Raw genomic sequence first — 57,671 nt, forward strand, 5'->3', positions numbered from 1 at the left:
TTATGGATCCCGCGGTCTTCGCCGCGGGATTTCGAAATGCAGCATGTACTTAAATATCAAGCGAATTCCCGCGGTTGTGACCGCGGGGTCCATGTTTCTGGACTTTTATTTTGAATTTTGTGGTTCTGTATATGATAAAAACCTGTCTTGCCCGCGCAGGCGGGCAACCATCCATCAAAAGAGCCAGCACATGTAGCCTATTTGCTTGCAAACAGGATTGTGTTGTTCTGTCTTCCTCATATTTAAGTTGATATTGTGTTGGTCAAATCATCAAAAATTCGGAGTTTATTAAATGCTCACATCCCAACCGAATTCACGCGGCTATGACCGCGGGATTTCGGAGTTTAGTATGCATTCATATCCCAACCGAATTCCCGCGGCTATGACCGCGGGATCCAATGTTTCTGCGCAGTTATTCTGGATCTTGTAGTCAAATCATCAGAAATTCGGAGTTTAGCACGTGCTCTCATCCCAACTGAATTCCTGCGGCATGGCTGGTGGAATTCGGTTGGGATAGATTCATGAGTCAGGACTGAAACGGGTAAATAGAGCCTAATTTTAAAATTTGTGTTAATTCATCGAGTGCCTGAAGGCTTTCATTCATCAATTGAGGATCAGCAAGATCTGTTGCTAGTAATTCAGTTCTGTAGTGCTTTAAAACCCATTCATCTAAAACATCTAAAAGTTGATTATTTACTAAAACACCCTGGTGCATGGCTTGAATCTCGTAATCGTTTAAAGGAACGCGTAGTCGAAGACAGGCCGGGCCTCCTCCATTACGCATACTTTGCTTCAGATCAAGATAATGTACCGAGTTAATTGGATTGCTTCTATCATCAATTATCTCATCAATACATCCTTTTACTTTCGGATTATTCTGACATTCAAATGGAGCCATTAATATCATGCTCTTCTGGTCAGGTAAGCTGATAAGTTGGGAATTAAACAAATAGGTCTCTACCGCATCCCTTACGCTCATCGATTTATTGGAAATTTCAATCAGGCTTAGTGGAAAATCCGCTTTTTCTCTTAAAGTCTGAAGTACCTGAGCTTGATTGTAAAATGCCTCTTCATGAAAGAGAAATACAGATTCATTGGCAACGGCAATCACATCATTATGAAAAACGCCCAGATCTACAGCTGCTGCGTTTTGACAGGCAAAAATAACCCGATCAGAATTCAATAAATGGCTTCGGGCTATTGCTTCTGATGCTTCTCGTGTTTGTCTTGCTGGAAATTTTGAAGGCTCAGGTTGATTGAATTTCGAACCTAGGGCTTTTTTGCCAAAAACAAACAGATTGATGCCTTTGTCTGCATGACTGTTACATAAACGGTTATGATTTGCAGCTCCTTCATCTCCGGTTACACTGGAGCGTGGTAATACTGGATGATGAATAAAGAGTTCCGGATTTGCAAAAATCGAGCTTAATAACTTTTTGGAGAAGTCGGCTTCTTGATGGCGATGCAAATTACTCACTAAATTAGCTGCTGTAAAATGCACCTTCCCATCTGCAGTATCTGCGCTTGCTGAAACTGTGGCTGCATTTGCTGACCACATACTTGAAGCAGAATAACAGGCGCTCAGTAATTCAGGGGCTGCTTTATTGGCTTTGTTTATTTGCTCTGTTGGTGATCCTGAAAATCCTAATTGATACAGCAACTCCAGGTTAGGGCGTTGGTGAGGAGGTAATAAACCTTGTTTTAACCCCATATTATGCAACAAACGCATTTTTGCCAATCCCTGTCGGGCTGCAGCCTGGGGATTGGATACGGTTAATGCATTAGTGGTAGATGCTATATTGCCTGCAGAAAGACCGGCATAATGGTGTGTCGGTCCAACCAGGCCATCCATATTTAATTCATATACGTTCATATGCTTTATTCCAAAACAATACCGGGTACTAATTGTGTCGGTGTCGATAATACTGATTGTTCCATACTGGCAACAGGGTAGGAGCAATAATCCGCTGCAAAGTAGGCGCTGGGCCTGTGGTTGCCACTGCGTCCAACTCCACCAAATGGAAGGCTGCTTGCGGCGCCAGTAGTGGGTCTGTTCCAGTTAATCAAGCCTGCACGAACTTTTTGGTAGAAATGCTGGTAGCGTGCTTCATTGTCGCTCAGTAATCCTGCTGCCAGACCATAGCGAGTCTGATTGGCTAATTCAATGGCTTCATCAAAGTTGTTGTATCGATGTATTTGTACAAAAGGGGCAAAAATTTCTTCATCGGGAGGATTGTTGACTCCGGTCATGTCAATTATTCCCGGAGATAAAAGTCCCGTATAATCTGCCATCAGTTCCATAGTTAATAATGCTTCACCGCCAGCCTCAATGAGTTGGTGTTGTGCATGCAAATGTTTGAGCGCCTGTACATGGCTTATTACTGGCCCCATAAACGGTTCGGGCTGTTGATCATAGGGGCCTGTCTTTACAGATTGGCATGCACGAATAAATCGCAATAGAAATTCATCGCCCTGATGAGTATTGGGAACCATGATGCGTCTGGCGCAGGTACACCGTTGCCCGGCGGTGATCAATGATGAAAGAATACTGTGATAAACAGCTGCGTTCAGATCCCTGACATCATCAATAACTAATGGGTTATTGCCTCCCATTTCAAGAGCAAGAATGACTTCTGGTCTTTCACTGAATTGTTGATGTATTCGTTTACCGGTTGGATAGCTCCCGGTAAAATACACGCCCTGAATGTCTTGAGAAAGTAGTGCTGAACCGCAGTGATAATCACCCTGTAAGCAATTAATGACACCAGCAGGTATACCACTGTCGTGCCAACATTGCATGACCAGCTCTGCAACTGCGGGTGTTTGTTCGCTTGGTTTGTAGAGAACAGTATTTCCAGCTAGAAGTGCGGGTACTATATGCCCATTACTCAAATGGGCAGGGAAATTGAACGCTCCCAGGACCACCACAACACCCTGTGGTTTGAATCGTAAACAGGCGTTTGCTTCGGCATTTGTCGTTAGTTTTGTTCCAGTTCTTTCGTGATATGCCTGGATGGATAAATTGATTTTTCCTACAACTGCGGTGACCTCGGTATGTGACTCCCATAAAGGCTTTCCCGTTTCCAGGCTGATTAACTCAGCGAGTTGGGCACGATTCTTTTCAATCTGCTGGGCAAATTCTCTGCTGTAATGCGCGCGTTGTTCAAAAGGAGTATTCGACCATGCTGAAAGCGCTTGATGTGCTGCATGACTTGCCGCATTAATTTCTTCTTCAGTTGCACTGGAGCCTTGCCAAAGCAGGGTACCGTATGACGGATTGAGGGATTCCAGGGTAGTACCTTTACCTTTTTCCCATACTCCATTGATGTATTGACCTTTTCCTTGTTTGATCGGTAATGTGGACATCTTTTTTCCTTATGATAATGGGGGCGCCTCATGGATACGTATAGGTGAGATTCTAAGGCTGTCACCACATTGTACGTTCAATAATTTAGCCGTTTCTTTGCTGATAATACAGGTGTTTTCCTGCTCATTGAACACGGCATAGTTAATGGTTGAGCGAAAATCCAATTGCGTATTGGCCAGTAGGTATTCATTGCTGCTGACTTCGTCGCTGAGACTTTTTATTACCATAATGCGACTTAGTGCAATGGTTCTAATTTCAGCAAGAGGCGCTTCTATTGTTGGACCTGCATCGAAAATATCAACATAGTTGTTATAGCGAAATCCTTCTTTTAATAAAATATTCATCGCCGGCACAGTGGATTGATGGGGTTTACCTATTACTGCTTGCGCTCCCTCTGATAATAATTTGACATATATAGGATTGCGTGGCATCAAATCGGCTATGAATTGTTTGTTGGTTGCCAATGTCAGCCGATCAGCTTCTGCAAAGGGCATGTGAAAAAAATGAGCGCCGATATTTTCCCAGAAAGGGGATTGACCCTGTTCATCAGAAATTCCACGCATCTCAGCGATAACTAATGATGCAAAACGCGAGGGATTGTGAGCCATGAATAAAAAACGTCCTTTGGAAAGTAATAATCCATTATTGTTTTTTCTGTATTCAGGATCGAGAAACAGGGTGCATATTTCAGTGCGACCCTGATTGTCATTAACCAGACTTAACACTTCATAATCACTTCTTATACCTAATGAATGACAGATTCGCGTACGCTTTGATATTTTATATGAATAAAAAGGAGTTTCATGCCCTGTTTTTGCTTCAATAGCTGAAGTACCGACTATTCTATTATTCTTCTGATCTTCCAATACAAAAAGATAATATTCACTGGCAGGTTTACTCACGCTTTTTGCATAGGAATTACAAGACCATTCCAATCGAGTTTTCAGCAAATTTTTATCTTTGGGAAGGGTGGTCATTCCTATACCACTTTTCTCTGCCAGTTGGTGAATCGCATCCAGATCGGATTCACGTACGCTGCGAAATAGCATCATTTTTTTAGATCCTCTAAACCACCTTGTGCCAAATCAGTCAAGAGCAAGGCACTCAGTACAGCACGTTCTGATAAACTATCAAGCAATATATATTCTTCGGAGCTGTGAATATTTCCACCTCTCACACCCAGGGTATCCAGGACTGCTAAACCATGGTGAGCCAGATTATTCCCATCACAGCAACCGCCGCTGTCTTTCCAGTCTATAGACAAGCCTAATTCTTTTCCAATATTTTGTACTCGCTGAAACAAGCGTTCTGTCGCATGGCAAACACGCTTAACCGGTCTGCCGAATCCACCATGAACGGTCAGAGAATAATCCGCCCGTTTCATTTTATTGATTAGTTTATCCAGTTCTTCTCTTACCCAAAATTCATCTTCTGCCAGGCTGATACGAATATCAAGTTGTGCTACTGCTTTATCGGGAACCACGTTTAAGGCTTCGCCACCCGCTATTTTGCCAATATTAATAGTGACTCCATCCCTTTGACCATTTAAGGCGTGTATGGCGGTAACTGCCTCTGCGAGGTAGCAAATGGCATTTTTTCCTTCGTCAAAAGCTCGGCCAGCATGTGCTGCTTTACCTGTAGCGACCAGGGTTAATTTTCCGCTCCCTTTGCGGTTTTTAGCTAAAGTGCCTGTTGCTGTCATTGCGGGTTCGTAGACCAGAGCCGCCTGATAGTTTGGTGCTAATTCATCAAAAAGTGCGCTCGAAGCGGGTGAGCCAATTTCTTCATCGGCATTAATCACGACATCCCAGCCTAATTGTGAGGCTACATCCGTTTGTTCGAATGCAGATAGTGCCTGCAACATGACTATCAGGCCGCCTTTCATGTCCGCTACACCAGGTCCATTGACGTAATTGTCATTGATGTAGGTTAATTGTTGAAAGGGGTTATTCGCCGCATATACTGTATCCATATGGCCGCTAAGGAGAATCCTGCGTTTTAAATGAGGGCGTTTGCTAATCAACAAAGCATCGCCGCATTGCTGTGTTGTTGCGTTACCACTCATATTGATTGTTGAAAGGGGGGGCAGTTTTTTAAATTGAATGGAGTCTGCAAGAGGTGTATAGGCATTGTGTAGTGCATTTGCCATGGCTGCCAGGCCTTCCAGATTCGTGGTTCCTGAATTGATCTCACAGAATTGATGGAGCTGAGCCACCATGGATTTTTGATTGGATTTTATTGTGTCAACTAATTCTTTATAAAATTTAACCATGGTTTATTGCTCTAAAACTAAAGGTGAAACAATAGCTTAATTAATAGTCTGTAGTCAAACGATCCTCCGTTGAGTTTCACGGCTGTCCCATTAAAAATATGACGTCTTTCCGAGCGTAGCGAGGAATCTCCTGCAAGGTTGCACGATCCCATTAAAATGCGGCCGTTAAAATCATATCAGTCGAGATGATATAAAAATCCAGGTACATCTTCTGATGACATCATTAAATTCCTTGTAAAAACATAGAGGTTAAAAGGTAATGATAATTAATGCATTAATTCAGATTGTACCAATTTGCAGGAGATTCCTCGCTACGCTCGGAAAGACGTCATATTTTTAATGGGACAGCCGTGAGATGAGTTTAAAGTTACTCAATACCTTTAAAGTACCTGTCAATTTCGTGAATAATTACTTCCTTCAAGCTCTTCTTCATAGGATGAAGTTTCAGACTCTGAGTCGTTTTCAGAGGAATCTGTCGATTCATAGTCTTGTTTTGTTTCTTTTGATGAAGTTACATTGCTGTCCACGACTGATGTTTCTGATAAGGTAATCGGTTCTATACTCTTAGCTTGGTTGAATGTCTGCAAGGCTTTGGTTTGCAAACTTTTAAGTGAAAGGACTAAGTTGTCTCGTGTGATTTCTTCTTTTCTGATTTGTGAGTTTAATGAGGGAATTGTTGTATTTTTTAAGCTTATTAGGCTTTGAGAATTGCGATTCATCAGTTTTGTATTCATCTCGATGGTTAGCATATTGGTTTTAATTGCAGAATCATTCATTTGAGCTTTGATGGTGAATACCAATGCCGCTATACCTACGCCAACTGTTGCAAGAAATAAACCGGCTGGAGGTATGGCAACTAAGGAATAGAGTAAGGCTGGGCTTAAAAAAAATGGGATAACACCACTCACCGTTAAAATCAGAGGGATACAGAAAATAAAGGTTAGCGCAACTAAAAGCAGGGCGGGGCTGCCTAACCGGTCACGTAATTTAATGTGATTGTTCATGGATACTGTGAGTTCAAGATTTTCGGATGTTAATTTTTGATTGGCTGCTTTTAAACTCGGATTGTTGTTCTGCAATGCTTTTAATTTAGAATTTAACTCGGTTAATTTAGTGAGTTGAGAGCTAATAAATTGTTTTTTAATTTTCAAGCTGGTTTCTGTTGCTACCGCTTGATGCTCAAATTCCAAATGTTTTTTCATCAATTTTAAAATGGCATGCAGTGCATCTGTTTCTTGTACTGTAAGTTGGGTTTTTGAGCTTTTTAGCTGGTTTTGTAGCTCTTCAAGAAAGTAGGGGAAGTTGATTTGTTCTGAATCCTGAATTAAATCAGCGCATTTCTTTTTGATTGCCTCTCGTTGAGACTTGATGCTATTCGTCAGTAAGCGACGGCTTTTTGTTGATAAGGTTTCTTCAATGCCTTCACCTGAACTACGATATCCGACGCTGGCTTGTGCACGCATTGTTCGTTTATCATGATGCGTTTTGCGCATATCACTTCGCGCTTCAATTTCTTTCAACTGGATTTGGCTGGTATGTTGCTCTTGTAACAACGTTTGAATTTTTAATTGATAATCAAGTATTGAGTTTCGTATTTTTTCTATAGCTCGATTATGTTCATTCAGACTTGATGAGTGTATTTTGTCTCGATGGGATGATGATTTTTTAGATACTTCGACTTGGGGTGGTGCTTCCATTATCCGAGCAAGTTTTCGTTGAAGTAACCCTATCTCGGTTTCATGACTACTGATCTGGGTTGGTATATGCATCAATTCACGATTGAGACGTTTTTTTAATTCCTCATCTTTTGTTTCTTCAAATTGCTCGAGTTTTTTTTGTTTCTCATCTTCAGCCCGTTGCTTTTTATGAGCTTGCGTTTCGAGGGCTTTTTGGACTTTACTCAGATTGGTGTCTCTGGATTCAGTCAGGATAGAGATAATTCGGGAGTGCACTTTAGGTATGGGAGCTTTGCTTAGAATAAGGGCTTTTAGTTCTGAAAAGGAAGGTTTGTTAGTTGCTAAATAGACATTAACCTGTTCCGTTACGAGATCCGGTATATTGAATTCGGCCAAAAGCATAATCACTCCAGATTATCATTTTGATCGATGTTAGAATAAATTAATAGCTCAAGCAACCGGCCCCGAACTATTGTATTTTGAAAATTCAAGCAGCGCGCTGCACAGGCTTGCTCGTTCAGTAGCAAAAAAACCGGTCTTGGCAAGAGATATTCCCTGAGTGATCAGGCCATTAGAATAGGAGAGGGTGGGAATATAGAGTATTAGTCCTAACAAGGTTTCCATGAGTCCTGCAACAATATGCAGGATAGGGTAGTTTATCCTGAGCTCAGTAGCCAAATTGTTATATTCTTTGATACTTTCTTCGGTTGGATTGGTACTCAACAATTGAGAAGTTCGAGCAACAACTTCAAGTAGAAGTCGTTGCCCATTTACTTTTTCCTTAAATTGATGATCAATCTGATCGAGAAGTTTTAGTCCGGATTTTTTCAGCTTCTGTTGATTTGTTGATAAATCATAAAATTGCTCTTTACATTGTTCCATTCGAATGGTGATGAGACTGTCGACACGAGAATGTGGACAATTCATATCACGCCAGTTGATTAACCAGGATAATCGCTCATCTTGTTTATAAGCCGCATAATTCGCGTTGATCAGAGTATCCAGAGCATTCCAGATGAGCTTGCGATGGAAGTTCATGCCCCTGCCTTTAACATTGGCTGCAGCAATGTCCAGGGAACGTTCAAACTCGTCTCTCTGGATAGGCCGACCCGTTTTAATGGATTTGAGCAAATTGTAATAAACAGATGAAACAGCACCCCTGTCTATGGCATCACGGCAGGAGAAGTTATACCCAATCGAATGGTTATTTGGGGTAAGTGACTTGATGATATAATCAGTTAACTCATATTTAGTAAAATGCAGCCATACCGCTTGCTTTTGAGCTGTAGATAATAGTTCATGCTCCATAATACCCATGCATTCAAAACTGTTTGTCAGTAGTTTCGTTAAAACCTGCGATTGATTTGTTTTCTCTGAAAACAACATGTTCCTGATTGCAGGGCTGATGTGAAAATCTGACACACCGCTTTGGTGCATCTTCCCTTCCGCGACATCGAGTAGTTCAGTAAAGACTTGACTGTAGGTTAATTTATCGTCCAATTTTTTATAAAGATAGGCACCCATAAGGGCATTGCTTGCAGGAAGAGTAATTACCGCAATTTTGTATTTGGGGTTGTTTTCCAGTTTATGAAGTTCAAGGCTTAATTGCTTTTCATTAGTACCCGGGATATCCAGAAGATCGTTTCTATCAAGTCCCAGATTATTAAAATAGATATGACAAATCTGTTGTTCAGGAGGATATTTTTGGGCATTTATCTCCAGCCAACGTAAAAATAATGGGCTAATTCGTACAGATCCATTATGACGTTGAGCTTGTGTACTAAAACGAAACTCTTTATTTTTCGAGTATTTGTCAAAAGAGAAATGTTTGATTGATGGGATATTAGTATCCAGTTGCGGTTTAAAATTAGGAGTAAATAAAGTCAGGAAGCGATTAAGCGGGTTTTCTACATTTGTAGGAGACAGTGTATTAACCTGAGTGTATCTATCTTTTGTTAGTGCTTTGGCAATTTCACTACCGATATCGACTTGCTTTGGCCTTATTTTTGCACCGATTCGATTAATCCAATGTGCATTTTCAAGAATATGGTTATCATTGTGATAGATACTAAAAATGAGCAGATCCAGTTCCTTTGCTTTTCTTTTACTCAGAGTTTTATATACTTCGTCGATCTGATCTTCCAGGTAGGCAAGCGTGTAGGAATATAAATTACCGTAAGGATAAGAAGCCTCATACTGCTCATCAAGTTTAGTCAGAGCTGATAATCCGGGTAAGAGATCGATTAAATTACTGGATATAAATGGGCGTAATTGGTTGAGATAAGCATAGCAGTTTTGATTATGGAGCATGTCACTTGATATATTATCTTCAGAGATCAAAGCTGTACTCACAGTGAATTTTAAGAGCAATAATTGAATGCATTGTAACAAATTAAATCTAATGTGGCTAGAGTCCAAATTATTGTGTATTTATCAATGGATTTTTTTTCGCATTTTCACTGGTCCAATTCAGAGAGAATATCTTACCAAAGACAGTCTGTACAGCGCTGTATTGTTTATTAGGTCAAGCCTATTATTGAATAGGTTTATGACTAAATAATGGTAGTGCATGTCGGTGTTACTCTTTATAATTCATTTTTTTATAAAGCGCCTTCAGGTTTTGTTATGAGCTACCATTTTCTTTTTGATGCATGTCATCCCGAGTGGAAACCGATTTTAAACAATGCAATTGAAGTGATGGATAAGGAGTATTTAAACCAATTATTGAACGATAAAAATTGGCTTCCAGGAACCACTAATCTCTTTTCCTCCTTTAGTTTACCTCTTTCTAAAACACGCTACATTCTTTTTGGAGAGTCTCCATATCCCAGAATTGAGTCAGCTAATGGTTATGCATTTTGGGATAATGCTGTAGATGAACTTTGGAGTAGTACTGGCTTGTCCAAACAGGTTAATAGAGCTACTTCCCTAAGAAATATGATCAAAATGTTATTAATTGCTCGAGGGTCTTTGCAAGAAGATACATCACAACAGGCTATTGCACTAGTCGATAAGACGAACCTGGTTCATACAGCAGAAGATCTTTTTCAAGGGATGATGAATAAAGGGATTTTATTATTGAATGCCTGTCTGGTGTATAGTGAAGGTAAGGTACCTTATCACGCACGATACTGGCATCCCTTTATGAACAGCATCCTGGAGCAGTTAATGATGATCAAATCCTCAATTCAATTAATTTTGTTAGGTAAGATTGCCAATAATATTCCGCACGATATATTATCTGTAGGATTGATAGCCGAACATCCTTATAACCTCAGTTTCATTACGAATCAGCGTGTTATTGAATTTTTTAAACCACTGGACTTATTAGCCTATGATCAATAGTGAATCCACAATAGATAAACAGGAACTGGATAAATTTGCACAACACGCAGCACAATGGTGGGATACCGAGGGGCCTCTTAAAACCTTGCATGACATCAATTCAACACGACTTGATTTTATCTCACAGCACGTGAAGCTGAACGATATTAGAGTGTTGGATGTTGGCTGTGGAGGGGGAATACTGTGTGAGTCCATGGCGAGAAGAGGTGCTGACGTTATCGGTATTGATGCTGAAGCAGAAGCAATTAAGGCAGCCGAAGAACATGCTCGGAACAATGGCTTGAGTGTACGGTATTTGTGTACTCCTATAGAAGATTATGAGGACAACGCCTTCGACGTTATAACCTGTATGGAAATGTTAGAACACGTACACAGGCCTGAACAGGTTTTGCACCATTGCAGGCGTTTGCTAAAGCCGGATGGTTTGTTGTTTTTGTCGACTATTAATCGTACTCCTAAAGCATATGCCAGCGCTATTATTGCAGCAGAATATGTATTAAATCTCTTACCCAAACAAACTCATGATTATGATAAATTTATAAAGCCTAGTGAATTGGCTGCTATGACACGTTCTTATGGTTTTGATCTCATTGATCTCAAAGGGTTACATTATAATCCAATAGCAAGAACTTGCGCGCTTGCTGCTGATGTCTCGGTAAATTATTTAATGGCTTTGCGGCCAGGGGAATAGGGGCACTGCCATTAAGTTAAGGTAAATTTGTAGCAACTGTCCTGAATTTAATTCAAGACAGTTGCTACATTTTAAAGTTAATTTTTCTTAAGTTAATGGCAGTGGGGAATAGGGTGTGTTAACAATCAACTATATTCAGTTAAGCCTGGTCGCTCGCAACTGTCTCTTGATCACATATTGCCCACGACCAGCGGATTTGATCGCATAACCAGGATGGCTGTTCTAAAACATGGGATCCCGCGGTCACAGCCGCGGGAATTCGCATGATATGTGAGTGCATACTGTATTTCGAAATCCCGCGGCGAAGACCGCGGGATCCATAAAGTAAAACCGGACTGGTTTGTGAAGATGTGTATAAGATTCATTTGCTCGCAACCAGGATTTTATGCACAAACTATAAGCTTCGATTTATAGGCTTGAGAAACCATGCCCCTGTTTGCGAGCAAACAGGGTACAACTTCTATCCTCTACCACCAACATAAGGCGATTAATTAGTACATCAGGGATGACGAAATTTTTGAGATTTTGAAAGAAGTCAACATGGATTATGCTACCGTTGCTGAGTTTTGCCTATTCTGTTTCTTTCTTTTTATTATACCGTTCCTGAAAACGTTGATGAGCATATTTCGCCTGGTCTGGGGTCACAACATCGATTTCATTACCATAAATATCAACGCGCGCAGCGCCTGATTTTTGGCAGTTAAGATAGGCTGGTGACGCACTGTAGTAACTCAATGCTTCTCTCAGTGATTTTTTACTAAACGGAGGAGAGTCCAATCGCTCATAAAAATCAATAATATCGTCAAAAATCCCTATTTTTAATGGTTTTACCTGATTGCCCTTTTTAAAAAAAGCATTGGGAAAATGTTCAATAAGCCAATCAATGATTTGCAGCTTATCTTTTCTATCTGGATTTATCTGTTGATTCATAGTCCTACTCGGATACATTTTAACTTGAATAAATTATCATAACTTATAGCATAATCAAGCATCAAATGCCGCTGTTCACACCAAAACATTATATATTTTAAATTCGAATGTATATATTTGGATCAATTTGGTTAAGAAGAGCTTTTTAGGTTGGCCACCGTGGATGTTATCCATCACTTTATTGAAGATAGATTTGCTATTCTTCATGTATCTTAAAGCAAATTCAATAAGTATTAAAAGGATAAATATGTCTTTGTGTCTGAAAATCCAGGATGACTGGGTGTCATTTAGTCACCAGGGTGATTTATTATTGAGATTAATTGCTCTATTTCGTGTAAGAGATTTCTCAATTCAGTTGCAGATAATGTCAATTTTTTTGGCATCCTTTCACTGCGCATATTTATAACTTACTGTATTTAAAGGATATTTACATTCTATTTATTAGTGCGATACATTAGTGAGATGAGGAAATGTCTCAGGAACGTCCTTGCGATTATGTACAACCATTGCTACATTATAATCATGACTTGTAAGGATATAAGTCGTGCAAAGGGATTTGAAATCAGAAGGAACTGATTTGTCAGGATGACAATAAGAACTGGATGTTCTTATACGGATGACTGCGAAAAGCCAGGGCTTGCCCTGGCTTTATTTTTTTAAGCAACCAGATATCCTGAATTGGACAAGAATTTTTTGTCAGGATAATAGGCAAATACTACTGATCCATTTTTAATGGTATTGATTACCGGCTTAGCTAAAGTTTGAGCTATAGCAGGACATCCCCAGGACAGGCCTGCGCGTCCCGCTTTTTTGATAAAATCAGGCTCTACATACCATGCGCCATGTATGACCACGCGTCTGTTGTATGCATTATCATTAAAACCTCGATCCAGACCTTGTAGATTTAATGAGTACCCTTTATGGCCTATATAAGTATTTTTAGTAATGTAGGTGCCAAGACTGGATTGTTTGCTCGATTCTCTATTAGAAAATTGATTGGCAACAACACCTGAATTTTTGCCATGGGCAACATAAGTATTATATAAAAGCTTTTCATTGCGAACATCAAATACCCACATGCGTTGTTTGTTTGATGGCAGCGAGTAGTCTATTACGGTTAGAACCGGCTTTTTTACCGCTCCTCTTTTGTTCGCATTTTTATACGCGGTTAAAGCGAGCTTCAAAACATTTTTGTTCAGTTTGGGCGCTTTAGTGCTTAAATGCTGAACTTGGGTATTAAGATCGGGTCCAGGCTTCGCAAATGAAGGGGTACTGGATGTAATGTTGCTTGTCAATATGACGGTTGAAATTAGAGATAACAAGGTATTCATACTGCTCCTTTCTTCTAGTTAAATCACCGTTATTGGTCATTAAAAAGATGGTGATTATATTAACAAATGACGCAATTGTAAAATCATGAGATCGTTCCTTGTTCAATAGGGGAAATAGTTATTCAATTCAAAAGCTTAACTCCAGGATAAAAATTGGTATCGTAACAATATGACTCAGATTGATTAAAATTAATACTAATTTGCCTGCTTTAATTAATCCATTTTGTATAAAATTTGTATAACAAGGGCGTAATTTGAACCGCAAAATACGATATAAGAACGGTTTTTTGCTTTATTAGACACGATAGGAAGCATATAATCCACTACAATTTATGACGAATGCATTTCTTTTGTATTAGTTCTGCACTATGATCTTTTGTTAAAACTTATTATTAGAATTCGGAGAATATTATGTTGGAAAAGCAGTCCATTAATGTCCCAGAAGGTTTACGAGCTGCTATTAATAAGGCTTATCGTGCGGATGAGCTTTCATTGATTACGGAGCTCTGTGATAAGGCGGCAATAGAACCTCATCAACGGACTGCAATTCGAGCCAACGCAATGAAACTGGTTGAGTCAGTGCGCACTGAAAGAAAGAAAAGCACCGGTATCGATTCATTCCTTACAGAATATGCTTTATCCAGTGATGAAGGCATTGCGTTGATGTGTTTGGCTGAAGCCTTATTACGAGTACCTGATAATGCTACAGTAGATAATTTAATTAAAGACAAGCTTGCCGGAGGAGATTGGAAATCCCACCGTGGCCAAAGTGATTCGTTTTTTGTGAACGCTACGACCTGGGCTTTAATGTTAACCGGTAAGGTCTTAACACCTGAAAAAGCAGAAAATACCCTGACAAAAGCATTGATGAAACTGGTTAATCGCAGCAGTGAGGCCGTAGTTCGCACCGCTGTTGATAAAGCAATGCGTATAATGAGCAAGCAATTTGTTATGGGTCGAACAATCAATGAAGCCCTAACCCGTGCGAAGAAAAAAGAAAGTAAAGGATATCGTTATTCTTATGATATGTTAGGTGAAGCGGCTTTAACATCCGCTGATGCCTTACGCTATTTTGAAGCGTATAAAAAGGCCATTGAATCCATTGGGCAACAAGCAGATAAAAACTCCAATATTTACAAACGTGCTGGTATTTCTATCAAGTTATCAGCAATTCATCCTCGCTATAACGAATCTCAATACGAACGTGTTATGGAGGAATTACCTCCCAGATTACTGGCACTTTCAAGACTGGCAAAAGAATACGGAATCGCCTTAACCATTGATGCTGAAGAATCTGAGCGTTTGGATTTATCTTTGGATGTGATTGAACAAGTGTTTAATGATGACAGTCTGGACGGTTGGGATGGTTTTGGTCTTGCTGTCCAATCCTACCAAAAAAGAGCATTTTATGTTCTTGATTGGGTTGCAGCCTTAGCTCGAAGCAAAAAGCGCAGGATAATGGTTCGGTTGATTAAAGGAGCATATTGGGATAGTGAAATCAAAAAATCTCAGATGCAAGGTTTTGCTGAATATCCTGTTTTTACTCGAAAAGTGTTCACTGACGTCTCATTCCAGGCATGTGCTAAAAAAATATTAACCATGACCGATGCGATATATCCTCAATTTGCTACTCATAATGCTTATTCTGTCGCAATGATTTTGAATATTGTCGGTGAATACAGAGATTTTGAGTTTCAATGTTTGCATGGAATGGGTAATGAACTCTATGAGCAAATTGTTCCAGCGGATTGCTATGGCATTGCTTGTCGAATTTACGCGCCAGTTGGAAGCCATGAAGATCTGCTTCCTTATCTGGTTCGTCGTTTATTGGAAAATGGAGCTAACTCCTCTTTTGTTAACAGAATTGTGGATGACAATGCGCCGATTACTGATTTGGTGGAAGATCCCATTACCAAAGCAAAGGCTTTATTCAATAGTATGAATAAAAATATACCTTTGCCCGAAGCTTTGTTTTTACCTCACCGAGTCAATTCGAAAGGATTTGATTTTACCAATCGCCATGAGAGAGCTTTGTTGCAGCAGGAATTAGCTAAGTTAAATTCAAATCAATGGAGTGCTGGCCCCATTGTTGCCGGAAAAACTGCATCGGATAATCAACGGGCAGTAACGTCTCCTCAACAGCCCTCAAGAGTGGTGGGCTCTGTGCAAAACTCCAGCTTGGATGATGTTGAAAAAGCATTAACACAGGCTGAGTCAGCTTTTCCTGCATGGAGCGGTACTCCTGTGGAAGAGCGAGCGGCATGTTTGAATCGTTTTGCTGATTTACTGCAAGCAAACATGATGGAGTTTTTATCTTTAGCTTGCCTGGAAGCGGGTAAAACCTGGAATGATGGTGTAGCAGAAGTTAGGGAAGCTATAGACTTTTGCCGATATTATGCCCATATGGCACAGCAGTTAATGGCAAGTCCTACGAGACTTCATGGATATACCGGTGAGTTAAATGAGCTCAGCCTACATCCTCGTGGTACGATACTGTGTATTAGCCCCTGGAATTTCCCATTGGCTATTTTTACCGGTCAGGTCGTTGCTGGTTTAGTCACTGGCAATTGCGTTATTGCCAAACCGGCTGAACAAACTCCTTTGATTGCTGCTTATGCCGTTAAGCTCATGCACCAGGCCGGAATACCTGTAGGTGCAATCCAATTACTACCCGGCGCTGGAGAGACTATAGGTGCTGCTCTGGTATCAGATAAAAGGATAAAAGCAGTCTTGTTTACTGGTTCAACTGATACCGCGAATCTGATTAATCGTACTTTGGCTACGCGTGGCGGTGAAATAATCCCTTTAATTGCAGAAACGGGTGGGCAAAATGCAATGCTTGTTGATTCATCTGCATTGTTGGAGCAAGTCGTTGTTGATGCAGTGGTTTCGGCATTTGGTAGTGCTGGGCAGCGTTGTTCTGCACTGCGTGTTTTATTTGTTCAGGAAGAAGTTTATCCTCGTACCATAGAATTACTTAAAGGGGCTATGGCTGAACTGGTTGTGGGCGATCCCCGTTGGCTTTCAACAGATATTGGCCCGGTCATTGATAAAGATGCTTTATCTCTTTTGACAAATCATGTTGAGAATATGAAGAAGAAGTATGAAATTCTGTATCAATGCAAACTGAGCGATGAGTGCGAGTCAGGGTTCTTTATGCCGCCAACGGCTATCGCTATTGATAATCTCGATGCCTTGGAAAAAGAAGTATTTGGTCCCGTGTTGCATGTCGTTCAATTTAAAAGAAAAAATCTGGATCAGGTTATCGAACAAATTAATAAGACGGGTTTTGGGTTAACTTTGGGCATCCATAGTCGTATTAATGAAACGGTTGAGTACATCAGAAAACGAATTCATGCCGGTAACTGTTATGTAAATCGTAATATGATAGGCGCAGTAGTTGGTTTACAGCCTTTTGGCGGCGAAGGCCTATCAGGCACTGGTCCTAAAGCAGGTGGTCCTAACTATCTTGTTCGCTTATGCCATGAGCGAACTTATACTGTGGATACAACTGCAGCAGGGGGCAATGCCAGTTTAATGTCTTTACCCGAGGATATTTAGCTAATGATTTGAGTTGATCTTGTGTATTTGAATACAAGATCAACTCAACTAATCAAGACATCTGGTTTCATTTCAGGCGTTGAAGTGGTGTGCCATCCCTTGAGTTAAAGACTACATCCTTGTATTTGAATCTTCCGTACTTTACTAAACAATCAATTGAGCGATGCTCAAATCAATTTTTATTCATCATGTCTTTTGGCAAATAACCAGGGTATCAGGACGAATAAAATCAAACCACCTATTAAAAATGCCTCAAAGAAATACACATTACCAATAGGTATTTGAGATGGTGGAATAAATCCTACTATCATCGCGAGGATGCAGCATATAATGCCTGTCCCGGCGACTAGCCACATAACGACATTACCTCCCGGTATGGTGTACCCTCGTGGGTGATCTGGTCTGGAATATCTTAGTTTTATAGCTGCCGCAAACATGATGATATAAACTAATAAAGCCATTTGCGCACTTAAATCGCTTAAGATCCAATAAGCAGCATTAATCGAATCAAGCAATATAAATATACTACTCAAAATCGTAAATATTAGCCCTTGAGTCATTAGAATAGTAACAGGTGCTCCAAAGCGATTAACACGAGAAAATCGCGCTGGCAGAGAGCCATCTCGAGCTGACACTAACAGCCCTTTAGTTGGACCAATAATCCAGGCAGAAACACCGCTCAGCCCGCCTAAAATGATCAGGACGGCTATAACCGAGGTCATCCAGGGCATATTGTAAGAATTGAAAAAGACAGAATAAGCATCAATTAAACCGGAAACCACACTTAAATTATCGTTAGGAACGACAATTACAATGGCTAATGACCCCAGCGAGAGGGTGGATATGATGACTAGCGTAGAGTAGAGCAATGCTCTGGGATAATCTCTTTGAGGATTTTTGACTTCTTCAGCATGAACTGCTGACATCTCCATGCCAATTAAACCAAATAATACCGCTGAGAAGAGAGCCAGATTGCCAAATGAGCTGAAATCCGGAAGCCAGGATGATGGGTAATTAACCGCCACGGGTCTACCCTGGAACATCCATACGATGCCAAGTACTATAATGACGAGCATGGGGAGCACGGTACCTATTGATGCACCAATAATGCTCACGATACTGGATAATTTCATCCCGAAACAGTTGAGCAGAGTAAACAGCCAGAAAAGGCTTAGTGCTGTTCCTAAAAGATAAAATTTATTATTGGCCAGGCTGGGGGCAATTAAATAGGACAGTGTTGCGGCAATAAAAGCCAACATCGTTGGATACCAGACCACATTATATATCCATTGCAACCAGATGGTTATAAAACCAGCTCGTCTTCCAAAAGCTTCCCTCACCCAAACGTAGATACCACCGGTATTGGGATACGCGGTCGCCAACTCGGCGGCAACCAGGGCAACAGGAATAAAAAAAGCAAATGCTGCGACCAGATAATAAGAGACTAGTGATAAACCAAGCTTGGCACTGATAGGAAGTGTTCTTAAACTGTCTACAGCAATTATGTTAATCATGACCAAAGAAAAGACGCTCAATACTTTTTTTGAGTGATTCATAATTGGATCCTTAAAGGGTGCAGTAGTAAGGCAAGTTGCAGGGCGAATAACTATTAAAATGTGAGTTTAATTGCGTAATATAAAATATGTCCATGCACCTGGATTCAGCATAAATAGTTAACCGCTAAATCTATCAGTTTATGTAAAAAAAATCAATGAGTTGTCGGATTGTTTCCACGGCTGTTCCATTAAAAATGTGACGTCTTTCCGAGCGTAGCGAGGAATCTCCTGCAAATTGGCACAATCTGAATTAATGCATTAATTATCATTACCTTTTAAACTCCATGTTTTTACAAGGAATTTAATGATGTCATCAGAAGATGTACCTGAATTTTTATATCATTTCGACTCGCTCGAAGATCCAAGAATTGATAGAAAGAAATTGCATCCTTTAACGGAACTATTATTTCAGGTGAACGTCTTCGACACAGCTTGCGATTGCGAAAATTTTTTAGCGCCTGAAGACATAATAGAAATTGGTAGTCGCGCAGCGACTACCAATTATAAATAACTCCATATTGTGGATAGCCCAATCGATCGATAAAGGCTTCATTTTGTTTAAGCGCAAAGATTTCTCAATACGTATTGAAGAATACCGCCGTTTTTGTAGTATTCCAGTTCATCTGCTGTATCGATTCTGCACAGCGCCTGAAGATGATCTACTCGACCGTCATTGCGTTCAATTGTGACAGATACTTTTGCACCAGGTGTGAGAGCGTCTGATACCTCAATGCTGATACGCTCGCTGCCTTCCAGTTGCAAAGTCTTACGTGTCACTCCATCCATAAATTGAAGTGGCAGAACCCCCATTCCAATTAAATTAGAACGATGTATGCGCTCAAAGCTTTCAGTAAGTACAGCTTTTACACCCAACAGATTGGTTCCCTTGGCTGCCCAGTCTCTTGATGAACCTGTTCCGTATTCTTTACCAGCAATAACAACCAAATCATGATGTGCTGCCTGATAAAGCATCGATGCATCATAAATAGGCATAATATCGCCAGTTGGAATATAACGAGTGATTCCACCTTCCTGCCCCGGAGTCATTTCATTTCGAATTCTAATGTTGGCAAAAGTTCCTCGCATCATGACTTCATGATTTCCACGACGTGATCCGTAGGAATTAAAATCTTTTTCATCAACCCCTTTTGATTTGAGATACAACCCGGCAGGAGAACTCGCTTTAATGGATCCAGCGGGTGAAATATGATCTGTTGTTATGGAGTCACCAAAAAGAGCCAGAATATAAGCTTGTTTTATGGGCTTAATTGCCTCTGGTTTTGCTTTCAGATGCTCAAAGAAAGGAGGGTGCTGAATATAAGTGGATTCAGGATTCCACTCATAAGTTGTTCCTGTACTTGTTTTTATGGCCTGCCAATGACTATCACCCTTAAACACTTCAGCATATTCTTTGCGGAACATACTACCAGTGACTTTCGCAACTTCTTGAGCCACTTCAGCATTCGTAGGCCAGATATCTTTTAGAAACACATCGTTTCCGTGGGTGTCTTGTCCTAAAGGTTCTTTGCTTAAGTCAACAGATGTGGATCCGCATAATGCATAAGCGACAACTAATGGAGGAGAGGCCAGCCAGTTCGCACGAACCTGAGGATGAACGCGGCCTTCAAAATTACGATTTCCAGATAAAACGGCTGATACCACCAGATCATTATCTGTGATGCAGTGTGAAATAGCATCAGGCAGAGGGCCAGAATTACCGATACAGGTAGTACAACCATAACCAACCAGATTAAAGCCTAATTGATCCAGATAGGATTGCAATCCCGCCTGTTTTAAATAATCGGTAACCACTTTGGAACCTGGAGCTAAAGAAGATTTTACCCAAGGTTTACGTTGTAATCCTTTTTCAATTGCTTTTTTGGCAACCAGTCCTGCAGCCATTAGAACACTTGGATTCGATGTGTTGGTACAACTGGTAATGGCGGCAATGACCACGTTACCATGCTTCATTTTAAATTCTTTATTTTTAACAGTGAACTCGGTGTTGCTCTCTGACTCTTTGCCTGCTTCTTTTAAAAAATGATTGAATTCAACGGGTAGTGAAGACAGGTTGACTTTGTCCTGGGGTCTTTTGGGTCCCGCTAAAGAGGGCTCAACTGTATCCAGATCCAAATGGAGCGTATCAGTGAACACGGGATCTTCACTGTTCTTGTCATACCACATGCCTTGCGCTTTTGCATAAGCTTCAACCAACGCAATAGTATGCTGATCGCGCCCTGTTAACTCTAGGTAACGAATGGTTTCTTTGTCGACCGGGAAGAATCCACAGGTTGCCCCATATTCTGGAGCCATATTGGAGATGGTTGCCCTGTCTGCCAGTGGTAAATCATTTAATCCTGGGCCGTAAAATTCTACAAACTTGCCGACAACTCCTTTTTTTCTAAGCATTTGAGTTACAGTCAGCACCAAATCGGTGGCAGTGATCCCTTCTTTTAATTTTCCTGATAATTTAAAACCAATTACTTCAGGAATTAACATCGAGACTGGTTGTCCAAGCATGGCAGCTTCCGCTTCTATACCGCCGACTCCCCAGCCTAGTACTCCCAGTCCATTAATCATTGTTGTATGAGAATCTGTACCCACCAGGGTGTCAGGATAAGCGTACAAATGACCGTCGCATTCACTGCTCCAAACGGTTTTTGCTAAATACTCAAGGTTTACTTGATGGCAAATACCCGTACCTGGAGGGACGACCTGAAAATTGGAAAATGCTTTTTGTCCCCAACGGAGAAATTCATAGCGCTCATTATTGCGTTCCATCTCAATTTCAGTATTGATTTCAAGAGCGTCTTTGGTGCCAAATTTATCTACCATAACAGAGTGATCTATCACTAAATCAACTGGAGAAAGAGGGGAGATTTTATCGGCATTTCCACCCATTTTTACAATTGCGTCGCGCATGGCGGCCAGATCGACAACAGCCGGAACTCCAGTAAAGTCCTGCATGAGAACACGCGCAGGTCTGAATGCGATTTCATGCTGGGAGGTTTTAGTTTCCAACCAGTCTGCTATTGCTTTAATGTCTTTTGTTGTGACGGTATTATTGTCTTCAAAGCGTAATAGATTTTCAAAGAGAACTTTAAGAGAATAAGGTAACCTGCTAATCCCTTTGAAATTTTTGTTTTCAGCTTCCTTCAAGCTGTAATAATGATAGGTTTTACCATCAACTTTTAATTCACTTTTTGTTGATAGACTGTCATGACCTACTTTCATAAAAGAACTCCCAAAATCAAAAAAATAATAATAGCTCAAATTTAGGAATTTTTCATGAGGTCTTTTAAACTAGACTCTATCTATTTTATAAGAGCGGTTCAATTATTTGTCTTTAAGAACATTCCCGAATCAATTCTCGGTGAACCGTGGTGTTTCACATCAATTTTATTTTCTATTTTTACCCGCCGATTACATTGTGTGGATTCCGCGGGCGAAGCCTGAGAGATCCTCACAAAATTGAATCATCGTCCAAGTGCCTACGTACCGCGCTTTATGCGCGGTACGTAGATTTTTCTAATTATTAATTATAAATCAATTAATTATGCTCAAATTTTGTGAGGATCTCTCAGGGTCGAAGCCGCGGAAATTCGAGTTGCTGATTCCGTAATTTATGAAGCATAGATTGGCGATGAGGATTCTGGAGTATCGAATTCATCATTAAAGGTGAGTTCAGGCTTTATGAGCTGAGCAGCCTGTTGAAATATGTGTTTTTCTTCAGATTTCTTTCTGGTTGTATCAGGTGATTCGGGAGTCATTAAATAAAAGCAACTTGGAAACAGCATTGTAATTGCTATCGAAAGAGCTATAGAGCCAATAGCCGGGTTGAATAAAAACGCGGGTATTGACACTGCCAATAAAGCAACACCGATTCCTAAAAGGGCAATGGATGAATTCTGAAGTAAAAGACTCGGTTTCATCGTGTCTTCAATTCCTACTGGATAATATTTAAATCGATGATAGTAATTAATTGAGTCGGATGCTCTATCGGGTGATTTCATACAATGAACTAATGTTCGCGCAAACCGGTTGTATTGGATTAGTATTTGCTCTTTTTCATCAAAAGAGATTTCATCATTTGCAAGTTCTTTTTCAAAATCACTTATTCTATTCCTCAGTTCACTAAGAAACAGCTCTTTTTCCTTGGAATGAATGTCATCCAGCAAGTGGATTGCCCGATTAATTTTTTGGTTAACTTCATCTCTGGTGATGACAGGAGAAAATAAAAATCCATTCATAGATAAATACTCATAATCAGTTTATGGACGAAGGCTACCATGTGTTGTTTTGCTGAAATAGATGTCTCTGTACAGATTTACACCGAGGAAATATTACTTAACAGTACTTTGATTATTTTATCGTAATGTTTGCATTTGGTATGAATATTGCATTTTAAGTATTCATGAGACAAGGAGTGTCACTATGATTGATCTGAATAACCTTATTCTTAATTCGTTTAAGTTTTCTGATGCTAATGGCTCTGGTCAGGAACAGATAGCATCAGCTGAATTGCCGGATACTAAAAGCGACCAAAATGATGATCTGCTCAACGATGCTGCAATTGAGCCTGGTGCCTTTGTATTGTTGTTCACCGAGCTGTTGTTAAATGATTCATTAAAAAAGGATGGCCTTTCAGAAGAAAGCGATTCTAAAAAAACAGATTTAATTAATGAGAAAGCGAATGAGGCTAAAGCAGATGCAGTAGATGCCGCCTCCACAAGTTCTAAGGATCAGGTTGTTATGACCGATATCAGTCAGATTCTTCCACAGGATGATCAATTGACTGAGACAGTCAAAATTTCGACTGCACCAACTGACCGACTGGATTCCAACATTGCTCTTACCTGGATAGACTCCGATCAGTTTGAGCCACCACTGCCTGCGACTTCGATGTCAGCGATGAACCTTGCTTCCGAGGCAGAAAACACCGAACAGCCTTTGGATGGTAAAAGCAATGGGCGTTTGGGATTGATGCACGTAAGTGATCACAATGTGCAGACTGATTTACTTTCTGATGAGAATAGTGACGCACAACTGACTGACCAGGATTCATCAAAAGATGGTAACGAGCGTTTGATTCATGACGTTAAAAATCTATCCATTGAGACACTAGTGAATAAATCAAGCAATGGAAAGCTCATTATGGATCAAACGATTCAACCAGAATATTCAGCATTGAATAACAATCCACAGATGACTTCACAATCTGAATTAATCAATAATCAATTCTCCAATTATTTGACAGATGCCAATAAAACAAAACATATTGACATATCATTGCCCTTAAGTGATGCTCAATGGGCAGATAAATTTTCAGATCATATTGTTTGGTTAGGGCAGCATGGTGTTAAAAGTGCCTTAATCAAATTAAATCCTGAAGATCTGGGACCATTGGAAATTAATATTAAAGTGGTTAAGGATTCTGCATCTGTAAACATCATCAGTCATAGCAGTCATGTACGAGATGTTGTGGATCAGTCCTTGCCTCGGTTAAGAGAGATGATGGCGAACCAAGGGCTGGATTTGGCTGAGGTCAATGTTGGTATGGATAGGAATTCGCATCAATCAGATCAAAATCCCAGTGGTTTTGTAAAAGAAGAAGCGATACAGGGGATTGAAGATGGGGCCTTAATCACCCCACTTAAAAAACAAGTACCCAAAGGATTAATTGACTATTTTGCATGATGCAAAAAGTTTATAAGATCGTGTTTATGTTGTTAAAGGGAGTTTACAACAATGCGCATTAATAAATTTCAAGATTGGTTGAATCGGAATGGTAATTTTCAGTTTCTGTCTAATCCGATTAGCTCGGAACAGATTGACACCGTGATAGCCGATAAATCAGTCCAAAAATCAATAGCCAGTTCTAAAAAAAATCAAGTGATCTACAGTTATATCGAAAATAAAATTGTAACTGACTATGCATCAGTGATTGATTTTAAGTTAAGGGAAGTATTTTACAAATTGAGTCTGGACGATTTCAGAGATCCAAGAGGGTTTGAATCCAAAAATAAATCCAGCTATAACCAATGTAATTATTTTGAACTAAGAAACGAATTGGAGTTTTTTCTTAAACAGGACATACTGCAACATCGTGCTCGACCCGATGCAAAATTGAATGCCTTCAGGAGATGGATAGAAGTTTCGGATGTCCTTTTAAGGCGTCATTGTTATGAGGGTTTTATGCTGGTTTTTACTAATTTGCAATTGATTGCAAGCCCTAATCTGGTTAGCAGTTTACCCCAAAGTGTTCAAAAAAATTATCATGAGTTATGCCAATTAAATTCACCCAATAAAAATCACTTTGCTTTAAGAGACTTTATCAAAACACATAGCAATGAAACTGATTTTTCTCCGTTAATATTTTCATATCATGCAATAGCGGTGATCAATGAGTCCATTGTTCACATCAGAGAGCAAGACCTTCTATTGAACAATAGAAAAAAAGAGGTACGTAAGGAAATTCACCGACTGCAAAATGAAATCGATCCAGATGATTTTAAGACCCTCGTTAAATTAGTTGGGAAGCATGAACATATTCCTAATGATTTGAATCTGGAGAATCGTTATTTAATCAGTTTGTTACGAGAAAACAAAAGAATACCAAAAAATTTGAGAAATAATCACAAAATTTTGTGTGAACAAATAGAGCAGCGCACTGAGTTATTAAATTCAATAACAAAAGAACAAAATTATAGAGTTAAATCTTTGCCTTCATATCTCGAGAACACGTATAATCGGATTCGTTTTCGTTTCAATAAACACAATCTTGAACGTACAATGGGTATCGTGCCCAGTGAGCCAGCACGATCTCAAGACATTGCTCCTTCCAGGTTATATTCTCATTCCTTATTACCATCGTTCTGGTATAGAAAAGGGAAGTCAGCAGAACAATACTGGAAAGAGACTTTAACACCAAGTTGTTTACCTTCCAGGTAACGCGTCTCGGCAGGCTGGGATCAATTGATGGACTGTTAGCAACGCCTTCTGCATTGAAGATTGAGGCCGGTCCATTTATCGATTAAGCAACTTTGATAGCAACTAAAGCCAATGTATTTCCACCTTGTCCAATAAGCACCTCGTATCGGCTGAACAGGTACTGCCTGGATTACTACAGGATTTCTGCTGTAACTATGATATCCAATAAAATACGCTAATTGAGTGCCTTGTAGTTTTGAAAAACTTAAGTCAGCATGTGCAATACTGCAATAAAATAATGACATAGAAAGAGTTAAAATAGCTGCTGCAATTGATCCAGAGAAGGATGCAAGCCTGATATGAGTATCCATTGCTTTCGCCTTTTCATTATTATTTTAGTAAAATTATAGACCACTTTAGTACACTTGGTTCATTAATTAAGCATTAATATAAGGCAGATGCAACTCCTGGAAAGTAATTTCTTATCGAACTCATGAGTATTTCTTTTTCGGGCTAAGGAGAGTAGCATAACTTCATTTGAAATTAAGGATGATCAGCATGCCAGGAAAAATCATTTTTATTACTGGATGTTCAAGTGGAATAGGGTATGAAACTGTATTTGCCCTTCAAAAAAGAGGGCATCGAGTGATTGCATCATGCCGTAAAAGTGAGGATGTGGCTCGACTGATTGAGGAGGGTGTCGAAGCTCTTCTTATGGATGTCAGTGAATCATCCTCAATCACAAATGCATTCTCCGAATTATTAAAACTTACTTCAGGACGGCTGGATGTATTAATCAATAACGCAGGCTATGGCCAGGCAGGCGCTCTTGAGGATATCAGTCGATCGGTCATTCGCCAACAGTTTGAGACGAATGTTTTTGGGTTGTTGGAACTTACCAATCTGGCAGTGCCGGTAATGAGAAAGCAGGGCAGCGGACGAATCATTAATGTAAGCTCAATACTGGGCATTATCAGCATGCCTATGCGTGGTGCTTATAATGCTTCGAAATATGCTGTTGAAGGGTTGAGTGATACGCTGCGATTGGAACTGAAATCCTCGGGCATCGACGTAATCTGTATTGAACCAGGACCCATCGACAGTCGATTCAGAGATAATGCAGTGGATAGAAGCTTGCAACATATTGATATAAATAATAGTTTCTTTAAAAATCAATATGAAGTGATGTTAACGAGTTACAAGCAAAATAAAGCCGACTCAATTTTTACCAAAAAACCAGATGCCGTCATTAAGAAACTGATTCATGCCATTGAAGCAAAGCATCCGAAACCTAAATATCCCGTTACTTTTCCTGCCTATTTATTTATTGTTTTGAAACGAATATTCAGTACACGGCTACTCGATAAAATAATACTTAAGCTATCAAAAAATGAATTATCCCATTAGAGCATGGTGACAATTATCCTGGCGAAATCCAGGTTTAATCATGGAGTATGCATCCCGAAGTCATGTGAACATAGAGTGACAGTTTTGTATTTAATAACACAGTCAAGCCTTAAAAAAACGTGTAGTTCAAATGGAAGTCAAATAAATTATTAATTAAACAAAAATTTTTATCAAAAAAAGAAGAAAATTATTGATTTGTTTGCTAATATCTTAGTGGGTCAAAATAAAAACCTTTAACTATCAAGGAAGTAATATTATGAAAAAATCAACAATGGCTGTAGCTGCACTGTTAACTGCTTTATCTTCAGCTCCTATGGTGTCTGTAGCATATGCTGATGATACATCTACTCCTGCTGCTGCTACTTGTACAGGCTGCAAAGGCTGTAAAGGTTGCAATGGTTGTAAAGGTTGCAAAGGCTGTAAAGGTTGCAACGGTTGCAAAGGTTGTGGCGGTTGCAGTGGTGACTAATAATTAGTTTGTTCCCATAAAGAGGTAGTTTTTACTACCTCTTTCTTTAATGTAGTAGTGAATATGACAACGGATTCTGATTTTGTATTACCCCAGTTAAGCAAATGGAGAAAGAACGTATTTTTGGGTTATGCAACCCAGGTTCTTGAAGCCCAACAGCAAATGATTACACCAAAAGGAAAAAATATCCTTCATTACACGCTCAGAAAGAAGCGCAAGCATGAGCGTATGAGTCATTACCCCAAGGGTGATCGAATTGATCATGCAACAGGTTCTCAATATTTTTATCATTGCCACAGAGAGAATTATGAAAGTACGGAACATGGGCATTTTCATTGTTTCATCCGATACAAACACATTCCTAAACGAATTAAGCCGGCAGCCTTGTCTGATTGGGACCGATATATAGATAATCCCATGACTCATCTGGTTGCAATAGGAATGAACCAGTTTGGATTACCGATACGGCTTTTCACAGTCAATCGATGGGTGACTTCTGAAATCTGGTATGATGCAGAACACATTTCGTATTTCCTGAAACGCTATAAAATGACCTTGGCTGATGATCCCTATTGGCAGGTTCTTGATAAATGGCTTGAAGGAATGCTGCACCTGTTTTCACCTCAGATTGAATGGCTGCATAAAGCACGTGACGCGCAGATAAAAAAACATTCAGACAAAAATCCTACGGGCAATCCTTATATGGATTATGATCTTGAAGAGTTGTCGGAAATACCCATTGATTTAAAAAAACAGATTGAATGGGTCATTAGTTGAGTGGGTAAAAAATAGTTCCAAAAAATCTTAAAATGGATTGCTTCAACCCCGGATAAACCGATACAATACGCTCAATTTCCGAGATCAATAGAACAGTATTGTTTTTCTGGGGGCAAATAAAGAGACTTTATCAGTTTGATTACCGGGGGAGCGATTAGTCAGACTAATCCTTCATAGGTTAATACTTTGTTGTCTAAGGAATTCATGCAAAAGCCTACTGAAACTCTTGATTTTTCCATCTTATCGCGCGATGACATTGCGCTAACTCTTCGTGACCACAACCTTAACCTTTCTGTTGATGAAGCCTTAACCATTCAGAATGAATTTCTTAAACGAGCACCCAGCTTGGCTGAATGTGTTTTATGGTCCATTCAGGGTTCTGAACATTGTTCCTATAAAAGCAGTCGAGTTCATTTAAAACAGTTTGTGACTGATGCTCCCAATGTAATCCTTGGTGCAAAGGAAGATGCCGGTATTGTATCTGTAGCTCGAGATAATCAAGGTCATCGTTATGGGATTATTATCAGTCATGAATCTCATAATCATCCTTCTCAGATTGTGCCCTATGAAGGCGCTGCCACTGGGGTTGGTGGCAATGTACGGGATGTCTGCTGTATGGGGGGCGAAGTTATCGCTGTAGCCGATAGCTTAAGGTTTGGTGACATCAATCGTTCTCATACACATTGGATTCAGGATGGTGTGGTGGCTGGCATTGCAGGCTACGGAAATCCATTAGGTATACCCAATATTGCTGGTGATGTGTATTACGATGCGGGATACAATGAGAATTGTCTTGTTACTGTAGTCACTTTGGGAGTAGTCAGAGAAGATCATATTATCCATTCCTATGCCCCAGAACATGCCGATGATTATGTTTTTATACTGGTGGGAAAACCTACTGATAATAGTGGATTTGGAGGAGCCAGTTTTGCTTCGACGACACTGGAGGAGGATTCTCGCGAGAAAAACAAGGGGGCAGTACAGGAACCGAATGCATTTTTGCAACGCCATATACTGAAAGCGAATTATGCTTTATTTGATCTATTGAGAGAAAAAAATCTCATTAATAAAGTTGGTTTTAAGGATTTAGGTGCTGGAGGTGTTGCTTGTGCCAGTATTGAACTGGCTGAAGCTGGTGGATCTTATGGTGCTGAAATTGATTTGGAAAAAGTGCCAACTGGCATGTCTGGATTGCCGCCCTCCGTTATTTTATGTTCTGAAACCCAAGAGCGTTTTATGTGGGTTGTTCCTCCAGAACTTGTTGATACGGTTTTGAATCATTACAACGAAATCTTTGCGCTACCCAAGGTTTCTAATGGTGCTTGTGCCGCAGTTGTTGGAAGAATCCGAACTGATGGTCTCTATGTTGTGAATTTTCATGGGAAGGAGTTAGTCCGGGCAAAAGTGCCTGATGTGACAAAAGGCATTGTATACAACAGACCTTTTGTTTCCAGAAAGCAGGAACATACCGAACCCGTTCTGCCTGAGCCCACGAATTTTAATCAGATTTTATTATCCTTATTGGCTCATGAAAATATCGCCTCAAGAGCACCTGTATTTGAAACTTATGACAAACAAGTGCAGGGTCGAACCTTTATTGAGGCAGGCTGGGCTGATGCCGGTGTTATGCAGCCTTTTAATGAAGAGAAATACCCTGAGGAAATTCGCAAAACAGGAATCGCTTTATCTTTGGATCATAATCCTCGTTATAATAAAATTGATGCTTATTGGGGTGCGGTAAACGCGGTAATTGAATCTGTGCGCAACATTACTGCGGTAGGTGCTGATCCGGTAGCACTCACCGATTGTTTATGCTTTGGCAATCCTGAAAAACCCGAACAGATGGGGGAGTTTGTTGATTCAGTACGTGGAATTGTGGATGCTTGTGCTGCCATTAAATTAAAAGAATATCCTGATTCCACTTTACCTGTTATTGCCGGAAATGTTTCCTTATACAATGAATCTTCTAAAGGATCGATACCACCTAGCCCGATGATCAGCTGTTTAGGTACCATGCCAGATGTGGATCATTCAATTACGTTTGATTTAAAAAAATCTAACAGCATGCTTCTTTTAGTTGGTGAACGCAAAGATGAGTGCGGTGGCAGTGTTTATTATCAATTGTTTGATCAACTGGGGACTAAAATCCCTCAACCTGATTTAAAGACCATTTCTGGTGAGATTCAGGCGGTCGCAAAAGCCATCCAGCAAGGCTTGGTTTTATCTGCTCATGACATTTCCGAAGGAGGCGTTGCCGTTGCTTTGGCGGAAATGAGCTTTAAGAATTTAATTGGGGTAGACGTAGTGATACCAGGCTCTTTGCCTGTTGAAAAACTATTATTTTCCGAGAGTGGGGGCTTTATTTTGGAAGTCGCTCCGGAGCACATTACACAAATCGATGCGATTTTAAATGCCTATTCTGTATCTTACTGGACTATAGGTCATTCCATGGAGAAACCTTACATCTGTATAAACTCAGAAATTAATCTGTCAGTGAATGAGGCTAAACACGCCTGGAAACATGGTCTTAGAGAGAGAGTACTGTAATGACTACTATCAATTATAAAACTGCCGGTGTGGATATTGAAGCGGGTAACGAAGCAGTTAGACGAATCAAGCGTAATGTAGAAAAGACTTTTTCCCCACAGGTGTTAACAGGTATAGGTAGTTTTGGAGCAATGTATGACTTAAAGCCTTTGATGGAGCATTATCAACATCCCATCATGGTCCAAAGCATTGATGGGGTTGGCACCAAAATGATAGTCGCACGAATGATGCAAAAATTTGATACCATTGGAATTGATTTGGTAAGTGCTACTACAAATGACATCATTGTCCTTGGTGCTAAACCTCTAACTCTTTTGGATTACATTGCGACAGATCATTTAAAGCCTGAAAATATTGAAGAAATTATTATTGGCATGACTAAAGCCTGCCTGGAAAATGGGATCGCTCTGGTTGGCGGCGAAACAGCAGAAATGCCTGATACCTATTTAAAGGGTGAACATGATTTGGTCGGCATCATTACCGGCGTTGTTGAAAAAGAAGAGGCTGTTCTCGGAACTGATATTGTTCCTGGTGATGTAGTAGTGGCTTTTTCTTCCAGTGGATTGCATACCAACGGCTACTCGTTGGCTAGGAAATTATTTTTTGACTTAGGTGGATATACCGTCGACTCAAAAATTCCTGAATTGGAGCAGACTGTAGGCGAAGCATTATTAGTCCCTCACATCAATTATACCAAGCCTGTCCTTCATATGCTGGATCAAAAAATTAGCATTAAAGGTATGGCTCATATCAGCGGTGGTGGTGTATTGGAGAATATTCCAAGGATCTTGCCTGCTCGCTGTGCGGTAGAAATTCAGAAAAATAAATGCCCGGTCTTACCCATTTTTAATGTATTAAAATCTTTAGGACAACTGGATGAACAGGAATTGTATCGAACCTTTAATATGGGGGTAGGTCTGGTGATGATAGTAGCCCAGGATGCATTGGATGAAATGCGTGCTGTATTAAAAACGTATCCTGATTTTCCACTGTTCGAGATAGGTAATGTGATATCCGGTACCTCTGGTGTGAGACTAATCTGATGAAGATAGCAATAGTTCAATTTCCTGGATCCAATTGCGAACGTGAAACCATGCTGGCTGTGAAGCGGGCAGGGATGATACCCATAGAATTTTTGTGGAATGAATCACCTGCGACATTACGAGAGATGGATGGATATGTGATAGTGGGGGGCTTTTCTTATGAAGATCGCTCTCGTGCTGGAATCATCGCTGCCCTGGATCCTGTAATGAAGGAAATTCGCATCCAGAGTGAATTGGGTAAACCGGTTTTGGGAATATGCAATGGCGCTCAAATTTTAGTCGAAACAGGCATGGTACCTGGATTAAAAAATAATCAGCCAGGAATGGCTCTTACTGAAAACCGGCGTATTCTTGATGGGAAGATATTGGGAACGGGTTTTTATAATGACTGGATACACATCCGCCCTTCCGCTCATTCACCCAATAATGCCTTTACACGTCATTTGACAGAACAGTCCATATTATCCGTACCCATAGCCCATGCTGAGGGTCGATTTGTCATTCCAGCGCCATTATTAAAGGAACTTGTTGATGAGGGACTGAATGTATTTCAGTATTGTGATGAGAAGGGCAACGTGATTGATAACTTTCCGATCAATCCAAATGGCTCGGTACTTAATACCGCGGCTGTGATGAATAAGTCCGGAAATGTGATGGCGATGATGCCTCATCCGGAACGGACATCAGCCGGAGATGCTATTTTTTTATCAATGAAAGACTACATTCTTGAGCATAAAGAATGGAGCTCCAGTGAGTTGTCTTATGTTCCTCAGCCAATAAAAGTAAGTCCATATCCCCAAAACAAGTCAGGATATGAATTGTTGGTACACTATATTATTACCGATAATCATGCATTAACGGTACAAAATACTTTAGAGCAATCGGGTTTGCCAGTACGGGTCAGCAGGATTGTTCATTGGCAAATTCAGTGCCAATCTTCAGAAGTAGTTGAACAAATCAAGCAAACGGGAGTCTTGTACAATACTCGTAAAGAATATTTGATTGAACCTCAACAGGTATCCAGGGCTTCAAGTTTTGCTCTATTAGTTCAACCTAAAGATGATGTAGTAGGACAGCAAAAAAAACAAATGCTTTTGGACCATTTTTCCCTTGATGGAGTTCAAGAGATACAGCACGGCATTCTGTGGATGTTTGAAACTGAGAACGACAAGATTGCCGACCTTAAGGAATTGATTTTCAATTCAAATATTATTTTTAATCCATGTGCCCATGACTGCTATGAATATAAAAACTCCTGATAAAAGTGCCATAATTGCTGCATTACCCTATTGTTTAACTGAAACGAATTTTAATTTTGGTACAAAATACCAGGGTAAAGTTCGTGATACTTACGACATTGGGGATAAATTGATTCTTGTGACTACTGATCGTCAAAGTGCTTTTGATCGCTTATTGGCCTCAGTCCCTTATAAAGGCCAGGTATTAAATTTAACCTCCGTTTGGTGGTTTAAAAATACTCAATCCATTGTTCCCAATCATTTAATCGCAGTACCCGACCCCAATGTGGTCATTGCTAAAAAATGTAAGGTTTTTCCCATTGAATTTGTAGTGAGAGGGTTTATCTCTGGCACAACAAGCACTTCTTTATGGACCCAATATCAAAAGGGAGTTCGTGAATATTGTGGTTTATCTTTTCCTGAAGGATTACAGAAAAATCAAAAACTACCTATGCCGATTCTTACCCCAACGACCAAAGAAACGGAGCATGATCGTCCAATAAGTCCCGCAGAGATCGTTTCGGAAGGTTGGATGACTCAAGAGGATTGGGATGAAGCCAGTTCTTATGCTCTGAAACTGTTCCTGCATGGAATGGAAGTCGCGGCTCAGCACGGTCTCATTTTGGTTGACACTAAATACGAATTTGGCCGTGATCAGGAAGGAAATATTGTTCTCGTCGACGAAATTCATACTCCTGATTCAAGTCGTTATTGGTTGTCTTCCAGCTATCGAGAGCGATTTGATGCAGGAAAGGAACCTGAAAATATAGATAAAGAATTTTTGCGCTTATGGTTTGTTGATCATTGTGATCCTTATAATGATAAAGAATTGCCCAAAGCTCCAGAGGAACTCATTGTTACTCTCGCTGAGCGGTACATTCAGCTTTATGAGATGATTACTCAGGAAGATTTTGTGTATGAACAAAATCCTGGACCGGTGCATCAGAGAATCATCAACAATATAGAACGATGGTTGGCTTAGTGTCCTTGACGTGAAGCGTTAATGCTCGGGCTGAATGTTTCTATCAGAAGGGAAAAGACTTATGTGTGGAATTGTTGGTATTTACAGTCATGAACCCGTTGCTGCTGAACTCTATGATAGCCTCATTCATCTCCAGCATAGAGGTCAGGATGCCTGTGGCATTCTGACCTGCGATGATCGATTTTACCCGAAGCATGGTTCAGGTTTGGTCAGAGAATCTATTGATTTAGAGGATCTTCACCGCTTGAAAGGTAATGTAGGTATTGCGCATGCCCGATACCCTACCGCCGGTGGTTACAGTGAAGCCGATATACAACCTCTATGGATAGGCAGCCCCAGAGGTATCGCTCTGGCTCATAATGGCAATCTGGTGAATTATCAAGAACTGGTCGATGATATTTGTGGCAAACAACATCGCCATTTAAATTCAAGTCTGGATTCAGAAGCATTATTATTACTTTTAGCTGACAATTTAGCAGTAGGTTCTTATTCCGATAATGATGAAGAGCAGTTTTTCAATTTATTGTGCCAAGCGGTAAATACTATTTATAAGCGAGTAGAGGGCTCTTATTCGGTAGTCAGCCTGGTCATAGGAAAAGGATTAGTTGCTTTCAGGGATCCTAATGGAATTCGTCCTTTGGTTTGGGGGGAGCGTGAACGGGAGGATGGTACTAAAGATTATATTTTTGCATCAGAAACCACTTCTTTTTATGCATTGGGCTTTGAACCTAAAGGTGATATCAAAGCGGGTGAAGTAGCTTATGTAAATAATCAGGGTCAAATGTATCGTCGGGTTCTGACTGATAAAAAATTCACTCCATGTATTTTTGAATACGTTTATTTTGCCAGACCTGATGCTACTCTTGATGACGTTAGTGTTTATAGGTCACGATTACGCATGGGACAAAATTTGGCAAAAAGATGGAAAGAGCACTATCCTGATACCATTCCTGATGTCGTAATACCCGCTCCCTCCACCGCAAATACTGCCGCTCTCGCATTTGCTAATGAGCTTGGAATTCGATATTCCGAAGGCTTGTATAAAAATCCCTTCATTGGCAGAACGTTTATTATGCCAAACCAGGAGTCACGCTCTCGACAGGTACGATATAAATTAACGCCGCAAAAAACGGAGATTAATAATAAGAAAGTTCTTATTGTGGATGACAGCATAGTACGAGGAACTACCTCTCGCGAAATTGTCAAAATGATCCGTGAGTTTGGGGCTTTGGAAATTTATTTTGTATCTACTTGCCCGCCAATAAAAAATCCATGTTTTTATGGTATAGACATTCCTTCACGAAAAAAATTGATTGCGGCTCATAAAAGTGAAGAAGAAATTAGAGCGTTTTTGGGGGTTGATAAACTCTTGTATCAGAGTCAGGACGATTTGGAAGAAGCGGTAACTCGTCGAGGCATGCATCATATGAGTCGCCCCTGTATGGCGTGTATGGACGGCAAGTACATTTGCGGGAATATCTCCGAAGATAAAATAAAACTCCTTGAAAAAAAGAGAATTAAAGAAAATGGCATTGAAACTGAAATAGGAGAAATATCGTAATGAATGTTCTTATTATTGGTTCTGGTGCACGCGAACATGCCATTGCAAAGGCGTTATATCGCTCGAAGCATAAACCTGCATTATTTTGTTGCGGTTCTTCAAATAATCCCGGGATACTAGAGCTCGCTCAGGGATTTTGGCTTGGTGATATTACTGATATGAAGCAAATTCATGAACAGGCGAAACACTGGCAGATTGATTGGGCGATTATTGGCCCCGAAGCACCGTTAGAACGCGGGCTAGCTGATATTTTATGGAATTCAGGTATTCCAGTCGTAGGACCAAAAAAAACATTGGCGCAGATAGAGACCAGTAAAGGTTTTGCCAGAGATTTAATGCAAAAATACCATATTTCGGGTTTACCCAGATATAAACTATTTTCAAATCCAGAGGGGATTTCTGAGTTTTTAGCTGAGTTAGGTGATAACCAATATGTAGTGAAAGCGAATGGCTTAATGGCAGGGAAGGGGGTTAAGGTCGCTGGGGACCATCTTCATTCATTTGCTGAAGCGCTTGATTTTTGCAGAGAAATTTTTGCTCAAGGCCAGTCCTTGGTGATAGAGGAAAAATTGATAGGGCAGGAATTTTCGTTCATGTGCTTTTCAGATGGCATTTCTTTAATATCCATGCCTCTAATCCAGGATAATAAACGGGCATTTGAAGGGGATAAAGGACCGAATACCGGGGGGATGGGAAGCTATACTGCCGCAGATCATCGTTTACCCTTTCTAAATCGTTCTGATGTCGAACACGCCTTTAAAATCAACCAAAGTGTTGTAAAGGCATTAATGGCTGAAACTAAAGAGCGCTATATTGGAATCATTTATGGGGGCTTTATTGCAACAGCTACAGGCGTTTCAGTTATAGAATTTAATGCCCGGTTTGGTGATCCTGAATCGCTTAATGTGTTGAGCATTTTGGAATCTGATTTTGTTGATTTGTGCACTGCCATGGTTAAGGGAACATTACACTCAGAACAGGTTCAGTTCTCTCCCCAGGCTACGGTATGCAAATATGCTGTACCTGAGGGTTACCCGGAGCATTCGCTTCGTGACGTTGAAATTGATATTTCAGCTGTTGTTAATGACCATTACTTGTTTTTAGCTGGAGTTCATGAAGAGAACGGGCTGCTCTACGCTACTGGTTCGCGAACTGCGGCTTATGTCGGAGTGTCTGATACTATTCCTGAAGCCGAGCGCATTGCTGAACAGGAGTTGTCGCAAGTAAAAGGACCGTTGTTTCATCGTAAGGACATTGGAACCAGTTCTTTAATTAATAAGCGCATCGAGGCCATGCGTAAGCTGCGTTCATTATGATTCGATTAGGAGTATTGGGTTCGACAAGGGGCACTAATCTATTACCCATCATTGATGCAATAAACCAATATAAACTGTCTGCGACTATTGAAGTGGTGATCAGTAATAAACCGAACGCTAGTATTCTTGAGCGTGCTGAAAACAAGGGTTTGCATAATGAGTATTTAAGCCCGGATGGATTGAACCGAGTGCAATACGACAGGCTCATTAGTGGTACATTGCTGCAGCACAAGGTAGACTTGGTCGTGTTAATCGGCTACATGCGTATTTTATCGGAAGAATTTGTAACGCTTTGGAAGAACAGAGTAATCAATGTTCATCCATCTCTATTGCCTGATTTTGCAGGAAAAATGGATTTGGAGGTACATCAAGCCGTCATTCAGGCAGGTGTCAGGGAAACAGGATGTACGATTCATTATGTAACCAGGGAAGTCGATGAAGGGCCTATTCTACTCCAAAAAAAATGTCCGGTATTTGAAAACGATACTCCGCATTCTTTGAAGGAGAGAGTGCAACATTTAGAGGGTATCGCTTTGGTAGAAGCCATCCAAATTTTTGCATCTCAATATGGGTAATAGATTGAGCATATGGAATCTCTGTTCATGAAAAAAAACCTTTAATGCCCTAGCAGGCGTACTCTCCTAATTACCCTTAAGTATTTCTTGACGAAATGCTAAATTGATAATTCCCAATGTTATCGAAATCTCGCTAAAAAGTCCTTCTCCCTCAGGGAGAAGGTGCCAACGGCGGATGAGGGGATCTTAAAACGATAAAATTATCTTTTAAAATACTTAGTCCAACCAAAAATGAATTCAATGTATGGGATTAACAGATAATGCAAAAAGCCTACGCAATAACAGCACCTGCATGAAAATTAATATATGGAACTCACCTGGATCACAACGATTTCAAGGAGTTAAATTCAGAAGATAATGCCCTATTTGTACCTATATTATAGATTTCGTTTGTATCGAAAAAAATTAGGGGCTGTTGACATTTCATTATGTTCAAGTCTACTTTCCGCGACTTGTTCGCGGAATCGATAGATCGTGCGCAAAACAAGAATATATTGTGCCTATAAAGAGTGAATTGGATCCCGCGAACAAGTCCTGAGAGATCCTCACAAAAATTAACCATAGTGAGGATTCTCATGGTGCGTGAGAAAACTACATTGATTATTCATCACTAATGTATTTTCAAATTCCTCTTGTGACCATCTCTCAGGAATAAGTCGCGGAAAGTGGGTTTGAATGGTTTTACGATCCCCTCATCCGCCTGTCGGCACCTTCTCCCGGAGGGAGAAGGCGATTCTGTTGAGATCTCGACAATATGTTAAATTGTACCGTTGGCATTGTAACAAGAATAACTGAAGGGCAAATTGCTATTTACTGCCTTCGTGCGGTTTAACGCCAATTTTATTTAAATAGAACTCCCATTAATAAGCAATTAAAGGACAGGACGTTGATTTAAGGCGTATGTCTCTCACTAAATCACGAAAAAAAATCTAACTTCAGTGCTTCAAACCTGAACGATACTCTTTTTTAACAAATAATCCTCGCGAAAGTGGAGAACCACACAAAAAAATATGTTATCGCGATCTCACTAAAATCGCCTTCTCCCTACGGGAGAAGGTGCCGACAGGCGGATGAGGGGATTAAACATCATTCATTCACTATTTTTCGATACCAACAAAATCTACACTGTAGTTACTAACAGGACATAGTCTTCTTAGCGAGATTTCGATAACATTGGGAATTAAAGATTTAACATTTCGTCAAGAAAAACTTAAGGCTAATTGAAAGGGCGGACAACCATTTTATTTAGGTAATACTGCATTAGGAAGTATCTTGAAGCAACAGCTGGTAGTAAAAAACGTACCAGCCGAAAATAAAATCAATGATAATTAGGGTGGGATACAATGAGCAACACTCTAATTTTTTATCCTTTCAGTTGAGAATGTTCCAACACGGATTTAGCTTGTTGTTCCAGATAATTTTTAATTGCAATCTGGTATTCAGGATATTTATTTCCAAGAAAACGCGCTGCAAGGAGTGCGGCATTAATTGCTCCAGCCTTTCCTACTGCAAGAGTACCAACCGGAATTCCAGCGGGCATTTGAACAATAGACAGCAACGCATCCATACCGTTAGTAAAGGTGGATGAGGGCATGGGCACCCCAAGAACAGGAAGTATGGTTTTTGCTGCAACAACACCGGGTAAATGGGCCGCTCCGCCTGCTGCCGCTATGAATACTTCAACGCCACGAGATTCTGCTGATTTGATGTAGTCAAACAGAGCATCAGGAGTTCTATGAGCAGACAAGGCACGTGCCTCGTGAGGAATATTTAATTGCTCTAACATTCGGCTGGTTTCTTCCATGATAGTCCAATCTGATTTGGAACCCATCAGGATGCTAACAAGAATAGGTGACATCATATTTCCCCTCAAAATGAATACACAATTTTACCTGAGATAGCACAGCAAACTCTAGTTAAAAAAAGAATATTTTTAATTATAAAAGTAACTCCCAGTGTACTTAAATGAGGTTGTTTCGCAATACTCTTAGTATATGCCTGTTTACTTACAAACAGGAATCTGTTGTTCTCACTTTTTCATTATCAAAGCTCATATCGTTTTTGTAACATCACAGATCCTGGCTAAAAGGCCTAAAGCATTGGATCCCGCGGTCAACGCCCTATCTCTTGTGCACAACTCACTGAAAAGCTATATTTGGTGCATCTTGAGCGAAAACCATTCTAAAAAATGCTCACATAGCCATCTATGCTGCGCTTTTTCAGAATAGTTTCCGCTCAACCTGCACGCAAATCTGACTTTTCTCCAAGATTCAATATGTGTGACCTAGAGTCAGGGTCAACGCCGTGGGAATTCGGTTGAGATGCGATCAGGTGCTAAATCCCACGCTGTGCGCAAGGGCACACAGGCCGTGAGTTTCAATTGGTAACATACTCCTCAAGGCATTCGCTAGCACTAAGAATATTGGGTAATAAACGTGTATTTGGGAGCTGGGCTTTGTTAAACGTTTGCTAGTTTTTTACGATGTTTCATGTTAATTATTAAGAAGATCAAGGATGATCTCGGTATTGAAGCCATCGATCTTCAATGTCAAACTAAGAATAGGAGTTGTTATGAGAGTACTCGTTTATTTGTTAACGTTTGTTCCGTTTCTGGTTTTTTCTGGCCCTTCCGATCTGAATAATTCATCAAAGCGTTTACCTAATGAGTCATACGTTCAGGCATTAAAAAGAGTTCTGGGTACAATGCCTGAAGCTCCTGATAAAGCAGTTACAGCCAGAGAAACGCCTATTGGAAAAAAAGTTCCCATTAAGCAGATTGATTTCAGTCTGGTTCCGACAGTAGTTGCTTATGATGAAATGATGACTTTATTTAAAATCATTCGTGATACACGCTTTCTTTTCACAAAAAACAATCCTGACTTTGAACGAAGAATCAGCTGGCTTTATCCTGATGATGGTTGCTTTGCACGAGCGGCGCTATCCATTATAAAACTTGAAAAGGAGCAATTAATTAAACCTGCCAAAATTTTTGCTTTTGGTGAGTTACTTCTTCAAACACAGTATTCTCCTAATGGCTACGTCAGTTGGTGGTATCATGTTTCAACAGCTGTAAATTACATGGGTTCAATTTATATACTGGATCCAGCGTTAAACCCTGAAAGACCACTCCTTGTCGATGAATGGTACAATAAAATGGGAAATGAGAATGAATTAAACGGAGTCATTTGCAATCCCTCTACTTATGGTCCTTTTGATAATTGTTATCAGATTAGTGGAACTAGCGAGGAACGCGCATTCCATGACCAGTCAGGATTTCTCGATCTGGAATGGGATAGAATCAACTCCCTTGGTTTCGATCCAAAAACTTTATTAGGAACTAATCCTCCCTGGATTGTGGATCAGTCACACTAATTGATGTATTGCTTTTATTGTTCATAATGCCTTCTACATTGGGGCACTGGTTTAACATACATGGAGGTACATCTGATTATGCGTTTATTCATTTTTATTAGTTTACTGTGCAGTGCTCAATTCGTGTGTGCAAAACCCTATTGGGATCCGAATAAAGTCCCCTCTGATAAGCGGTATATTCATTTGAGTCATCCTGAGCTTAATCTCTTTTCTTTGAAATCAGTATCTGGACAATCAGGAATTCCTGTATTGCGCATTCAGGTAGATTGGCTGGGAGAAGATGAACTCTATGCAGTCAGTGAATTAGTAATAGAGGCTTCAGGAACACCTGCGTTATTAGCTCGTAGCACCCATAAACCCAAGTGGGGCAGTTATTTGGGGGTTTTGAAAAACAGCACTACCGGAGAAGCATTACATTATGATTCTATTGGAACAGGTAAAGAATACAGAAAACTGGCCAGAGCCATCAATTTGCGTTTTCCCTTGCCAACTGAAACCATGATATTCGAATTGTATGCTGAGAACCCTAATTCAGGACGTATGGAAAAAGTAGTAGAAAAAAATATAAGTCCGGACGAATTCAAGAGTGCAGATAGGGTGTTTCAAGAGCTGGAGATCAAAGAGTTGGCTCGGGCAAAAAAGAATCCATCCTTAAGAGTTAATCTTTATGCGGAAGGGTATGGGCGTGATGAGAAATCCTTGTTCTGGCGACATTCTGTTAAAGCGGTTCAGGCTTTGTTGGATGCTCATTTTCCTGGTGTTGACTCTATGGATTTTTATGCAGTATATAATCCTTCTCAAGTTAAATTGGGTGCTGCAGAGGATCTGGGTACCCCTGTTCCAGAATTCAATTCGTTTTTAGGATTGTACTATCCGTATTGGGATAATTTTGGACGTTGGTATCATATTGTGTACCCAACACGGGAAAACAAATTTCGTGAGGGAATTGCCTCTGCTCCTTACGATTATCCTATAGTTCTTGTAAACAGCAGCCGCTATTGGGGAGTGGGGAATTATATGTCACATACGGCCGTGCCCGCGGGAAACTCCAAGTATTTTATTTATATTTTACTGCATGAATTTGGACATTTTTTTGGTCTTAATGAAGAGTATGAAGGGGGTGGCCGTACCGAGCTTGAGTTTGCGGAGGATATGGAAGAACCATGGTCACAAAATATTACTTTTTTAAAAGAACCCATTTTTTCGGTTTTGAAATGGAGTGAGTTTCTAAGCCCTCAAGTGGCCATTCCTACACCTTCCAGTGATTGGAACTCAAATCCTCCTGTCTATGGAGCTTATCAGGGAGGGTACGCGGATTCTCCTAGCTCAAAAGGGCTAAGTCATAAACCTGGAATGAATTGTGTTATGGAATCTCACGAATCGTTTTGCCATATCTGTACCAAGGGGATTCTGGATGTGATTCATTATGGTTTGGGTTTGGAGTAATTCGCTTTTTGAAGATATCGGAAGATGACATCTCCAAAATACGAGAACAGAACACAAAAATCATCTAATTCTAAAAGGGTGGGTAAAACCCACCCGGGACTGGTTGTTTAATCACCACTTGTGACGGAAATTTGAGATGCAGTACCTTGAGCTTTAATCATGGGATTATACATTGACTCAGCAAAAGCCGGAGGTACGATGTAGGTTCCAGGATTGACTGCCTTAATTTTGTATACTATTTCTCTTGCGGTAGAGTCGACACTGCCAAAGTAATTGACTCTGTCTTCGCGCGCATCAGAATAATCCATAGTGTCTGTTTTGACTGAGTCTCTGACTACCTCAAATCCGCCAGGCAGCAGATCTTCTATCACGATATTGGAGTGATAATTATTATCCAGAGAACGAATTTGGATATGAACTTCAATTTCACTACCTAATGTGGTTGACTGGATCACAGTACCTTTTTCATCTCGATATTCCCTGTAAAGTTCAATGCCTTGTTTTAACGGAGTGGAGGGTAGCGTTTTATCAAAACCAGCTTGTACCAGTTGATAAAAGTATGTGAGCTTTTCAGGATTATTAAAACTGATTTGTTTGACATCAGCGTCTACAGCCAGCTTCTGATAATTCGCCTGTTCAGCCGGTATGGATTTAGTTTGGTTATTGACTAATACCTCGTTGATTGACAGGGTCGGGGAAGTCGTAGAGTCTACCTGAGGGTAAGCAGCTAAAGCCAAACTGGCATAACCGGATAATACAGTATTGATGTCGTCACTACTTATTGCTTGCACTAATTGCATCAGCACTTTATCACCTACTTGTGGCAGCACGCTCGGAAAGTGTTTTGCAACGATATACAGATATTGCGCATCAGCAACGTTGCTGTCATAAAAATCACTATCATAAGCGTTTTTGCTTTGTGTTTGGTACAGACTAATCAAGCGAGCTGCATCATTGTAGCTTTTTAATAGTTGATAGGACGCAGCGATATATACCGCGGTGATGTCCTTTTTCCAGGCTTGGGAACTGTCTTTTTGTAAGTACAACTGCAAATTAGCCAGGTAATTGGTTGTTACAATCTCATTTCGGGTTAAAATGTAGATGGCATAAGCTTGAATTCGCGCTGCATCCATATCCGATACATTTTGTCTGGCCAACTCCGTGAGATAATTTATTCCATTAAAGAAGAGTTCACTTGGTACGTTAAATCCTTGACCTCTGGCTTCAGTCAAAAAATGCATTGCGTAGACTGATGCAAAATTGTTCCCTTGATTATCTCCCAAACCAGGCCAGTAACTAAAACCACCGTTGGACATTTGCCTTTGGCTCAGCATCTGGATGGCCGCATTCACCTTTTCATTGATTTGGTTGCGGTCCTTGGTAAACCAGCTTTGACTGTTCATAGCAATTAAAGGTAAGGCTTTACTTGTTAACTGTTCAGTACAACCGTAAGGGAAATTATCCAGATAGCGCTGTAATCCAAATACCAGAATTAATGGACTGGTTGATATTGTTGCATCAACAGTACGGTATTCCGGGTAGAGGGTCTGCATGATATTCAGCGTTTTAGCAGGATCTTTAGATTGACCGCTTTCTATATGAGTAAAGAAGGGTGTAGCTGGCCTTACACTGAGTGTTGCATCCATTGAGCTGGATTTGTCTCCGGCGTTGGCAGTAAAGGTTACCTTTGCAGATCCTAATGATGATTTTGCACGTAATTTAAAGTGAACTGACTGTTCACGTCCTTCTCGGATTTCCAGGGTTTTTTGGGCGTCACCAATAATTTCCAGCTCAGGGGTGGTAGTTAAGCTGATTTTAATTTCAGTATGATCGCCTGAATCCTTGATATTGTTTGCAACGCTGGAGCTGATTTCAAATTCGTCTCCGGGGGCTACAAATGTTGGTACATTGGGATTGATGATAAAATCACCTCGTACTTCTGAGGTTGTATCATTTGCACCAACAGAATCTGCGGACACAGCGACAGCCATAACCCTTATCGCTCCATTAAAATAATTGGGAACCTGATAAGTTAACTGACGGGTGTTCTCGTCGGTATCTATGATTCCTGACCAGTAGACTACTGGTAAATCCGTTTTTCTTTTGAACGGATTGAGCCTGCTGGCCAAATCGGATTCGCCGTCGTCTCCTCCTGCAGCAGACCATTCTCTATCCTGAATGAATTTAGGTAATATTTGATCGACTGTTTGCTGCGTAAAGACTTCTAATGCGTGTTTTTGAAAGAAGAAGGACAGCGGATCAGGGGTAATGTACCTTCCTACCTGTAAAATTCCTTCATCAACAGCATAGACAATAATTTTTCCTGGTTTATCTGTATGATAGTCTATGGTCAATGCTTCACCAGGACGAACAACCTTGGGAGTATTCAGTTCAATTTTAATATCATGATCGTCATGACTTACAGTGAAGGGGACTACACTGTAACTTAGTGGACTAATAAATAACTCCGGAGACTCCCAATCCCGAACGAATGCGACATTGATGTATCCATTTCCCTGGAAGTCTGCAGGGATGTGAATGGTTTGCACTGAGTTTGTTGTTTCAGTTTTAAACCATTGTGCCGCATAAACTTTATCTCGCTCGATGGTGATTAACCCTGAGCCGGTATAGGGGGCGGTAATCTGAATTTCAATGTCTTCATTTGCCTGATATTCATCTTTATTCAGTTTAATTGACAACTCAGCATTCTTTGCAAGAGGTTGCTGACTTGAGCCGACAACACTGAATTTTAATTGGCTAAGAACAGTATTATCCTTATCAAGAATATTTAATGAGTAATCGCCAATCTGTTGGGTGGGTAGGGAATAATCAGTTCCTTGTTCACTAACAGTGAAGGGATCTGTTTTGACAACTGTTGATTGAATAATGGATTGATATTGGTACGTGCCATCCGCTTTTTTAACCAGAGTTGTGACCGGATGCAGTGAAATGAGCTGTATTTTTAAATCCTGTACCTCTTCCTTGGTTAGTTGAGGATTAATGGCTATATAACGTACGGTTCTGGTGCCGTTTTGTTTGATAAATGATAAATCACCATCAGGTTTGTACCCAATAAAATAGGCGAGCGGGCTGATTAAGGCTTTTGATTGAGTGGTTACACTTCGACCACCTTCGGCTTCAAAACCTTCGGCAAAAAAGGTCAGCTTATAGGTTGCCTTGTCAAAGCGATCAAGATGCAAATCAAACTCAGCATTTCCCTGTTCATCGGTTTTTGCATCAGGCAGGGATTCCGTAAAAACCTTGGGTGGTTTTTTGGGATCGTAGAGTGGATCTGCGAAGAGGTAATCCGGATAGTCATCAAAATTAATTTCCTGCGGGGTCAGTAAAATATTGGCACTGATTTTTCTATCAGTAGCAGGAGCTCCATATAAATTCCAGAGACTGACATGCGCTTTTAATCGATCAGGTGAGCTCCAGCCATCTGAGGGCTTGGGGGTTAGATTAGAGCTTATCCTCATTCTGTCGGGCTGGAATTCTGATACATTAACACTGGTAGAGCCTAAAAGATTCTGTGGGTGTCCGTCCTTTACGAGAAAGAGATTGACCATATACTGCCCGGTAGGGGACGTTTGCGAAGTCGCGAAGTCAAGCTCCATATATCCGGTATCATTCAGCAGCAATCGTTCATCTTTAATCGTTGTTCCTCGTGAGTCAACAATGGTTGCCTGCAGGGGCAAGCCTGCTGGCTGTGCCTGAGCATAAGCCTGTTTAACTATCATTCCTATATGAACCGTATCTCCTGGTCGGTAGATTCCCCTGTCTGAGAATAAATAGGCACTTACACTCTGCGTGTCCTGGTTGTAGGTATAGATACCGCCGATATCAAATTTGGAAAAATTCAATTGGCGATTGTAATTGCTGTATGGAATAAACGATACATCACTATTGAGGCTAGCAAGGTAGACGGTAGGCTCTCTATCTTCGACAAAATCTCTTAAGGATGGGAAGTTGGCTCGCCCCTGATCATCCGTGATGCGCGTCAGGATTGGTAAACCATTTTTTCCTAATATTGTCACTGTGGCCCCAGCTACAGGTGCTCCCTGAGTGATGGAGTTAATAAATACATCGTGGGTCCCGTCGTTGTTGTCTTTGACTATCATTCCCATGTCAGTGATCAGGATTAAACGGCTGGCTTTGACATCAAGAGGGTATTTATTAGCCACGTCCCATCCTGTTGCCTGTAATAAAAAGAGACCCTGAGGTCCGGTGGCATTAGCATCAAGTGATAAATACTTACCTAAATCAAGAGCGGTATATTGTTGTTTGGTTAAATCACTACTATAGAATGGCTGAATTTCAGAGTAGATCTGACTGATATTCTGTTGATTGAATGTTGGGTTGATGAAGTAGGGGTTATTAAAATCACCTTGAGTTTGTGTCACCAGTTGATTGATGTTTTCCGGCAATACTCGTGCAAACTCGAATTTTACAGCAGGTACACCACGGACGAGTACGGATAATTTTTTCTCCCCGCTTAATGCCAACAGGGAACCTTTGTGAAGGAAACTGATTTCTTTGGGGTATTCTGGAACTGGAATAACGGCCGAATAATCAGCGTTCAAGCTGAACTCCCCAAATCCTTTCATTCCCTTGTCTATTTTAATAAAAATATATCTCGGGCTTTGCGCAACAAATTTAAAACTGTGAAGAGTTGAGTAATTTTGTTCTGATGGTATGGTCACTTTTGACAACGGAGTTGCCAGAGCAAGGATGTTATTGGTTACTTCACCTGGATTTTGCCATTGATAATTGGGTTTTGCTGCTTCTATGGAGTTTGCCGGATAATCTTGCGGCAGCAAATAAACGTGAACGGATTTATTAAACTCAGTTTCATTAACCCCCAAAGTGGTTTCTACAGTGAGAACCTGTTCAGGTCTGTCTTTCTCATTTCGAATTATTGATGCTGACGCTGAAAGTACTTTGAGAAAGTTGGTTGCATCTGGAATGATCAGACTTGAGTCTATTTTAGATTTTAGCGTTGCTGAATTTGTTGAAGAGGCAACATTTTTATCCAGGGTCAGAGTGACCAATTGCGCTATTTTTTTTATGTTAATGTTTTCAGAATGCAGGTATGCGATGCGTTTGTGTTCATCAAATGTATAGGTGAATTTTAGCGGTTCTCCACTTTTGTGTGTCGCACCTTGTTGTCCATCCTGAAGTGTTAATACAGTATTCTTCTCAAGGCTTTCTGGATTGACTGAAAAATTGAATTGCAGAGTCGCCTCTGCTGTTCTGTGCTCTGAATCAACTGGATCCTGGTAAAATCTTAATTCAGAGATTGTCGCTTCGAAAGGTTTCGTTGAAAAGGAGACATCATAGTCTTCCATTTTTGTTGTTGATGAAAAGAAGTTTTTAGCAAAATGAATGGTGTATTTTTGACCGGCGGGCCAGTCCTCTGAGGGGATAAATACTAACTGGCTGTCGCTATTCCAACTCCACTCACCAGGCATTGCGGGGGTCATTTCTATGCCATCTGTGACTGTTTTTCCTATCAGGTTGATTGGAGCCACTGATTGAGTAATGAAATCATTAGTTTTGATGCCGAAATCAATGATAAGATTATTGGGCGTTAGTGTTTCTTCATTTGCAGTGATATCGGGTATCGTAATCGATGCCGAAGTATAAACGGGCTTGGGCTGGTTTTTGTACCAGTAGGTTGCGTAAGTACCACTCAAGATTAACGCGACAATCAATAGAGTTGTTCCCCAAAATGACTTGGGGGAATGGTGCGCTTTTTGGCATAAGTTGGCTAACCATGGTGGGCTATTCCAGTTTAACTTACCGAACACGGAAGTAAACATTGAACCGATGAAATTCAAAACTGAAGAAATTGGATTTTTGTTCATGATTTTAGTTGTTCCCACCAGGCCTGTCTGGTCGTTGGTTTGATATGAGTAAATCGTGCCTATTAATTGCCATTCGATTAAAAAATAATCGAATTAAACTCTGTTTCGTGTAATTGATATAAAAATTGATTATAATTCAACCTTTAAAATGCACAATATCAATTATGAAAAAAATAATCAAAAGCATTAGCATAATCTTTGTTTCACTGTTTGTCAGTGGCTATTTGATATTATTTTTTTCATCCAAACCTTTATTACTCGACGGGATCAGTTTTTCCAATGCGGTGTACGATGATCAACATCGATTATTGAGATTAACTTTAAGTCAAGATGACAAATACCGTCTGTTTACACCTTTGTCCGATATCTCCAGTGAATTAGTGGAGGCTACTTTATTACAAGAGGATCAGTATTTTCGTTGGCACCCTGGAATTAATCCTTTTTCCTTGTTTAAAGCTGTTTGGCAAACTTATGGCGTTCAATCTCGTCGAGTAGGCGCTTCTACCATCACCATGCAGGTCGCGCGGATGAGGTTTGGAATCAACTCCAAAACCATTTCCGGTAAGTTAATGCAAATATTCAGAGCAATGCAATTGGAAATGCATTACAGCAAAGATGAGTTGCTTGAAGCGTATTTGAATTTGGCTCCTTATGGAGGAAATGTCGAGGGAGCAGGGGCGGCAAGTTTGGTCTATTTTAATAAATCAGTTAATGAACTCAGCCTTCCTGAATCACTGACACTCAGTATTATCCCTCAGAATCCAGGAAAAAGAACACCGGATAACAAAGGTTTAAAAACAATTCGAGATCATTTATACAGCAGGTGGCTGGTAAAACACCCTGAAGATAGCAATAAAAGTGAGACTTTTAATCTGCCGATGGTCATGCGGAAAGCAGGTAATTTGCCCTTTACGGCACCTCATTTTGTCAACATGGTGTTGAGTGATCCGTCCGAACATCAACAAAGCATTGATTCTTCTCTGGACTCAAGAGTACAGATCATAATTAATCGAGTAACCAAAAATTATTTAGCGAGAAAAAAATCTGTCGGTGCTTATAACGCCTCTGTGCTTTTAGTCGATACACGCGACATGACGGTCAAAGGTTTGCTGGGATCTGCCGATTTTTTTAGTAAAAAGATTAGCGGACAGATCAATGGTATTGACATAAAACGCTCCCCTGGATCCACCTTAAAGCCGTTTATTTATGGTTTGGCTTTGGATCAAGGATTAATTCATCCTGACACGGTTTTAAAAGATGTTCCGCACAGTTTCAATGGATATAATCCCGAAAATTTTGATTATGAGTTCATGGGGCCCGTGAAAGCTAAAGACGCCCTGGTATTAAGTCGAAACATTCCAGCGGTTTATCTTTCAAGTCAATTGACCAACCCAACCTTGCATCAATTATTGGAGAAAGCACAGGTGAGTCATTTAAAACCGGAATCTTATTACGGTTTATCACTCAATCTGGGGGGCGTTGAATTAACGATGAGAGAGTTGGTCGGGTTGTATGCCATGCTGGTTAATGATGGCCTGTGGTATCCTATTCAACTTCATCATGCAGAAAAGAAAGGCACTGGCCGTAGACTGCTCAGTCCTGAGGCAAGTTTTCTGGTTTTGGATATGTTAAAAAGCGCTCCTCACGGTGATTTTGGTACTAAACCGTCTTTACATCTCCCTGTGTCATGGAAAACGGGTACGTCTTCAGGTTATAGAGATGCTTGGGCTGTCGGTGCCTTTGGTCCGTATGTTATGGCTGTGTGGATTGGCAATTTTGACAATAAAGCCAATCCTGCTTTTGTAGGAAAGGACATAGCTGCACCATTATTTTTTGAGTTGATTGATGCTATTAAACATGAACGAGGTCCTTTACCCATTATTGCCAAAAATCCCGGCTTGATGAATCTTGAGAAAGTAGAAGTATGCAAAGCTTCGGGGATGCTACCTACACGTTATTGTCACGATACAGAATGGACCTGGTTCATCCCGGGCAAATCACCAATTAAAACGGATACAATATTTAGAGAAGTGGCAATCAATAGCAGAACCGGCTTACGTACGTGCCATATTGATGAATTTACACGCTTTGAAATTTTTGAATTCTGGCCTTCTGATTTATTAAAAATTTTTAAGCGCGCAGGAATACAACGGCGTACCCCTCCTTTTTTTGAAGCAGATTGTGCTTTGTCCGGAAACTCTGGAATGAATCCGCAAATCACGTCACCGCAGGCGGGCATAAGCTATGTGATTCGCGCCAATTCTCAGTTAAATAATAAAATCCCTTTGTCAGCAGTTAGTGATGCAGGCATTGCTCATGTATATTGGTTTATTAATGAAACATTTGTTGCTAAAACCAGGGCGGGACAGACGTTTCTTTGGGACGCGAAGCCTGGTCACTATGTAGTTCGAGTTGTGGATGATCATGGTTTGTCTGATGCACGCGACATTCATGTTCTTATGGATACCTGAAAAAAATTGGCCATTGAACAGACCAAATATCTTATGATTCACGCTCAATGATACCGCTTCTGATTGGTATTGGGTTATAGCATGGGGCTATCAATAGGATGTATTGTTTTTTCAGTAATGGATCGACCCTCATTGAAACCTTCGATTTCTTCATCGAACTCAAGAGAGTGTTCTGGAATCGATTTAACAAATTCAACCATTGCAAAAGACAATGGAGTGGGTTGAGACATTGCGTCTGTGTGATTCTCAATGTCTTGTACAAGGGAATAGATCCCCTTAATTGTCAGCAAAAAGGCTATAAAATCAATTATATATCCAAACTCAGCTTCAATCCCTGCAAAAAACAGGACCCACCGTGCCATTTGAAGAAAAGTCAGTGTGTCTACTGCTCCACCAATATAGATTGCCGGGATTGGCTTAATTCGATGTCTAAAAAAGGACGATAGTTGAAGATAATTTTTATATTCTGCTTTATTGGAATCAGTTGTCAGAAGATTTTGAGTCGCATCCAAGACATCCGTACACATTTTTAAACGGTGAGGGCGTTTATTAATGCGTTGGATTGTCTCAGCAACAATGATTTGGGTTTGAATCCGACGGTTAGGATTAATCTCTAATTTAATATGTCGATGTAATTGATGAACCAGACTGGTAAATTGAGAGTTGAGTTCGCTGTTTGTTAGTTGTTGAATTTTATATCGTCTGGCCGCATCAAATAAGGTGAGCGGTGTTAAAGTAACACCTGGAATTCTTAAAATGAGGGAAGTCTCAATAATACGTCCAAACTGTATCCAGGGTAAAGCCAGGTCAATTCCGGCTAGTTTTAATGCAAACCGTGCGCCATTGGCGCAATTGTGAGTCAGCATGTGATAAAAGTCTGGATTATTGTATTCGGAATTAGAAAATTCTTCACAGAATCTGGCAAAGGGTACCGAGCTTTCAAAGGTAACACAGTTATCATTGTCGTATTGATGCTTTGGTAAGGTGCCGTGACTCAGACTAGGTTCATCTTTGTTATGCCATATTTTAACCAAATGCATGTCATTGAATAAAGGTTCATTAATATGGGCTTGAGCATAGATTTGGGCGCAGGTACCGAGACTTACCACGTTAAGCATTATATACAATGGACTACATCCTTTGTTATGGCAATAAAAAAACATATGATATAAAACCAGAACAAATTCGTCAATTTTTGTGTTTCAGTTCTCCCTCAGTGGGCGCTAAAAGGGTTTTGCAATCGCAAGTAGTGTCGTAAAGGTTAATCTGAATGAACGCACTTTATTTTAACCCCCTCTCCCTAACCCTCTCCCCCACGCTACGCGCGGTGGAGAGGGAATTTGATTGAAAACCCTTTCCACGTTACGCGTGGTGGAGAGGGAATTTGATTGAAAACCCTTTCCACGTTACGCGTGATGGAAAGGTGATTGGATCGAAAGTAGCTCCATTTCCCCTGACATTAGTGCGTTTTCGCGAGGATGACAGGATTTTTCCTTGATTGAGTTAGCAAAGGGTTGTGAACAAAATAAATAACGGTGGGGATTATTGCATTGTCACAGGGGGCTTGGCATCACATCGATTAAACCGCTGCCCCAGGAACTGCAACTGGATCATAAGGTTGTTTGGAGAACTCACTCGGTAGCCAACCCGCGCCTAAAGTACCATCGTATAATACTTCCAGATACAATGCAGCCATACACAGATCTTGATGAGACGATAACCCACAGGTTATTTCATTAAAGAGTAGTGCTGTTTGAATTCCTAATTCTGCGCCTGCTATGGCGAATTGAACTAAATGAATTATTTTTTCAGGAATTTTAGTATCCGCACGAAACAGGGAATAGAAGGAGGTAATGCATTGACCCAGTTTTGTAGCAATCACGGCATAGGGTTGTTTTTGAAAGGTATAAGAGATCAGCTGTGTCCCCGCGTTAACACGCTCCGCATTACGATGACCTGTAGTCGAGGTGTAGGGGTTCATCGTCATTGCACCTAAACAATCAGTTAACCATTGAGGCATATTTTTCCTTAAATATGTATGTAAAACGAATGTGCACAATATCATAATCGACCAAGTTTTCAAGAGGATACAACAGAAGATTTGTTTATATATTTTGCTCTTTGATCAACAGGTTCTGCGTGGTTTTTATTGGGTCGTTGAGTATTTTTTTATAATCCAATGTCTGTCTTTTTATCTGAACTTTATAGTGCTAATCTATGCATACACGCTTAGGATTAACGAAAACGGTTTTATCTCATCGTGAAAGGGATTTTAAATTCTGCTACTGAGTCTCTCTAAACGTTTAAAAATGAGTATTTTTGTCACTCAAATCGTTTTTCTTAATTCTATATTTTGCTTGAATTTTATAGAGAGTTTATGACCGTAGAACTTGCATCAACACGCCGAATCGCATCCCTGGATGTTTTTCGTGGCCTAACGATTGTATTGATGATTTTAGTGAACAGTCAGGGAAACGAATATGCATACCCGATCCTGGAACATGCTGCGTGGAATGGTTGTACTTTTGCAGACCTTGTGTTTCCGTTTTTTCTGTTTATCGTAGGCTTAACCAGTGTGATCAGTTTAAACAAGAATAAAATGAATCAGGATGCTCCTCTATATAGAGCAATACTCCGGCGCAGCATTCTTTTATTTGCTTTGGGTGTTTTTTTAAATATTTTCCCTAAATACATCGATATAAGCTCTTTACGAGTTTATGGTATTTTACAGCGAATTGCTGTGTGCTATCTGGTAAGCAGTATCATTTATTTAAAAGCCAGCACCAAAGTGCAAACTCTGATTTTTCTCGCTATTTTGTGGTTTTATTGGTTTATGATGACTCAGGTGCCAGTTCCAGGTTATGGAGCGAATCACTTCACCGTTGAAGGGACTTGGGTTGCTTATTTTGATCAACTGATTTTTTCAAGTGCTCATTTATATGGAACAGTTTATGATCCTGAAGGATTTTTTAGTACGATCCCATCGATAGCGACTACCTTATCTGGTGTGTTAACGGGTAGTTTGTTGCTCAATTCCATGAGTAACCAAAAGAAATTTTATGCGATGATGCTTTTTGGAATAATTTTTTTATTGCTGGGCTGGTTTTGGAATTATAGTTTTCCCATTAATAAAAATTTATGGACCAGTTCTTTTGTTTTATGGACGAGCGGATTTGCTTTAATCGTTTTTGCATTGTGTTATTTGATTGTCGACATTTTAAACTGTCAATGTTGGGCATTGCCTTTTAAAATATTTGGTATGAACGCTATATTTGCGTTTACTTTTCATGTTCTATTATTAAAACTGCAATTCTTTTTTTATTTTATTTTAAAAGATGGCAGTAAAGGCAATATGAAAGCCATGCTCACAGAATATTGGTTTGGCTATTACAGTCCACCTAATGCTGCTTTATTCTATTCCCTTCTGTTTCTATTGATTAATTTTATTGTGGTTTCATTTTTATATAAGAGAAAAATATTTTTTCGTATTTAAACCAAAGTTAACTCTTAACCACGCCATAAATTACATGATTTCATACGACAACCTACGTAGACTGCAAAAGATGCAGTACGTAGGGTATAAGTGATGAATCGTGATCGGGGATGAATCAGTTTAATTGAGGAGAGTATAGTTCGCTTTCAATTGGCTCATTCTTTTTATCTGTCTTTTGAGCGGAAAATAAATCCTCTTTTAAGGGGATGTGTTCTTTAACCGGTGATTGCGCTTCAAGTAAGGGTTCTGGATCAGTTGCTTTAATTTGTTTGAAGAATCTATCAATTAAAGGTTCAAGACCATCGATATGTTCCTGAATTTGAATTTTATAAATGATTCCAAATATGGTATCGGTGTGGAAATTAAGATTTACTGAAACCAAACTTGAATTTGCCATGATTGCGTCGCCCAGCATTTTAAATTGATCTATGGTGGTTTTCTGAACGAAATTAAGCTCCTCCAATTGACATTCTGGATCCTTTAAAAAAGAACAGAATGCGTTGATGGTGTCGTTTGAAAGGCCGTATCGGCAGTTATGCGACATGCTTATGGAAGTAATTTGTCTATTGGATTTAAGTAATTCAATGATGGATTGCACACCTTCGTTCTCAATGTAATTATAATCAATAATTAATTTTTCGATGTGTTTTGTGTGGGTTAATGCTTGAGCTAATTTGTGAGCATCATCTGCCATATACGCATTATGGGTTAGATCCAGCTCGAGCAGTTTTTCAGGATTATGAGCGAGATAGGTGCATAATTCATCGATATTCAAACGGCTCAGATTATTTTTCGATAAATCCAGATACGCTAATTTAGAACAGTGCTTAAGCGAATTGATTAATTGAGGATTGGCAATTTGTCCTATATTGGTGTTGGTCATCGTCAGCAACATTAAGCCAGTATTGGATTTTAATACATGGTCTAATAATGAGATATCGCTAACTTCAAATAACATGTCATCCAGCATTAAAACTCTGAGTCCATGAGTTTGTTTTAGATAATGCAATACATCTTTGCCAAATGACATTCCTCTAAGTCTTAGATCAACAAGCGTCGTATTATGATTTGTTTTATCCAGAATTGGCAGATTGGCGTTTTTTTCTACTGCAAAATTTAAATCCAAAGTATGAAGAAGAGGTGATTTTTGCAGATTTTTAGAAAAACGATATGACTGACTTGTGCTTGCGGGTGTTTCAACCGGTTCTAAATCAACGACTAATTGACTGAGCAATGGTTTGCCTTTTACCATATTAACCAGTGCATCATAAACCAGGTGATACATCGCCCTGACCTGGCGGTTACTGAAATAATTCATGACACTAAAAATCAGATTATCTCGAGATCTCAGATGAATTTCTGAACCTTCAATTGCGAATTTAAGCCGGGTTAACTGATTATTTTTACTGATTGCTTTGCTTAATTCAATTAATCCCCTAAGGTTTTCTTCGGTTACATACAAAGACAGTTCGATATCAGTAAGGGGTGTTCTACGTAAATATTCTGATAAAAAAACGATATCATCATAGGTTAAGGGATTAGCCAGTTTGAGATCGGATGTTTTGAACGAACCATTTTTTGTTGCACTGATACACTTCGCCATTGAAATTGTTAGCATCATTACTCCTCACAAATCCTTTTGAATTGAAATAATAGAGAACAGATCTATCATCTACTTGTAAGGATAGGAAAGTAAATAGCTGGAAAGTACTTTATCACTATTTCTTTTTTGTAGTAAGGAAGTCTTTAAATAAAACGAAATCAGCCATGAGGCTGTAGATTGGATGTTTAAAGGTAGCTGGTTTGTTGTGTTCAAATACAAAATGGCCTATCCAGGCAAAACCATATCCAGCTATTAGGCCTGCTAAAAGCCATACACCGTTTAAAGTAATTACAAACAGGATAAGGCTCAGGATGAATAAAGACGTTCCTGTGTAGTGGAGGCCTTTACATATTGGATTCTGATGTTGGCTCAGGTAAAACACATAGAATTCTGAAAAATTCTTGAATTCTATGTGCTCAGGAGTTTTATTACTCGTAGTCATCTCGAGCCTCCAACAAATCCTGAATTGGTTTGGGAAGTATGCCTCTAATTTTATGGGTTAATAGCTTTTCATTTTTTTGCCATAAAATGCCTAAATAAATAATTCCAAATCCAATTGCAGTTAAGGCTACTGGAAACAGGTAGCTTAAGTTAAAGACTTGAAAGGCAAGATATCCCAGATAAAAACAGCATCCTAATGCCCCAAATATAACGAATACTTTTCGGCTGAGAATGACGCCAGTAAGAACCATCAGTACATTGATGCACATATATATAAATTTAGACAACTCACTGTCTGAATGTTGGCAGGTTAGTCCACCCCAAAAGGTCATGACGCCAAAAATGTAAAGCCAGAATGCATAGTCCGCAGTTTGACTGGATCGGACATCAACCCAAAAAGCAATTAATACAGAAATAATACCAAAATACATGGAGACCATGGCACTGAGTTCATATGTATAGTGTTCTCCACCAATCATACTGGTCAGATCCATGGACATATACCAGAGAGTAACTGCAATGGGCATAATCATAAACGGGTAGCGGTATATCCAGGCCAAAATGATACCGGAAGCCAAAGTACCCAGTTCCATATAAATCCAGTTCCACTTAATATAAACGTGGTAATCATGGTAGACGCTATTATCAGGCCACCAGCCCATTCCTTGTTGTAAGCCATAAATAGCCAGCGGAGTAAGACAGATGACGAAGGTGGCACAAATACCGGCAGGTACATAATATCCTTTTTCATCCAAAGAATGGGTTAGTGATATGCCGAGAATGGCGTAGGATACTGACAAAAATAAAATGCCCCATCCTCCATAAAGTTCCCAGCCTAAATTCATGAACAGGGTCATTGCACCAATAGCGATTAGACCGCCGAAATAATAGAGCACATTGGTGAGGTTAAAACCTGGACTTTGTTCAGGAAGGTTTTTTACGAATTCAATTAATTTATCGGCTTGTTCTTGAGTAATAATCTGGGCATCTACTGCTTTGTCCATCATCGTCCGTGATATTTTCATTTTGGCTCCGTATGATGCAGTGTGGGATGTAATAATTAAATTATAGATGACAGATTATCGCATGAAATAATTTATATTATTTTTCTTTAAAATACGCATTCTAATCTACCCTCACCCTAACCCTCTCCCTGGGAGGGAGAGGGGATAAGGGGTAATATGTTCTCATTGCAAGAAAAATATAAAAAAGAAAGATGCTTTTAATTCCTAACCCTCTCCCTGAAAGGGAGAGGGAATAAGCGCGGTAACAATTGGCTTTTTGATAAAATAAGTCCAGGTGTTGTTCATGCCTCAAGAAGACTGGATTTTTTTCTTTGACTCCAGATCGGGATTAATACGATAAGAAATAAAAATACCCCTCCAGAGAGTGCATAGACGAATT

General features: G+C 40.0%; 41 protein-coding genes (1 of these 41 only partly in view). 21 read left to right on the plus strand and 20 right to left on the minus strand.

The window, feature by feature from the left end; all coding sequences use genetic code 11:
* Nucleotides 1-526: 526 nt before the first annotated feature.
* From astB to G543_RS0104285, 6 genes are all read right to left on the minus strand, one after another.
* Nucleotides 527-1,873 (minus strand): N-succinylarginine dihydrolase, encoded by a 1,347-nt coding sequence (astB, locus tag G543_RS0104260; RefSeq protein WP_028383436.1) that lies wholly within the window; start codon nt 1,871-1,873, stop codon nt 527-529.
* A 5-nt stretch (nt 1,874-1,878) separates the two neighbouring features.
* Entirely contained in the window at nt 1,879-3,366 is a 1,488-nt protein-coding gene (astD, locus tag G543_RS0104265) for a succinylglutamate-semialdehyde dehydrogenase (protein ID WP_028383437.1), read from the minus strand.
* A 9-nt stretch (nt 3,367-3,375) separates the two neighbouring features.
* Nucleotides 3,376-4,419: an arginine N-succinyltransferase gene (astA, locus tag G543_RS0104270; protein WP_028383438.1), complete on the minus strand. Its 1,044-nt coding sequence runs from the start codon at nt 4,417-4,419 to the stop codon at nt 3,376-3,378.
* On the minus strand, nt 4,416-5,639 hold the full coding sequence (locus tag G543_RS0104275; RefSeq protein WP_028383439.1) for a hydrolase: 1,224 nt from the start codon (nt 5,637-5,639) through the stop codon (nt 4,416-4,418). The genes astA and G543_RS0104275 overlap by 4 nt, the downstream gene beginning before the upstream one ends.
* A 392-nt stretch (nt 5,640-6,031) precedes the next feature.
* On the minus strand, nt 6,032-7,717 hold the full coding sequence (gene legC3 / locus G543_RS0104280; protein WP_028383440.1) for a Dot/Icm T4SS effector LegC3/PpeA: 1,686 nt from the start codon (nt 7,715-7,717) through the stop codon (nt 6,032-6,034).
* A gap of 48 nt (nt 7,718-7,765) precedes the next feature.
* Nucleotides 7,766-9,667 (minus strand): hypothetical protein, encoded by a 1,902-nt coding sequence (locus G543_RS0104285; RefSeq protein ID WP_028383441.1) that lies wholly within the window; start codon nt 9,665-9,667, stop codon nt 7,766-7,768.
* A gap of 273 nt (nt 9,668-9,940) precedes the next feature.
* Between G543_RS0104285 and G543_RS0104290 the strand changes: the two genes are divergently transcribed.
* Together G543_RS0104290 and ubiG are read left to right on the plus strand one after the other, a co-directional pair.
* On the plus strand, nt 9,941-10,660 hold the full coding sequence (locus tag G543_RS0104290; RefSeq protein ID WP_028383442.1) for a uracil-DNA glycosylase family protein: 720 nt from the start codon (nt 9,941-9,943) through the stop codon (nt 10,658-10,660).
* A complete protein-coding gene (gene ubiG / locus G543_RS0104295; protein WP_028383443.1) occupies nt 10,650-11,351 on the plus strand; it encodes a bifunctional 2-polyprenyl-6-hydroxyphenol methylase/3-demethylubiquinol 3-O-methyltransferase UbiG in 702 nt (233 codons plus the stop codon). The genes G543_RS0104290 and ubiG overlap by 11 nt, the downstream gene beginning before the upstream one ends.
* A gap of 570 nt (nt 11,352-11,921) precedes the next feature.
* Here the strand turns inward: ubiG and G543_RS0104300 are convergent.
* Together G543_RS0104300 and G543_RS0104305 are read right to left on the minus strand one after the other, a co-directional pair.
* The gene (locus tag G543_RS0104300; RefSeq protein WP_028383444.1) at nt 11,922-12,281 is read right to left on the minus strand and encodes a ProQ/FINO family protein; all 360 of its coding nucleotides are present in this window, start codon (nt 12,279-12,281) and stop codon (nt 11,922-11,924) included.
* Between the two features lie 656 nt (nt 12,282-12,937).
* Nucleotides 12,938-13,612, minus strand: coding sequence for a murein L,D-transpeptidase catalytic domain family protein (locus G543_RS0104305; protein WP_028383445.1), 675 nt, complete (start codon nt 13,610-13,612; stop codon nt 12,938-12,940).
* A gap of 411 nt (nt 13,613-14,023) precedes the next feature.
* Here G543_RS0104305 and putA point away from each other — a divergent pair, with 411 nt between their 5' ends.
* Entirely contained in the window at nt 14,024-17,173 is a 3,150-nt protein-coding gene (gene putA / locus G543_RS0104310; RefSeq protein ID WP_028383446.1) for a bifunctional proline dehydrogenase/L-glutamate gamma-semialdehyde dehydrogenase PutA, read from the plus strand.
* A 179-nt stretch (nt 17,174-17,352) separates the two neighbouring features.
* Here the strand turns inward: putA and G543_RS0104315 are convergent, their stop codons facing one another.
* Nucleotides 17,353-18,729 carry an APC family permease gene (locus G543_RS0104315; RefSeq protein ID WP_028383447.1) on the minus strand — a complete coding sequence of 459 codons (1,377 nt, stop codon included), beginning with the start codon at nt 18,727-18,729 and terminating at the stop codon, nt 17,353-17,355.
* A gap of 304 nt (nt 18,730-19,033) precedes the next feature.
* Between G543_RS0104315 and G543_RS0104320 the strand changes: the two genes are divergently transcribed.
* A complete protein-coding gene (locus tag G543_RS0104320; RefSeq protein ID WP_133141385.1) occupies nt 19,034-19,240 on the plus strand; it encodes a hypothetical protein in 207 nt (68 codons plus the stop codon).
* A 47-nt stretch (nt 19,241-19,287) separates the two neighbouring features.
* Here G543_RS0104320 and acnA read toward each other — a convergent pair whose 3' ends face one another.
* Nucleotides 19,288-21,963: an aconitate hydratase AcnA gene (gene acnA, locus G543_RS0104325; RefSeq protein ID WP_028383449.1), complete on the minus strand. Its 2,676-nt coding sequence runs from the start codon at nt 21,961-21,963 to the stop codon at nt 19,288-19,290.
* Between the two features lie 389 nt (nt 21,964-22,352).
* Nucleotides 22,353-22,979 (minus strand): lpg1689 family Dot/Icm T4SS effector, encoded by a 627-nt coding sequence (locus G543_RS0104330; protein WP_028383450.1) that lies wholly within the window; start codon nt 22,977-22,979, stop codon nt 22,353-22,355.
* A 184-nt stretch (nt 22,980-23,163) separates the two neighbouring features.
* Between G543_RS0104330 and G543_RS18305 the strand changes: the two genes are divergently transcribed.
* Both G543_RS18305 and G543_RS0104340 read left to right on the plus strand, forming a co-directional pair.
* Nucleotides 23,164-24,426, plus strand: a complete 1,263-nt coding sequence (locus G543_RS18305) for a flagellar hook-length control protein FliK (RefSeq protein ID WP_028383451.1) — start codon at nt 23,164-23,166, stop codon at nt 24,424-24,426.
* Between the two features lie 51 nt (nt 24,427-24,477).
* Nucleotides 24,478-25,680, plus strand: a complete 1,203-nt coding sequence (locus G543_RS0104340; protein ID WP_028383452.1) for a RasGEF domain-containing protein — start codon at nt 24,478-24,480, stop codon at nt 25,678-25,680.
* A gap of 35 nt (nt 25,681-25,715) precedes the next feature.
* On the opposite strand, the gene G543_RS0104345 is transcribed toward G543_RS0104340, so the two are convergent.
* Nucleotides 25,716-26,030 carry a hypothetical protein gene (locus tag G543_RS0104345; protein ID WP_051190574.1) on the minus strand — a complete coding sequence of 105 codons (315 nt, stop codon included), beginning with the start codon at nt 26,028-26,030 and terminating at the stop codon, nt 25,716-25,718.
* Between the two features lie 187 nt (nt 26,031-26,217).
* Between G543_RS0104345 and G543_RS0104350 the strand changes: the two genes are divergently transcribed.
* The 11 genes from G543_RS0104350 (at nt 26,218) to G543_RS19535 (ending at nt 37,932) form a co-directional block, all read left to right on the plus strand.
* Nucleotides 26,218-27,066: an SDR family NAD(P)-dependent oxidoreductase gene (locus tag G543_RS0104350; RefSeq protein ID WP_035921399.1), complete on the plus strand. Its 849-nt coding sequence runs from the start codon at nt 26,218-26,220 to the stop codon at nt 27,064-27,066.
* A gap of 256 nt (nt 27,067-27,322) precedes the next feature.
* Nucleotides 27,323-27,535 carry a hypothetical protein gene (locus G543_RS0104355; protein ID WP_028383455.1) on the plus strand — a complete coding sequence of 71 codons (213 nt, stop codon included), beginning with the start codon at nt 27,323-27,325 and terminating at the stop codon, nt 27,533-27,535.
* A gap of 63 nt (nt 27,536-27,598) precedes the next feature.
* Nucleotides 27,599-28,312, plus strand: a complete 714-nt coding sequence (locus G543_RS0104360; RefSeq protein ID WP_028383456.1) for a DUF6969 family protein — start codon at nt 27,599-27,601, stop codon at nt 28,310-28,312.
* Between the two features lie 204 nt (nt 28,313-28,516).
* A complete protein-coding gene (gene purL / locus G543_RS0104365) occupies nt 28,517-30,859 on the plus strand; it encodes a phosphoribosylformylglycinamidine synthase subunit PurL (protein WP_028383457.1) in 2,343 nt (780 codons plus the stop codon).
* Nucleotides 30,859-31,902, plus strand: a complete 1,044-nt coding sequence (purM, locus tag G543_RS0104370; RefSeq protein WP_028383458.1) for a phosphoribosylformylglycinamidine cyclo-ligase — start codon at nt 30,859-30,861, stop codon at nt 31,900-31,902. The genes purL and purM overlap by 1 nt, the downstream gene beginning before the upstream one ends.
* A complete protein-coding gene (purQ, locus tag G543_RS0104375) occupies nt 31,902-33,161 on the plus strand; it encodes a phosphoribosylformylglycinamidine synthase I (RefSeq protein ID WP_028383459.1) in 1,260 nt (419 codons plus the stop codon). Before purM ends, purQ begins: the two co-directional genes overlap by 1 nt.
* On the plus strand, nt 33,142-34,122 hold the full coding sequence (locus G543_RS0104380) for a phosphoribosylaminoimidazolesuccinocarboxamide synthase (RefSeq protein WP_028383460.1): 981 nt from the start codon (nt 33,142-33,144) through the stop codon (nt 34,120-34,122). Before purQ ends, G543_RS0104380 begins: the two co-directional genes overlap by 20 nt.
* 61 nt (nt 34,123-34,183) lie before the next feature.
* Nucleotides 34,184-35,683, plus strand: a complete 1,500-nt coding sequence (gene purF / locus G543_RS0104385) for an amidophosphoribosyltransferase (protein ID WP_028383461.1) — start codon at nt 34,184-34,186, stop codon at nt 35,681-35,683.
* Nucleotides 35,683-36,999: a phosphoribosylamine--glycine ligase gene (gene purD / locus G543_RS0104390; RefSeq protein WP_028383462.1), complete on the plus strand. Its 1,317-nt coding sequence runs from the start codon at nt 35,683-35,685 to the stop codon at nt 36,997-36,999. Before purF ends, purD begins: the two co-directional genes overlap by 1 nt.
* Nucleotides 36,996-37,574, plus strand: a complete 579-nt coding sequence (purN, locus tag G543_RS0104395; protein WP_028383463.1) for a phosphoribosylglycinamide formyltransferase — start codon at nt 36,996-36,998, stop codon at nt 37,572-37,574. The genes purD and purN overlap by 4 nt, the downstream gene beginning before the upstream one ends.
* A 244-nt stretch (nt 37,575-37,818) precedes the next feature.
* Nucleotides 37,819-37,932 carry a DUF559 domain-containing protein gene (locus G543_RS19535; RefSeq protein ID WP_115343509.1) on the plus strand — a complete coding sequence of 38 codons (114 nt, stop codon included), beginning with the start codon at nt 37,819-37,821 and terminating at the stop codon, nt 37,930-37,932.
* 1,005 nt (nt 37,933-38,937) lie between these two features.
* Here G543_RS19535 and purE read toward each other — a convergent pair.
* Nucleotides 38,938-39,432, minus strand: a complete 495-nt coding sequence (gene purE / locus G543_RS0104400; protein ID WP_028383464.1) for a 5-(carboxyamino)imidazole ribonucleotide mutase — start codon at nt 39,430-39,432, stop codon at nt 38,938-38,940.
* Between the two features lie 713 nt (nt 39,433-40,145).
* Here purE and G543_RS0104405 point away from each other — a divergent pair.
* Entirely contained in the window at nt 40,146-40,946 is an 801-nt protein-coding gene (locus tag G543_RS0104405) for a protein-glutamine glutaminase family protein (RefSeq protein ID WP_028383465.1), read from the plus strand.
* Between the two features lie 78 nt (nt 40,947-41,024).
* Nucleotides 41,025-42,392, plus strand: coding sequence for a M64 family metallopeptidase (locus tag G543_RS0104410; RefSeq protein WP_051190575.1), 1,368 nt, complete (start codon nt 41,025-41,027; stop codon nt 42,390-42,392).
* Between the two features lie 107 nt (nt 42,393-42,499).
* Here G543_RS0104410 and G543_RS0104415 read toward each other — a convergent pair whose 3' ends face one another.
* Nucleotides 42,500-48,259 (minus strand): alpha-2-macroglobulin, encoded by a 5,760-nt coding sequence (locus G543_RS0104415; RefSeq protein ID WP_028383467.1) that lies wholly within the window; start codon nt 48,257-48,259, stop codon nt 42,500-42,502.
* Nucleotides 48,260-48,423: 164 nt separating this feature from the next.
* Here G543_RS0104415 and pbpC point away from each other — a divergent pair, with 164 nt between their 5' ends.
* Entirely contained in the window at nt 48,424-50,730 is a 2,307-nt protein-coding gene (pbpC, locus tag G543_RS0104420; RefSeq protein ID WP_028383468.1) for a penicillin-binding protein 1C, read from the plus strand.
* Between the two features lie 74 nt (nt 50,731-50,804).
* Here the strand turns inward: pbpC and G543_RS0104425 are convergent, their stop codons facing one another.
* Entirely contained in the window at nt 50,805-51,857 is a 1,053-nt protein-coding gene (locus G543_RS0104425; protein ID WP_133141362.1) for a hypothetical protein, read from the minus strand.
* A gap of 452 nt (nt 51,858-52,309) precedes the next feature.
* Nucleotides 52,310-52,750, minus strand: a complete 441-nt coding sequence (locus G543_RS17030) for a hypothetical protein (protein ID WP_035921405.1) — start codon at nt 52,748-52,750, stop codon at nt 52,310-52,312.
* Nucleotides 52,751-53,107: 357 nt separating this feature from the next.
* Here G543_RS17030 and G543_RS0104435 point away from each other — a divergent pair, with 357 nt between their 5' ends.
* Nucleotides 53,108-54,223, plus strand: a complete 1,116-nt coding sequence (locus tag G543_RS0104435; protein ID WP_028383470.1) for an acyltransferase family protein — start codon at nt 53,108-53,110, stop codon at nt 54,221-54,223.
* 115 nt (nt 54,224-54,338) lie between these two features.
* Here the strand turns inward: G543_RS0104435 and G543_RS17035 are convergent, their stop codons facing one another.
* From G543_RS17035 to G543_RS0104460, 4 genes are all read right to left on the minus strand, one after another.
* On the minus strand, nt 54,339-55,844 hold the full coding sequence (locus G543_RS17035; protein WP_147286847.1) for a leucine-rich repeat domain-containing protein: 1,506 nt from the start codon (nt 55,842-55,844) through the stop codon (nt 54,339-54,341).
* 97 nt (nt 55,845-55,941) lie between these two features.
* A complete protein-coding gene (locus G543_RS0104445) occupies nt 55,942-56,268 on the minus strand; it encodes an Mpo1-like protein (protein ID WP_035921408.1) in 327 nt (108 codons plus the stop codon).
* On the minus strand, nt 56,255-57,292 hold the full coding sequence (locus G543_RS0104450; RefSeq protein WP_028383472.1) for a hypothetical protein: 1,038 nt from the start codon (nt 57,290-57,292) through the stop codon (nt 56,255-56,257). The genes G543_RS0104445 and G543_RS0104450 overlap by 14 nt, the downstream gene beginning before the upstream one ends.
* Before the next feature lie 281 nt (nt 57,293-57,573).
* On the minus strand, nt 57,574-57,671 hold the end of the coding sequence (locus G543_RS0104460; protein WP_028383473.1) for an APC family permease. It continues 1,231 nt past the right edge of the window; 98 of the gene's 1,329 nt are visible here — the last part of the coding sequence; the start codon falls outside the window, past its right edge; its stop codon occupies nt 57,574-57,576.

Origin of the sequence: Legionella moravica DSM 19234, from assembly GCF_000423305.1 — a bacterium.
Taxonomy (GTDB): Bacteria; Pseudomonadota; Gammaproteobacteria; order Legionellales; family Legionellaceae; genus Legionella; species Legionella moravica.

Coding starts and splice junctions, on each gene's coding strand:
- putA (WP_028383446.1), top strand. CDS start 14,024: ATGTTGGAAAAGCAGTCCATTAATGTCCCAGAAGGTTTACGAGCTGCT.
- G543_RS0104350 (WP_035921399.1), top strand. CDS start 26,218: ATGCCAGGAAAAATCATTTTTATTACTGGATGTTCAAGTGGAATAGGG.
- G543_RS0104355 (WP_028383455.1), top strand. CDS start 27,323: ATGAAAAAATCAACAATGGCTGTAGCTGCACTGTTAACTGCTTTATCT.
- G543_RS0104450 (WP_028383472.1), bottom strand. CDS start 57,292: ATGAAAATATCACGGACGATGATGGACAAAGCAGTAGATGCCCAGATT.
- astB (WP_028383436.1), bottom strand. CDS start 1,873: ATGAACGTATATGAATTAAATATGGATGGCCTGGTTGGACCGACACAC.
- G543_RS18305 (WP_028383451.1), top strand. CDS start 23,164: ATGATTGATCTGAATAACCTTATTCTTAATTCGTTTAAGTTTTCTGAT.
- G543_RS0104290 (WP_028383442.1), top strand. CDS start 9,941: ATGAGCTACCATTTTCTTTTTGATGCATGTCATCCCGAGTGGAAACCG.
- acnA (WP_028383449.1), bottom strand. CDS start 21,963: ATGAAAGTAGGTCATGACAGTCTATCAACAAAAAGTGAATTAAAAGTT.
- purF (WP_028383461.1), top strand. CDS start 34,184: ATGTGTGGAATTGTTGGTATTTACAGTCATGAACCCGTTGCTGCTGAA.
- purD (WP_028383462.1), top strand. CDS start 35,683: ATGAATGTTCTTATTATTGGTTCTGGTGCACGCGAACATGCCATTGCA.
- G543_RS17035 (WP_147286847.1), bottom strand. CDS start 55,844: ATGATGCTAACAATTTCAATGGCGAAGTGTATCAGTGCAACAAAAAAT.
- pbpC (WP_028383468.1), top strand. CDS start 48,424: ATGAAAAAAATAATCAAAAGCATTAGCATAATCTTTGTTTCACTGTTT.
- G543_RS0104320 (WP_133141385.1), top strand. CDS start 19,034: ATGATGTCATCAGAAGATGTACCTGAATTTTTATATCATTTCGACTCG.
- G543_RS0104315 (WP_028383447.1), bottom strand. CDS start 18,729: ATGAATCACTCAAAAAAAGTATTGAGCGTCTTTTCTTTGGTCATGATT.
- G543_RS0104415 (WP_028383467.1), bottom strand. CDS start 48,259: ATGAACAAAAATCCAATTTCTTCAGTTTTGAATTTCATCGGTTCAATG.
- purN (WP_028383463.1), top strand. CDS start 36,996: ATGATTCGATTAGGAGTATTGGGTTCGACAAGGGGCACTAATCTATTA.
- G543_RS0104300 (WP_028383444.1), bottom strand. CDS start 12,281: ATGAATCAACAGATAAATCCAGATAGAAAAGATAAGCTGCAAATCATT.
- astD (WP_028383437.1), bottom strand. CDS start 3,366: ATGTCCACATTACCGATCAAACAAGGAAAAGGTCAATACATCAATGGA.
- G543_RS0104275 (WP_028383439.1), bottom strand. CDS start 5,639: ATGGTTAAATTTTATAAAGAATTAGTTGACACAATAAAATCCAATCAA.
- purL (WP_028383457.1), top strand. CDS start 28,517: ATGCAAAAGCCTACTGAAACTCTTGATTTTTCCATCTTATCGCGCGAT.
- G543_RS0104360 (WP_028383456.1), top strand. CDS start 27,599: ATGACAACGGATTCTGATTTTGTATTACCCCAGTTAAGCAAATGGAGA.
- G543_RS0104345 (WP_051190574.1), bottom strand. CDS start 26,030: ATGGATACTCATATCAGGCTTGCATCCTTCTCTGGATCAATTGCAGCA.
- purQ (WP_028383459.1), top strand. CDS start 31,902: ATGAAGATAGCAATAGTTCAATTTCCTGGATCCAATTGCGAACGTGAA.
- G543_RS17030 (WP_035921405.1), bottom strand. CDS start 52,750: ATGCCTCAATGGTTAACTGATTGTTTAGGTGCAATGACGATGAACCCC.
- G543_RS0104410 (WP_051190575.1), top strand. CDS start 41,025: ATGCGTTTATTCATTTTTATTAGTTTACTGTGCAGTGCTCAATTCGTG.
- astA (WP_028383438.1), bottom strand. CDS start 4,419: ATGATGCTATTTCGCAGCGTACGTGAATCCGATCTGGATGCGATTCAC.
- G543_RS0104305 (WP_028383445.1), bottom strand. CDS start 13,612: ATGAATACCTTGTTATCTCTAATTTCAACCGTCATATTGACAAGCAAC.
- G543_RS0104405 (WP_028383465.1), top strand. CDS start 40,146: ATGAGAGTACTCGTTTATTTGTTAACGTTTGTTCCGTTTCTGGTTTTT.
- purE (WP_028383464.1), bottom strand. CDS start 39,432: ATGTCACCTATTCTTGTTAGCATCCTGATGGGTTCCAAATCAGATTGG.
- G543_RS19535 (WP_115343509.1), top strand. CDS start 37,819: ATGGGATTAACAGATAATGCAAAAAGCCTACGCAATAACAGCACCTGC.
- G543_RS0104330 (WP_028383450.1), bottom strand. CDS start 22,979: ATGAATGGATTTTTATTTTCTCCTGTCATCACCAGAGATGAAGTTAAC.
- G543_RS0104445 (WP_035921408.1), bottom strand. CDS start 56,268: ATGACTACGAGTAATAAAACTCCTGAGCACATAGAATTCAAGAATTTT.
- G543_RS0104435 (WP_028383470.1), top strand. CDS start 53,108: ATGACCGTAGAACTTGCATCAACACGCCGAATCGCATCCCTGGATGTT.
- G543_RS0104340 (WP_028383452.1), top strand. CDS start 24,478: ATGCGCATTAATAAATTTCAAGATTGGTTGAATCGGAATGGTAATTTT.
- purM (WP_028383458.1), top strand. CDS start 30,859: ATGACTACTATCAATTATAAAACTGCCGGTGTGGATATTGAAGCGGGT.
- G543_RS0104380 (WP_028383460.1), top strand. CDS start 33,142: ATGAATATAAAAACTCCTGATAAAAGTGCCATAATTGCTGCATTACCC.
- ubiG (WP_028383443.1), top strand. CDS start 10,650: ATGATCAATAGTGAATCCACAATAGATAAACAGGAACTGGATAAATTT.
- legC3 (WP_028383440.1), bottom strand. CDS start 7,717: ATGCTTTTGGCCGAATTCAATATACCGGATCTCGTAACGGAACAGGTT.